This window comes from Streptomyces sp. NPDC059679 (assembly GCF_042734105.1).
GTDB lineage: Bacteria > Actinomycetota > Actinomycetes > Streptomycetales > Streptomycetaceae > Streptomyces.
Map to the genome: position 1 here is coordinate 13,399 of NZ_JBHWES010000047.1, position 55,506 is coordinate 68,904.

A 55,506-nucleotide genomic window follows, 5' to 3' on the forward strand; every position below is an offset into this window, starting at 1 on the left:
TAGCCGGTTTTTATTATTTTTCCGGCCCCATTTTGGGGTTTGAGTGGGGGGGGCGGCGGCCCGGGCGCGTGCGCTTTGTGCGGGCGCCCCTCAAGCCCCCGGGGGCCCCCGCCCCCCCGGCCGCCCCCCCCGCGACGGACGACCCCATGGAGATCCACCGCCTGTCGCCGGAGGGGGGTGGCGACGTACTCAAGGTGGTTGAGACAGCGCTCACCGAAGCAGAGGTGTCGGCGGTCTCGCTTGCTGGCCTGCCGATCGATGGTTCTGTGCAGGCCCTCCACGCCGCGCGTGAGTCCGGGCGGCGTGTGGCGGTCGTGAGCAACAACTCCGGGGAGTGCGTTCGCAGGTACCTCTTCCTTCATGGCCTCCTGGAAGTCGTGGACGAGGTGATCGGTCGGCCGCACCTCAGGCCGGATCTCATGAAGCCCTCGCCGCACCCGCTCCTGACTGCTGCTTCGTCTCTCGGTGTCGCACCTGATCGGACGGTTCTCGTAGGCGACTCTGTAACGGACATCGAAGCAGCCCGAGCTGCCAAGGCGCGGAGTATCGGCTTTGCCAACAAGGCAGGCAAGCACGCTTCCCTCACGGAAGCAGGCGCCGATGCCGTCGTCCTCGACATGCGCAGCATCGCTTCCGCACTGGCCTAGGCCCGGGGCCGTCTCTGGGCCGTCCGAGGGCGGCCAACGACGACCAACAACGACCACCAACGACCGTGCCGAATTGGCTCTGACGCAGCCTCAAGGCGGTTTCCTCATAGGCCCATTGAGGGAGCCAGACTTGAAACCAGTTCTAGTTATAGTGGGCAATGCTTGCGATGCTTGCGTTGCTCGCAGCAGCGGCCTGGAGAGGGGCGTCCATGACGGGGGCAGAAGCAGCGGGACCAACAGGAGCGGCAGGAGCGGCAGGAGCGGCAGGAGCGACAGCAGAGGTAACGGACCACGGTGGCGGGGTGTGGAGCATCCCGGTCCCCATCCCGGACAACCCCCTCGGCCACACCCTCGTCCACCTCCTGGACACGGACCGCGGCCCAGTCCTCGTCGACACCGGCTGGGACGACCCGACGGCCTGGGACACCCTCGCCGCCGGCCTCGCCGCCTGCGGCACCTCGGTGTCCGACGTCCACGGCGTGCTCATCACCCACCACCACCCCGACCACCACGGGCTGTCCGCCCAGGTGCGCGACGTATCCGGGGCATGGATCGCCATGCACGCCGCCGACGCCGAGGTCGTACGCCGCACCCGCGAGGCCGAGCCCACCCGCTGGCTCGACTACCTCGCCGTAAAGCTCACCGCCGCCGGAGCCCCCGAGGAACACCTCGCCCCGCTCCGCGCCGCCCGCGCGGCGGGCCGCGCCTCCTCCTCCCGCTCAGTCTCGGCGCGCTCCAACGCGCGGGCTTCCCTCGTCACTGCTCGCTCCTCCGACGCTGCGCGGCTCCTCAGTCCAGCCCGCACAGCGCGCCAAGACACGCTCATGGCCGCCCTCCCCGGCAGGCGCGCCGCCCAGCCCGACCGCCACCTCACCCCCGGGGAACTGCTCGACCTGCCCGGCCGCCGGCTGCGCGCCATCTGGACCCCGGGCCACACCCCCGGCCATGTCTGTCTGCACCTCGAAGAGGCCCATCCGGCGGCCGGCGAGGGCCTGCCCGGCCATGGCCGACTGTTCTCCGGCGACCATCTGCTTCCCGAGATCAGCCCGCATATCGGCCTGTACGAGGACCCTGACGACACCACCGTCACCGACCCCCTCGGCGACTACCTGGACTCCCTGAGCCGCATCGCCGCCCTCGACCCGGCCGAAGTGCTCCCCGCCCATCAGTACGCCTTCACCGACGCCCCGGGCCGGGTCCGGGCGCTGCTGCGCCACCACGAGGAGCGCCTGGCCGGGCTGCGCGCCCTGCTGCTCGGAGCGCCGCTGACACCCTGGCAGTTGGCCGAGTCCATGGAGTGGAACCGCCCCTGGGCCGAGATCCCGTACGGATCGCGCAACATCGCGGTCTCGGAGGCCGAGGCGCATCTGCGCCGTCTGGTGAAGCAGGGCCGGGCGGAGCCGGTGCCGGGCACGGACCCGGTGGCGTACCAGGCGGTTTGAGTCTCCCTCAGGGGTGGAGGCACCGGTGATCGACAGCTAGCCTTACCCCGCCCGGCCGGGCCGTACGGCGTCGTCGCCGTACGGGATCGAGTCGCGCCCACCCCCCGCCATGACGCTGTCATGCCCTGTTCATCCCAGCCCCATCCAGGAGTACGTGTGCCGACCTCCACCCCTGACTCCGGTCCGACCCCGCCCCCCGGCTGCCCCGCCCACACCGGGCAGGGCCGGGCACCGGGGCTGCCCGAGTCGCTGTACGGCGCCGAGTTCGCCGAAGACCCGTCCGCCGTCTATGCGCGGCTGCGCGCGTACGGGCCCGTCGCGCCCGTGGAGATCTCCCCCGGCGTCCACGCCTCGCTGGTCACCAGCTACTCCACCGCCCTGGAGGTCATGCGCAACACCGAGACCTTCCCCAGGGACCCGCGCCGCTGGGAAGCGCTCAACAACGGCACGGTCCCCATGGACAGCCCCGTCGTGCCGATGATGATGTACCGGCCCAACCCCATGTACACCGACGGCGAGGAGCACGACCGGTACCGCGGCGCGGTCTCCGACACCCTCAACCGGCTGAACCCGCACGCCCTGCGCACCTACGTCGAGGAGAGCGCCGATCTGCTCATCGACCTCTTCGGCCCCGAGGGCGAGGCCGAACTGCTCAGCGAGTACTGCGCCCGGCTGCCGCTGCTGGTCTTCAACCAGCTCTTCGGCTGCCCGCCCGAGCTGAGCGAGAAGCTGGTCAAGGGCATGGCCGCGCTGCTGGACGCCAGCGAGGACGCCGTGGAGGCCAACGCCGTCCTCATCGAGACCCTGCTCGCGCTGATCGCTTTGAAGCGGCGCGAACCCGGGGCGGACATCACCTCCTGGCTGCTGGCCCACCCCGCCCGGCTCAACGACGAGGAGTTGGTCAGTCAGCTCATCCTCCTCCTGGGCGCCGGGGTCGAGCCCGTGAAGAACCTGATCTGCAACGCGCTGCGGCTGCTGCTGTCCGACGAGCGGTTCGCGGGCGATCTGTCGGGCGGCACGATGCCGGTCGACGAGGCGCTCGACGAGGCGCTGTGGACCGACCCGCCGATCGCCAACTACGCCACTCACTTCCCGGTCCGCGACGTCACCATCGCCGGACACCGGGTGGGCAAGGGCACCCCCCTCCTCATCAGCATGGGCGCCGCCAACAACGACCCGCAGCTGGTTTCCGACCGCCGCGGCAACCGCGCCCACCTGGCGTTCGGCGCGGGCCCGCACGCCTGCCCCGCGAAGGACCCGGCGCGGATCATCGCCTCCACGGCCGTCGAGAAGCTTCTCGACCGTGTCCCGGACATCGAGTTGACCGTCGATGCCGCCCAACTCCAGTGGCGCCCGGGCCCATTTCACCGCGCTTTGGCCGCCCTGCCTGTGCGTTTCCCGCCGGTGGCCGCCAAGTACGATGCGACAGGCGCCGCGACCGACCAGACCACCGGAGACACCGCATGGAACAGCAGCCCGGATCCCTCGACCACGGCCCCCTTGTCCTCGACCCCCAGGGGCGCGACGTCCACGGGGAGGGAGCCCGGCTCCGGGAACGGGGCCCAGCGGCCCTGGTGGAACTCCCTGATCACGTGGTGGCGTGGGCGATAACCGACCCCACCCTCCTCAAGCAGCTGGTCACCGATCCGCGCGTCTCCAAGGACCCCCGGCAGCACTGGCCCAAGTTCATCGACGGTGAGATCCCCGCGACCTGGCCCCTGATCGCCTGGGTCGCGGTGGAGAACATGTTCACCGCGTACGGCGCCGACCACACCCGGCTGCGCAGGCTCGTCGCCAAGGCCTTCACCGGCCGCCGCACGGCCGCCCTGCGCCCCCGTATCGAGCACCTGGTGTCCCGTTTCCTCGACGACCTCGCGGCCGGCGGGCCCGACACCGCGGTCGACCTCAAGGCGGCGTACTGCCACCCGATCCCCATGGAGGTCATCTGCGAACTGCTCGGTGTCCCCGAGGGCGAGATGCGCGAGCGCGAACTGGAATTCGTCAGCACCATGTTCCGTACGAACGCGCCGCCCGAGGAGGCCATCGCCGCCTACCAGGGCCACGAGGCGCTGCTGCACGAACTGGTCGCGCTCAAGCGGCACTCGCCGGGCGACGACATCACCAGCGACCTCATCGCCGTCCGCGACGAGGACGGTTCGCACCTCAACGAACAGGAACTCGCCGACACCGTGGGCGTGTTGATCGCCGGGGGGTTCGAGACCACCGTCCAGCTGCTCGACAACGCCGTCCACGCCATGCTCACCCACCCCGACCAGCTCGCCCTGGTCCGCTCGGGCCAGGCCTCCTGGGACGATGTGATCGAGGAGACCCTGCGCGCCCAGCCGCCGGTGGTCAATGTGCCGCTGCGCTACGCCGTCGAGGACATCGAGCTCGAGGGCGTCACCATCAAGCAGGGCGACGCGATCATCCTCTCCCTCACCGCCGTCAACCGCCACCCCGAGGTCCACGGCGAGGACTCCGACCGCTTCGACATCACCCGTGCCGTCAAGGAGCACCTGGCCTTCGGCCACGGCGTCCACTACTGCCTGGGCGCCCCGCTGGCCCGCCTCGAAGCCCGTATCGCCCTCCCCGCGCTCTTCGACCGCTTCCCGGAGCTCCGGCTCGCGGTCCCCGCACAGGATCTCCGCCCCATGCCCACCCTCATCTCCAACGGCCACCAGGCCCTTCCGGTGCGCCTGGGCGGGGAAGCGGAGCTGACGGGCTGACAACACGTCCGTGGACGTGGCGGCCGTGGCTGTCACAGCCATGGCCGTCACGGTCGCGGGGAAGGCGCGCGGCTCAGACGCGGTTGCTACGATCACACCGACGCGAGAGACGCGTGATCACGTCACGAGGAGGTTGATGAATATGGCCGCCGTCGGCCCCCATCGGCATGTCCTCGTCCGGCCCGCGCCGTAGCGGAGCGCGGCCCGGGTCGTTCCAACAACCAGGAGTGACGCGTGTCTTCCACTTTCTCGACTTCTCACAACGATCTGACCACCGACCGCCTCGTCCTTCGGACGTGGACCGTCATCGAGGCCGCCGCGGTCATCGACAACACCAGGTCGGCGCACTGGGCGGACGACTTCCCCGCCGACGGCGACCGGGTGATCGCGAACCTCTTCGAGCAGCACCCGGACTGGCTCGGCGCATATGGCCACCGCCTGATCATCGAGCGTGACAGCGGCTTGACGGTGGGCTCGCTCGGCCTGTTCTGGCCGCCCAGCGACGGCAACCTCGAAATCGGATACGGCATCGTGGCCTCCCGCCGCGGGCGGGGCTACGCCACCGAGGCCACCCGGGCCCTGGCTGAGTTCGCCCTCACCGCGCCGGATGTCCACACCGTCTCCGCCGCCGTGGAGCTGCCGAACCCGTCGTCCCTCCGTGTGCTGGAGAAGTCGGGCTTCCACCACGTGGCCACCGAGGAGAACGTGGCCCGGTTCAGGATCACGCAGCCGGACCTCGACCGGCGGTGACCAGGCAGTGACCAGGTAGGGCGCGGTGGGGCCGGCGGCATGCCGTCGGCCCCACCGCGGCCGCGGTCAGCCGACCACATCGGCACAGTCGGCGAGCCGGCGGGCCAGGGCGCGTACGTGATCACGTAGCGCGTCCGGGTGCTCGATCACGAACGGGAGGTTCAGCCAGGCGAGCACGGAGGCGACCCAGTCCAGCCGCTCGGCGCGCAACAGGATCCGTACCCACGGGCCACCGTCCTGCGCCAAGCCGGCCGAGGGGGCGGAGTCGGCCGGGTCGGCCAAGTGGCCCGCGTCGGCCGGGAGTTCCCGCACGGTGGCGATCCCGGCCGGGAGCCGGGAGCGGACCTGCTCGGCGGTGCCCCGGACCCGCAGCGACACCTCGTGCAGATAGGGCACCTCAGCGAGCCCGGACAGCACCCGGGCGGTCGCGTCGAACCCCACGGGCACCTCGTACGACCCCGGTAGCTCCGTCGCCGCCTCGATCCGGTCCAGCCGGAACGTACGCACCTCGCCGCTGGCCGAGTCCGCCCCCGTCACATACCAGCGCCCGGAGTGGGCCACGATCCCGTACGGGTGCAGGGTGCGCTCGCTGCGCCGCCCGCTCCAGGCGGTGTACGTGAGGGCGACCGGCCGGCGGTGCCGCGCGGCCTCCGCGAGCTTCAGCAGCACGCCCGTCTCCGGGGTGGTCACGGGGCGGGCCGGGGCGGTGAAGTCGGCGGTGGCCAGCAGCGCGTCCAGGCGGCGGCCAAGTGCCTCGGGCAGCACCCGGCGCACCTTGGCGGCGGCGCTCTCCGTCGCCGCGACGGACGTGGTCACCAGCCCGGCCCGGCGGCCGGCGACCAGGCCGAGCAGCACGGCCAGCGCCTCCTCGTCGGTGAGCATCAGCGGCGGCATCCGGTAGCCGGGGGCGAGCCGGTAGCCGCCGTACCGGCCGCGCACCGACCGGACCGGGACGTCCAGGTCGATCAGGTGGTCGACATAGCGCCGGACGGTGCGCTCGTCCACGCCGAGCCGGTCGGCCAGGTCGGCGACGGTGCGGGTGCCGCCGGTCTGAAGGATCTCCAGCAGGGCGAGCACTCGGGCGGTCGGTCGGGTCATGCCCGGAAGTCTCCCGCTTATACCGGGCGGATCCTGTCCGGTATCCCTCCTAGCGTGTGGGCCATGGCAACCTACGTACTGCTCCCCGGGCTCTGGCTCGGGGCCTGGGCCTGGCGCCCGGTGACAGCCGAGCTGCGCCGCCGCGGGCACGACGTCCACCCGCTCAGCCTGACCGGCATGGCCGAGCGCGCGCACCTGGCCCGGCCCGACACCGACCTGGAGACGCACATCACCGATGTGCTCAACCTGATCCGCTACGAGGACCTGCACGATGTGGTGCTGGTCGGGCACAGCTACGCCGGTTCGGTGGTGATCCCGAGCGTGGCGGACCGGATGCCGGAACGGATCGGCCGGCTGGTGTTCATCGACAGCGGGCCGCTGCCGGACGGGATGTCCCAAGCGCAGTTCTCCCCACCGGAGGACCAGGCGCGCAACGCCGAACTGGTACGCACGGCGGGGCACGGCCGGCAGCTGCCACCGCCGCCATGGGAGGAGCTGGCCGCCAAGGCGCCCGAGCCGCCCGCGCTCCCCGACGGCACGTACGAGCGCCTGACGCGGCTGTCAACGCCACAGCCCTGGGCCACCGTCACCACCCCGGTCCGGCTGACCGGCGCCTGGGAGAAGCTGCCGCGGCTGCACATACTGTGCAGCTTCGGGATCGAACAGGTCCACGCGATGGCCGCCACCGTCCCCGCCTTCCGGCACATGGCGGACGACGGCTGGACCCACCGGGACCTGCCCGGCTGGCACTGGCCGATGTTCGACCAGCCCGGCGAGCTGGCGGCGATCCTGGACGAGGCTGCCGCGGCTGCCGCGGCGCACTGAAGCGCGGAAGCGGCCGTGTGCCGGGACGGTGGGCGGTAGCGTTCCTCCGACTGCGAACGATCTTTCATCCCGCCTCGGAGCAGCCATGAGTGACGCTTACTCCCCCGTCCCGGAACTCAACCGCCTCAAGGAGTTCGACGAGCGCATCGGAAACCATTACTACGCCACCGGCTTCGAACTCCTCGACTTCGACAAACTCGACGCCGCCGGGGGCTACTCGGACGAGCAGGAGTTCGTCGACAGCTTCCTCTGCTTCGCCTACGCCAACCACTCCGGTTCGCTCTATGCGCTCTGGCGCACAGACGATCGCGAGGACCTGGCCACCGTGCCCGTGGTGGTCTTCGGCGACGAGGGCGGAATCGGCATCGTCGCCAAAGACCTCCGGGACCTGTTCCGGCAACTCGGCTGCGACTGGCCGCAGTGGCCTTCCTGGGGCGGAGCCCAGTTCATGAAGCCCGACCCGGACGACGAGCCCAGCCCGCGCCACGAGGAGTACGTCGCCTGGCTGCACGACACCTTCGGTCTCACCCCGCCGGACAACCCCGGCGACCTCCTGGATCTCGCCAGGCGTGAGTTCGGCGCGCAGCTGGAGAGCTGGGTCGACCGCTTCTACCAGGAGGAGGACTGACCAGCGGCGGCGCGGCGACCGCCCGGTCAGCTCCCGGTCCTGCTACAGCACCCAGCTGTTTGGTCACAGCTCGGTGGGGTCCCTCCACCAGACGAACACCTCAGTGCTCGGCCGGCGTTCGGAGAACCGGCCCGACGGGGAGCCCTCGCGCAGCAGCCGACGCAGATCCGCCTCGAAGCCGTCGCGGCGCGGACCGAACAGATGCGGAGCGGAGAACGACATGGAGAACACCCCCGCGACCGCGTCGTCCCACGTCCGCACCAGCGCCTGCCCGCCGGGGACGACAAGGCGCTGAGGGCCGGCGAATCCCGCCCGGGCGAACACCGCCGCCTCACCGCCGGGCGTCCCCTGCGGCAGCAGCCCCTGGCCGGCCCGTCGGACCGGCCCCAGATAGCGCCTGACCAGATCGTCCATCGCGGCGTAGGGCACGGGCGGGTGGGGAAGGCCGTCGGTGGTCCGGGGCTCGTTCTTCACGTCCGAGATGTGTACGAGCGCCCCGCCGGGGCGGAGCATGCCCCTGATGGTTGCCGCCACCAGGTCGCGATCCATCCAGTGGAAGGACTGGCCGAAGGTCGCGACGTTGAAGGTGCCGAGATCCGCGGGCAGTTCCTCGGCTCGGGCCCGCACCCACCGCGTCTTGTCGGCGACTCCCGCCAGCGCGGCCTCGCGCCCGGCTTCGTCGATCATCCCGCTGTCCGGGTCCAGGCCGACGACCTCATGGAACAGCCGCGCCAGGCCCAGGGCGAGGATTCCTGGGCCGCATCCCACATCGATGAGGCGCCCTCGCCCGTCGAGTCGCAGGGCGTCGGCGAGCGCGTCCGCCAGCCCGGGTGCGTACGGGAGCCTCCCTCGCTGGTAGTAGGCGGCCGTGCCCGAGAACAGCGTGTCGTCCCACTTCCAGCCCGCGACCATGCCCTCACCCTTACGTTTCGCGGAGAACGAAGGACAGAGAACAGGAATACCTGTCTACTCGGCACCCGGTTTTCTGTGACTCAGCCCTCGAAGCCCTTGTCGCTCAGGATCTTGTCGATGCGGGCGCGGTGCGCCGCCTCCCAGGCGTCGAGGGATTCGTCGGCCTCCTTGGCCAACTTCGCCCGCGCGGCGCGCAACACCTCGTCCTGTCGGGCGTGGGGAGTGACCACGATGCCCTCCTCGTCGGCCACCACGATGTCACCGGCGTTGACGTCGACGCCGCCGCACCGCACCTGGACATTGAGCGGCTGAGCCGCCGCCTTGGTGCCCGGGATGGGGATGCCCCCCCTGGCGAAGACGGGGAAGCCCATCTCGCGCACCTCGCCGATGTCGCGTATCACTCCGTCGAGCACGAACGCCGCGATGCCGCGGCGCTGCGCGACGGCGCAGACGTTTCCTCCGGCGAGGGCGTAGTCCACGTCTCCCGACTCGACGACGATGACCGAGCCGGGCTGGGCACGGTGGATGGCCGCGTGGAGCATGAGGTTGTCGCCGGGAGGGCACCGCACGGTGAACGCGGGGCCGGCGACGCGCGGCGTCGGGGACCAGAGCGGGCGGATGCCGATGTCCATGACCTGGCCGCGGCCCAGGATGTCGGCGAGGGTGGTCGGGGGGATGTTCTCGAAGCCGGTGGCATCGGTCATGGTCTGCCTTCTTCCATCTTCCATCTGCTGCCATGGACGAGGGGGTCCGGCGGACCACCCTCGCCCATGATCGCCCATGGCGGTGGCTACCTGACGGTGGTCAACGGACCGGCTCGTTGTGCCGCTCGAAGCCCGGCAGGGACGGGGGGACGGCGAGCGCTCCGTCGCTCCAGCTGACCTGGTAGCGGGCGGTGCCGCCCGAGGGGCAGCAGTTCGGATCGCTGTCGTTGTAGATGGGGCGGGCGAGCGTCACCGACTTGCCGTCCTGCGCTTCGACCGCCATCGCCCCTGGTCCGCTCGCCTGGCCCACGAACCGGTTTCCGTGGAAGAAGAACACGGCCGCGCAGTTTCCGTCGTAGCTGCCCGTACACATGCCCCTGACGGCGCGGAGCGGGCCGGGGAGAGCGCCGAGCGCATCGGCCGTGAGGTCGGGGGTGTGGCTGGTGTTCTCGATGAGCCTCAGAGCGGCCGTAGCGTCCAACTGGTCCTGTTCAGCCGCCGGTTGCGCGGCACAGCCGACGAAGGTCATCAGCGCGGCCGGGGGCTTCATCCCGCGGAGCCTGCCGCAGTCACGGAGCCAGTCGGGGTCGTACGGGTCGTCCATGAGGGGCAGCAGATGGACGGCGGGGTAGAAGTGGCGGGCGTTGCGCTTGAAGACGCTGATCGTCACGGAGTCCGAGGCCGGTTCGTCGGACCAGACGACGGCCGCCCACCCGGGCCAGCACTTCGTTTCGCCCAGATACGCTTCCGTGTCGTACTTGGCGACGGCCTCGAGCTCCTTCTTCATCCACGCCCGGGAGGGGCAGGCCACCGCCTTGTCGGGGTCGGCCTTCTTCGCCTTGGCCTTGGCCTTGACTTCGCCCGGGGCGGACTCCCAGAGCGTACGCGGTTTGGTCACGGGAAACCCCACGTTGATGTCACGACCTCCGGGGGGTATACCGAGCAGGAGACCCGCATCACCAGGTTTGATACTGGCCCCGACCACTAGCTCCTGAAAGTGTCTGACCTTGGCTGAGTCGTTCTTGACATCGATCTTTCCTTCGACAGGCCAGGCGTAGTCGACATAGACGGAGCCGACCAAGAAGTCGATGACGGGGCTCACCTTGAGTTTTACGCGAGCGCCGATCTTCGCCTTCGCCATGAGATCGGCTACCCCGACCAGCTTGGCCGTGGCCTTCGGAGGCCAGCCGGTGGCGTCGGCCGTAGGCTTCCGGGTCAGGCTCAGCCGCGCATTTCCCTGAAGGTCCACGGGACTCTCGATTTCCAGCTTCGCTCCGATCGATCCCTTGACCTTCACATTGAGAAACGCAACCAGTTCGGGATCCAGGGTGAAAGGCCCGACCCTGAGAAGCTTCACGGGTATGGAGCGCAGGGTCAGCGCGGGAAACTCTTGGTCGTAGATGCACTGTGCGCCCGCCGGAGTACCGACCGTCAGCTTGTACTTCTGCTGCATCTGGAGGTCCACCTTGCTCCAGACGCCCTCCCGCTTGTTCCACCCGAACGTCGAGCCTGCCATGCCGAATTGCATCTGGCTGTGCTCGAATCTGATGAGCGGCATCCCGTTCCCGCATTTCAGATTCTGGGCGAACTTCCCTTTCCCCTGCCAGGTGTCCACCCTGATGGAGAGCTCGGACTGGCTATCGGGCTCGGGGCTGGAGGAGGCGGCCGCAGCAGGCATCTGATAGGCCGCCGGCTGCATCGCGTCCTTCGTCTCGCTCGAGGTGTCCTCGACCCGCAGCACCGCCTTGGGCATCGCCTGCTGAAGCGTGGCGTCCTTGGTCCTGACGACGATCCGGTCCTTCTCCCGGGTCACCCGGCGCACCTCGCGCACCAGCCCCTGCGGCGTCCGCCCGCTCTCCGGCGCGACGATGAAAGCGCCCTTCTTCAGCTTGCGCGCCGTCGCCGAGTCCGCGGCGAAGACCATCTCCGACTTGCCGGGGCGCTTGAGGAGTCCGGAGTCGGCGGAGTCCGGGGCATTCAGGACCGTCGTCTTCTCCGAGAGGGCCACGGCGTAATCGATCACCGCCCGCTCGGTCTCGCCACTGCTCACCGTCCAGGTCGTGGCCTCGTCCGCCGTGTAGTAGATATTTCCCTTCGCATGGCCGGCCTTCGCCGTGATGCGGTAGTCACCGGGCTTGACGGAGAACGTCTTGTCGGTCGTCAGCTCTTCACTGAAACCGTTCGCCCCGCTGATATGGAGGGTGAAACGTGCCTTGGCGGGAAGGCCCGTGACCTTGACTGCCAGTTTTCCCGGCCGGTTGGCCGCCATCTGCCACGCGGTGAGCAGGCCGGCGGAGACGGCCAGCGCGATCCCGGCCGACAGCAAGATACGCAACGACCGCCTGCGCGGCCACCATTTCGACATTCGATGCCCCCGATGTGTTCTGCTCGCGCGCCCGCTACTGGAAATCGCCGGTCTGGAAGTTACCGCGGAGCACGAAGTCGTCCCCCACCCCCTGCGGTAGCGGCCCCAACTCCTCCGGCTGCCCGGGCGACGTCAAGCCGGCCCGATACAGCTTTATGCCGCCGTCGTCCAGAGTGTCTTCCGATGCGATGTAGAGATATTGACGATCCGCGGACATGGCCACGGAAAGAATCGTGTTATCCGTCTCGGGGGCGATCCCCGCCTTCACCTCGGCCTCCAGCGGGCCGTCAAGCTTCTTTCCCAGCTCGCTCGCGTCAGCCCGGACGGAGAAGAAGGTGTCGGACGCCCCCTCGCAGAGGATGTCGTCGGCGTTGATCCAGGCCACGGGGTCACAGTCGCGCACTTCGTCGCCGTCGCGCACGACCATCTGGTCGGTGGGGTCGCCGAAGGCCGTGTCGTCGTCGAGCCGGTCCATGTGGGGTGCCAGGAGATCGACGTCGAACCCGTCATACGAGTCGATGCCGTCGATGATGGTGCCGGGAGAGACAGCGAACTTCCCGCTCGGATGAATGAGGCGCGGACAGGTGACGGCCGCCGAGTTCACCGGGCGGTAGAAGCCGTCCTTCCCGGATCGCTCGTCATGGCAGGCCTTGCTGATCGGGTGCCGGGAGAGGCTGCCGTTCTCATCCGCCGAGTAGTACACCTGCTCGTCCCGAAGGAACCACAGCGATCCGTCCGGGGCGAATCCAGGGAACTCGTCGGAGTGCTTCTCCGGGCTGTAGCCCCCTTTCCGCGCGGCCTCGGTGATGTCCGTGAACTCCCCCGTGGCCAGGTCAAGCCACCCCACATGCGACGACGTGAGGGCGCCCGCCTCGTCCGTGACCACCTCGACCGCGACGCGCCGGCCGTCCGGCGAGACCGGGCTGACCCCCAGGTCCGCCGCGCTCTTGCCGTACTGCCGCTTCCCGCAGAGGCTGCGTACGAACGCCCGGTCCGCGTCCCCCTCCTCGGCGATCTCGGCGAGCCGGGACAACAGCGGCTCCTCGGAGTACGTGGCGACCCGCTTGCTGAACGTGTCGTCGAAGGCCGCGACGTGCTCACCCTTGCCGTCCCCGTCATCCCAGCACATCACCGGCCCGGTGGCCGAAGCCACACGGGAGAGGTCCCTCATCGCCCCGGCGAGCCCGGAACCCGCCGCATCCCCGGAATCCCCCGCATCCCCCGAATCCGCCGCACCCGCCCCGGACTTGCGCCCGCCGCCGTCCGAGACGCCGGATCGCCCGCCGTCCTTCCCCGAGTCGCCGGACGCGCCGCACGCGGTCACGCCTCCCACCGCGAGAACGGTCGCCGCCGCCACCGCGGCCACATATGCCTTACGCACTCAGCTCTCCGCCTTCCCCCAAGCGTGACTGCCCTTAGAAGCGAGAATAGTATTAACCATGCGATGCACCTTCACGGCAAGTCGGCTGCCCAGTACGCCCGGCAGCCGATGAAGGATCATTGGGGCGCACCCGACCACGACAAGGAGGCGACGGTGTCCGGCACAGACGGAGACGGGGGCGGAGGCGAGCGCATGGCAGGGCTGACCCGGCGGGAGCGGCTACGCGCAGAGCTCGAGCGCGACGCCAAGGCCGCCGCACGCCGGATCACCGCCGCGGAGGGCGTCGAAGGTCTCACCGTGGCCGCCGTGGCCCGCAGCGTCGGCGTGACCTCGCCCGCCCTCTACCGCTACTTCGAGGGCAGGAACGGACTCATCCGCGCCGTCTACGACGATGTGATGGCGGAGTTCATGCAGGTGGTCGCGGCGGCGGTGGAACGGCAGGACCCCGACGACATCAGCGCCCGGCTGCACGCCGCCACCCGGGCGGTATTCGACTGGTCAGTGGGCAATCCGGCGGAGTTCAACCTGCTCATGGGCGCCGCCTACCCCATGGCGGCCGCCGCGTCCGCCGACGACATCCCGCACGCCATATTGCGTGAGCTGGGCGGGATGTACGGGCAGCTCTTCACCCGGCTGTGGCGCGAGCGGCAACTCGCCCACCCGTCCGACGACGAGATCGACCCGGTCCTGGCGCGGCAGTTGCGGACGTACCGCGAGGCCATGGGCATCGAAGTCCCCATCGGTGTCGCGCTCCTGATGATCACCTGCTGGCGCCAGATCTACGGCATGCTCTGTCTGGCCGTCTACAGCCACATGTCCTACGCCCTGGACGACCCGGTGCCGCTGTTCGAGGACATGATGGACCGTCTCCTCGGCATCCTCGGCCTCACCCGCAGTCCTCGCCTGGTGATCTGAGAAGCGGTGATCTGAGGAGCGCCGCCGCGCCCGTCCGTACGGCGGCCCAGTCGGTGGCGTACGCATACCGCCGCGCCCGCTCCAGCCACCCCGCCCGGTCCCGGTGCTCGCGGCGCAGCCGCTCCAGGTCGAGCTCGGCCCCCGGCGGCGGCCCCGCCGCCTCCAACTCGCCGATCCGCAGCTCCATCGCCTCCAGCAGCGCACGGTCGAGCTCGGCCACGGCGGCGACGAAGGCGCTGGTCGGCACGGTCACCAGGCCCGTGGCCGGGCCGGCGAACTCGATCTCCTTCTCGGGGTCGGGCTGGTGCGCCCAGCTGACGTTCACAACGTCCTCCCCCGCGACCGTCCGCCAGCAGCGGATGTACGGCTCGACGCGCAGATATCCCATGTTCAGGGTGCGATCGCCGTACCACCCGGCCGCGGCGTCGACCTCCGGGGTGTCCTCCCAGCACCAGTCGGAGGAGTCACAGGCCACGAAGTCGGCCAGGTCCTCGGGCACCGGCTCAAGCGCCGCCGGCAGCAGCGCGAGCAGGTCCTCCCACAGCCGGACCACGTAGTAGTCCACATACGGATGCGCCGGGCCGACGCCCCCGCCGCCCCCTCCGCCCCGCAGCCGCCGCACCGTGCGCTCCGAGTAGCGCAGCAGTTCATGCTCGCCGAGGTCGATGGCGTACCAGCCGTCGGTCAGCCCGAACCAGTGCAGTACGGGGTGCTCGGGCCGCCCCCACGGCCGTACCTCGGCCAAGGGGGTCAGGCCGAAACGGAACCGGATCATGGGAAGAGTATGGGCCCGCACCGGAGCCCGCCCCCAGGGCCCGACCGCCGTGGAACGCCCCGGTTCGGCGCCGGATAAGGTATCCGTGAAAACTTCATCCGCGTCCGATCGGGGGAAGCCGGTGAGAACCCGGCGCTGACCCGCAACCGTGAGTACGGGCTGTGTGCCGCAGAGCGTACGAGCCGGAGCACCTGATCTGGCGCACCGCAGGCTCCCGCCGTCGGCCCGTCCGGCGGCGGCACCGTCGAGGTATGCGGAGCTGAGCCCGGTGTCATCGCGTTCGTACGTCCCTCGGCGTGCGGGGTGGGCGGCCGTGCGTGGCCGCGTACCGATGTCCAGCCACCGCCGAGACCATCGACCGAGAGGCACCCGTCGCCATGAACGTACGCCGCAGCGCCACGGCTCTGGCCGCCCTGGCCGCCCTGTGCACGGCCGCCGCCCCCGCCGCGTTCGCCGACGCCTCGCCCTCCCCCAAACCGTCCGGCGGCTCGGCGGCGCTGCCCAAGGGGCTGTACGGCACCAAGGACCCCAAGTTCGACGGGGTGTGGCGGCAGTCACTCGCGCTGCTCGCCCAGGACGCGGTCGGGGTCACCCCGGCGAGGTCGGCCATCGACTGGCTGGCCGGGCAGCAGTGCGAGGACGGCGGCTTCGCCGCGTACCGGGCGGACGCCTCCGCGGCCTGCGACCCGAAGAAGGGCGAGTTCACCGACGCGACCGCGGCGGCGGTACAGGCTCTGGCCGCTGTCGGTGGGCGCAGCGCCTCGGTCGAGAAGGGCATCGGCTGGCTGAAGAAGCACCAGAACGACGACGGCGGCTGGGGCCTGAACCCGGGCAGCCCGAGCGACGCCAACTCCACCTCCGCCGCAGTCGGCGCCTTCGCCGCCACCGGCCAGGACCCGAAGCAGGTGAAGTCGGCCAAGGGCGGCAAGACGCCGTACGACGTGCTGCTGGGCCTCCAGCTGGGGTGTGATGCGAAGGAGGGGCAGCGCGGGGCGTTCGCGTATACGGCAGACAAGGGCAAGCTCGTCGCCAACGACCTGGCGACCGCGGCCGCCGCGCTGGCCACCGAGGGCAAGGGCTTCGTCTTCGAACCGGCCGGCAAGGACGCCGGCAAGGCCCCGAAGCCGCTGGACTGCGGCGCGGGCAAGGGCGGCGGCGAACCGGCCGGGGCCGACGGGGCGGCCGAGGCCGCGCAGGCCGCCGCCGCGTATCTGTCGGAGACCATGGCCGGGCACGGCAACCACCTGCTGTCCGCCATGCCCGGCGCCAAGGCCCAGCCCGACTTCGGCAGCACGGCGGACGCGATCGTCGCGCTGGCCGCCGGGGAGCACAGCGCGACCGCGGCCAAGCCCCTGCAGTGGCTGCAGAGCGAGAAGAGCGGCGCGCTGGCGTGGGCGAAGGGCGACCCGGGCGCCCTGGGCAAGCTGGTCCTGGCGGCACACGCGGCCGGTGCGGACCCGCGCAGCTTCGGCGGCGTGGACCTCGTCCAGCAGCTGAACGCCACGGGCCCGAAGCCGGAGTCGGTCTCGGCGTCCGGGTCGGAGTCGGGCAAGGACTCGGACTCCGACTCCGGTAAGGATGAGGACAAGAAGAGCGACGACGAGGGGGGCATCGGCGGCGTCTGGTGGACGGTCGGCGTCTTCATGGTGGCCGGTATCGGCATCGGCTTCCTGCTGAGCGGCCGGAAGAAGCAGCAGCTCTGATGGGCCGGCGCGCCGCCCTCGTCTGCGCCGTGCTCCTGTCCGCGCTGGTGTCCGTGGTCACGCTCGGCGCCTCGCCCGCGCAGGCCGCGGGCTACCGCTACTGGTCGTTCTGGCAGCGGGAGCGGGGCGCCGGCGGCTGGACGTACGCCACGCAGGGGCCCGCCACGGCCCGGCCGGGCGACGGCGACATGATCGGGTTCCGGTTCGCGGTGAGCGAGGACTCCGGGGACGCCACCCAGCCGCGCGACTCGGCCGGCTTCAAGACGGTCTGTGCGCACACCCCGGCGAAGGACGGCACCAAACGCGTCGCGGTGGTCCTGGACTTCGGCACGGCCGCCGACGCCCCCGACCACCGCACCCCGCCCGAGCCCCGTACGGAGTGCGCGCGGGTCGGCCAGGACGCGAGCGCCGGGGACGCGCTGGCGGCCGTCGCCAAACCGCTGCGCTACAACTCCTCCGCCCTGCTGTGCGCCATCGCCGGCTACCCCGCCAGGGGCTGCGGCGAACAGGTCGACGCCACCAGCGGCGGCAGTAGTAGTAGTAGTGGCGGGGACGGCGGGCAGGGCGGCGGAGGCGGCCCGTCGGCCGGTCTTGTCGGCGGTCTGGCCGCCGTGGTCGCGCTGGGGGCCGCCGCCGTATGGCAGGCGCGCCGCCACCACCGGCGATGAGCGGCACCGACCGGGCCGCCGTCACCGGACATCCGCGCACCGCCGGGCACCCGGGCACCGCCGGACGCCCAGGCGCCGCCGGACATCCGGGCACCGCGCGCGGCGCGCTGCACGCCGGGGCCTGGTGGCTGTGGGCCCTCGGGCTGGCCACGGCCGCCTCCCGGACCACCAATCCGCTGCTGCTGGGGCTGCTCGTCGCCGTCGCGGGCTATGTGGTCGCCGCGCGCCGTACGGACGCGCCGTGGGCGCGCTCGTACGGCGCGTTCCTCAAGCTGGGTCTTGTGGTGCTGGCGATCCGGCTGTGCTTCGCGGTCCTCCTCGGCTCGCCGATCCCCGGTACGCACGTACTGGTCACGCTCCCCGAAGTCCCGCTCCCCGACTGGGCGCAGGGCGTTCGGATCGGCGGCCGGGTCACCGCCGAGGGGCTGACCTTCGCGCTGTACGACGGGCTGAAGCTGGCCACCCTCCTGATCTGCGTCGGCGCGGCGAACGCGCTCGCCAACCCCGCCCGGCTGCTCAAGTCCCTGCCCGGCGCGCTGTACGAGGCGGGCGTCGCGGTCGTCGTCGCGATGTCCTTCGCCCCGAACCTGGTCTCCGACGTCCAGCGGCTGCGCGCCGCCCGCCGGCTGCGCGGCCGCCCCGACCGCGGGGTACGCGCCCTGCTGCAGGTCGGGCTGCCGGTCCTGGAGGGCGCGTTGGAGCGTTCGGTGGCGCTCGCTGCCGCGATGGACGCGCGCGGCTACGGCCGCACCGCCCACGTCCCGCCCGCCGTCGCCCGCGCCACCGCCGTCCTCACCCTCGGCGGGCTGCTCGGCGTCTGCGCCGGTACGTACGGGCTGCTGGCGGCGCAGGGCGCGGGCTTCGGCCTGCCGGTGCTGCTCGCCGGGCTCGCCGCCGCGCTCGCCGGGCTGTGGCTGGGCGGCCGCCGTTCGGTGCGCAGCCGCTACCGGCCGGACCGGTGGGGCGCGCGGGCGTGGCTGGTGTCGGGGTCGGGGGTGGCGGTCGCGGGCCTGATGATCTGGGCCGCCTCGTACGCCCCACAGGCCCTGAACCCGCCCGCCGTTCCGCTCACCGCGCCCGTACTGCCGCTGTGGCCCGCGGCCGGGGTGCTGGTCGGGCTGCTCCCGGCGGTCGTGGCCCCGGCGCCGGGACCGGGGCCGGGACCGGGGCCGGGACCGGGACCGGGGCCGGGGCCGGGGCCGGGACCGGGGCCGGCAGTGCCCACAGCCCGGAAGACCATTCAGCCCCAGAAGACCACTCGGCAGACCAGTGAGGACACCGGTAAGGAGGCCACACGGTGATCCGCTTCGAGCAGGTGTCCGTCACCTACGACAACGCGGCGCGACCCGCCCTCCAGGGCGTGGATCTGACCGTTCCGGAGGGGGAGCTGTGTCTGCTCGTCGGCCCCTCGGGAGTCGGCAAGTCGACTCTCCTGGGCGCCGTCTCCGGTCTGGTGCCGCACTTCACGGGCGGCACGCTGCGCGGGCGGGTCATCGTGGCGGGCCGGGACACCCGGACCCACAAGCCGCGCGAACTGGCCGATGTCGTGGGCACGGTGGGCCAGGACCCGCTGGCCCACTTCGTCACGGACACCGTCGAGGACGAACTCGCGTACGGCATGGAGTCGCTGGGCGTCCCCCCGGACACCATGCGCCGCCGGGTCGAGGAGACCCTGGACCTGCTCGGCCTCGCCGCGCTGCGCGACCGGCCCATCGCGACGCTCTCCGGCGGACAGCGGCAGCGGGTCGCCATCGGCTCGGTGCTCACCACGCACCCGCGCGTCCTGGTCCTCGACGAGCCGACGTCGGCGCTTGACCCCGCGGCGGCCGAGGAGGTCCTGGCGGTGCTGCAGCGGCTCGTACACGACCTCGGCACCACCGTGCTGATGGCCGAACACCGCCTGGAGCGGGTGGTCCAGTACGCGGATCAGCTGATCCTGCTGCCCTCCCCCGGCGAGGCCCCCGTCGTCGGGGACCCGGCCGAGGTGATGGCGGTCTCGCCCGTCCAGCCGCCCGTGGTCGAGCTCGGCCGCCTCGCGGGCTGGACCCCCCTCCCGCTGTCCATACGGGACGCCCGCCGCAAGGCGGCCCCGCTGCGGGAGCGGCTGACACCACTCACACCGCTCACGCCGCTCGCACCGGGCGAAGATCCGCACGAGGGAGGCGGTGGGCCCGTCGCCGAGGCGGGGCGGCTGGCCGTACGCCGCGGTCGAACCGAGGCGCTGCGCGGCGTGGACCTGACGGTGCGGCCGGGCGAGACGGTGGCGCTGATGGGCCGCAACGGGGCGGGAAAGTCGACCTTGCTGTCCACGCTGGTGGGGATGCACACGCCCGCCTCTGGTTCGGTACGCGTCGGGGGCGGCGAAGGTGGCGGGCGTGGCCGGGGTGGCGGTGGCCGGGGCGTCGACAGCCGCGGCGTCGTACCGCACCGCACCCGGCCCGCCGAACTGCTGCGCCACGTCGGCCTCGTACCGCAGGAGCCGCGCGACCTGCTCTACGCCGACACCGTCGCGGCGGAGTGCGCGGCGGCCGACCGCGACGCGGGCGCGGCCCCGGGCAGCTGCCGCGAGCTGGTCGGCCGCCTGCTGCCCGGCGTGGCGGACTCGGCGCACCCCCGCGATCTGTCCGAGGGCCAGCGGCTGGCGCTCGCGCTGTCGGTCGTCCTCACCGCGCGCCCGCCGCTGCTCCTGCTCGACGAGCCGACCCGCGGACTGGACTATGCGGCGAAGGCGCGCCTGGTCGAGATCCTGCGCGCCCTGGCCGCCGACGGCCACGCGACCGTCCTGGCCACGCACGACGTGGAGCTGGCCGCCGAACTCGCCCACCGGGTGGTGATCCTGGCCGACGGCGAGGTCGTGGCCGACGGCCCGACGGCGGAGGTGGTGGTGTCCTCCCCCGCGTTCGCCCCGCAGGTCGCCAAGGTGCTGGCCCCGCTGCCGTGGCTGACGGTCCGGCAGGTACGGCGGGCCTTGGCGGACCAGGAGCGGGCCACATGACGCCGGGTGGCGGCGTCGGTACGGAGCAGAACGAGCCGGGTAAAGCCCCCGGCACCCGCCAGGTCCGCGCGGTCCGCCTCGGCCCCCGCTCCGTCGCCGCCCTCGCCCTCGTCTCCGCGATCGGCGTCGCCGCGTTCGGCTGGCCGCTGCTGGCCGACTCCGCCTCCGGACTGGCCCACTCCGCCGACGCGCCATGGCTGTTCGCCGCTCTGCTGCCACTGCTGCTGGCCGTCGTCGTGGCGACGATCGCCGACACCGGTCTCGACTCCAAGGCCGTCGCGATGCTGGGGGTACTGGCCGCCGCCGGGGCCGCCCTGCGGCCGCTGGGCGCGGGGACGGCGGGCATCGAGCCGATGTTCTTCCTGATGGTGTTGTCGGGGCGGGTGCTGGGCCCCGGGTTCGGCTTCGTACTCGGCGCGGTGTCGATGTTCGCCTCCGCGCTGCTGACGGGCGGGGTCGGGCCGTGGATGCCGTTCCAGATGCTGTCCATGGGGTGGGTGGGCATGGGCGCGGGCCTGCTGCCGGGGGCGGATCGGTTGCGCGGGCGCGGGGAGCTGTTCCTGCTCGCCGGGTACGGAGCGGTCGCGTCCGTCCTGTACGGCACGGTGATGAACCTGCAGGGCTGGCCCTACATCGCGGGGATGGCTTCGGGCGTGTCGTTCGTACCGGGCGATCCGCTGTCGCACAACCTGGCCCGCTTCGTCGCGTACTGCCTGGCGACGTCCCTCGGCTGGGACCTCCCGCGCGCGGTGGTCACGGTGGTGCTCACCCTCACCCTCGGCCGTACGGTCCTCAGGGCCCTGCGCCGTGCGACCCGCCGGGCGGCCTTCGACGCGCCGGTCGCCTTCAAGGAGCCGTGAAGCCGCGAACGGGCGGTACCGACGAGCGTGCATCGGTACCGCCCGCGACTTCCGGGAGCGGCTAGCCCTGGTGGTACACGTTCACCGACCAGTCAGCGATCCACTTCCCGTCCCCGTACTGCAGATTGGCCGCGCACTTGTAGGTGTTGCCGTCGCAGTTGAGCGCTGTGACCGGCACCGGCGCGGCGACGGCCGCCGGGGCCAGGGCGGATGTGGTCATGAGCAGGGCTCCGAGCCCCAGAAACGTACCGGTGAGCATGCGGCGAGCTGACATGTTCGTCGCTCCCCTTCGACTCGGTCGGCGTTGACCGAGGCGTAAGGAAGCAGACGACCCTCGCGACCGGCTCGAGCCCGGGCGACTGCCGTTCTGACCGGCGGAGCTATCCGCCGAGCGCGGCGACGAGGTCCGGCAGCCGGTCGGTGGCCGCGGCCACGCCGAGTCCGTCCATGTAGTCGCGGGTGTGGACGATCAGACCGTCCCGGACCCGGATCACCAGGATCCCCGGGACGGTGACGGGGCGGCCGGTTGGCGCCAGCGCCCCGACCACGGTCTGCTCGACGACGACCGTGCCCGCCTCCGCGGTCTCGTGGATCGCCACATCGCGGATCGCCTCGGGCTCCACGGGGGTCGCGCCCCACATCGCCCGGTAGCCAGCCCGGATCTCCTCGCGCCCGTTGAAGCAGGTGGGCAGTCCGGGGAACAGGAACGGGAACTCATGGCGGGCGTCGACCGCGTACAGGTCGGCGAGGTCGTCCGCGGACTTGTTCAGCATCGCGCGGTGGAAGCGCTCGACGATGTCATGTAGCGCGGCGGCGGTGGTTTCGGGCATGACGATGCGCTCCGTTCACTCATGCGTTTCACTCAACATGCGTTGACTCAACGAGTGTAGAGCGAGCGCGCCCTCGGTCAACAGCTGTAGAGCGATCGGTAGAGTCGGGGATATGACCGCAGCAGCCGGACCCACCCGCGCCGAGCGCCGCCGCAACACCGAGCAGCGCATCCTCGCCGCCGCCCGCGAGCTGTTCGCCGAGCGCGGCTTCGAGCGCACCACGATCCGCGCGGTCGCCTCGGCGGCGCGGGTCGACCCCGCACTGGTCATGCAGTACTTCGGCTCGAAGCAGGAGCTGTTTTCCCAGGCCGTACGGATCTCGGTCGCGGGGGCGGAGGACCGGCCGCGGACCGGCGGCCCCGAGGCGCTGACGGACTCGCTGCTGGCCTCGCTCGGGATGAAGATCGGCGGGCTCCCGGAGGCCTCGCTGGCGATGCTGCGCTCCATGCTCACCCACCCGGAGGCGGCGGAGGCGGCCCGCACCGCCCTCGACCATCAGATCACCGATCTCGCGGCCGCCATCTCAGCCGGGCACGAGGGCGAGCATCAAGACGGGCACCACCAGGCCGAGGACGCCCGGCTGCGTGCCGCACTGGCCGTCGCCACCATGGTCGGGGTGACCATCGGCCATCAGCTGCTCGGCATCGACGATCTGCGCCGCGCCTCCCCGGAGGAGGTCGCCGCCGCCCTGCGGCCCGCCCTGCACGCCCTGGTCACAGGCGCCGAATGAGCGTCGGTCACAGGCGCTGAATGATCGTCCCGGTGGCCAGCGCGCCACCCGCGCACATCGTGATCAGCGCGAACTCCTTGTCCGCCCGCTCCAGTTCATGCAGCGCCGTGGTGATCAGCCGGGCGCCGGTGGCCCCCACCGGGTGCCCCAGCGCTATCGCGCCGCCGTTGACGTTCACCTTCTCCAAGTCCTGTTCGAAGACCTGCGCCCATGACAACACCACCGACGCGAACGCCTCGTTGATCTCGACGACGTCGATGTCCTTGAGCGTCATCCCCGCCTTGCCGAGCACCGCACGCGTCGCGTCGATCGGCCCGTCCAGGTGGTAGTGCGGATCGGCGCCGACCAGCGCCTGGGCGACGATCCGCGCGCGCGGCTTGAGCTTGAGCGCCCGCGCCATGCGCTTGGACGCCCACATCACCGCCGCCGCCCCGTCGGAGATCTGGGAGGAGTTGCCCGCGGTGTGCACGGCGGTCGGCATCACCGGCTTGAGCCCGCCGAGCGCTTCCATGCTGGTGTCGCGCAGCCCCTCGTCGCGGTCGACGAGCCGCCACATGCCCTGCCCGGCCGCCTGTTCGTCCTCGGTCGTCGGCACCTGCACCGCGAAGGTCTCGCGCTTGAAGCGCTCCTCCGCCCACGCCCGGGCGGCCCGCTCCTGCGAGAGGAGGCCGAGGGCGTCCACCTTCTCCCGGGTGAGCCCGCGGCGGCGCGCGATCCGCTCCGCTGCCTCGAACTGGTTGGGCAGATCGACGTTCCACTCGTCCGGAAACGGCTTACCGGGCCCGTGCTTGGAGCCGCTGCCGAGCGGCACCCGCGACATGGCCTCGACGCCGCAGCCGATGCCGACGTCGATGACGCCGGTCGCGACCATGTTGGCCACCATGTGGTTGGCCTGCTGCGAGGAGCCGCACTGGCAGTCGACGGTCGTGGCCGCGGTCTCGTACGGCAGGCCGCAGGCCAGCCAGGCGTTGCGGGCGGGGTTCATCGACTGCTCGCCGGCGTGGGTGACGGTGCCGCCGACGATCTGTTCGACGCAGTCGGGCTGGATACCGGTACGGGCGAGGAGTTCGCGGTATGTCTCACCGAGCAGATAGGCGGGGTGCAGATTGGCGAGTGCCCCTCCGCGCTTGCCGATGGGCGTGCGTACGGCTTCGACGATGACGGGTTCCGCGGCCATGACTCGTCCGTCCTCTCTGATTCCGCGGGGCTCCCGGCAGCGCCCGCGACAGAACTAGTACGCGTTCTAGTTCTTCAGTCAGTCTGCTGAGGCCCGGCCCGGCGACGCAAGGGGCTTGCATGGCCGTTATTGAGCCGCCCCTCACGCATGTGCGCCCGTTGTGCGCAACAAAGGCGGCCATGACACTTGCCACTTGTAGAACCCGTTACTACCTTCTCGAACACTTCTGATAGGCCGTCAGATCTGGAGTGGCCGATGTCCTGTCCAGCGCTTCCCGAAGGATTCGACTTCACCGACCCCGACCTCTACCAGCAGCGTCTGCCGTTCCCGGAGTTCGCTCAGCTGCGGCAGACCGCCAAGGTGTGGTGGATCCCCCAGCGACACGGAGTCGCGGGCTTCGACGACGACGGGTACTGGGCCGTCACCCGCCACGCCGACGTCAAGGAGGTGTCGACCAAGCCGGAGATCTTCTCCTCCCACCTCAACACCGCGATCATCCGCTTCAATGAGCACATCCACCGCGACCAGATCGACGTCCAGAAGCTGATCATGCTCAATATGGACCCGCCCGAGCACACCCGGGTCCGCCAGATCGTCCAGCGCGGCTTCACCCCCCGCGCGATCCGCGCGCTGGAGGACGCCCTGCGCGAGCGCGCCACGCGGATCGTGGCCGGGGCCAAGGAGGACGGCAGCGGGGACTTCGTCACCGACGTGGCCTGCGAACTGCCGCTGCAGGCCATCGCCGAGCTGATCGGCGTTCCCCAGCAGGACCGCTCCAAGATCTTCGACTGGTCCAACAAGATGGTGGCGTACGACGACCCGGAGCTCGCCATCACCGAGGAGATCGGCGCGGAGTCGGCCATGGAGCTGATCTCGTACGCCATGAACCTGGCCGCCGACCGCAAGGCCTGCCCGGCCAAGGACATCGTCAGCCAGCTGGTCGCCGCCGAGGACCAGGGCAACCTGGCCTCCGACGAGTTCGGCTTCTTCGTCCTGCTCCTGGCGGTCGCGGGCAACGAGACCACGCGCAACGCCATCAGCCACGGTATGCACGCCTTCCTCACCCACCCCGACCAGTGGGAGCTGTTCAAGCGCGAACGCCCGGCCACCGCCGCGGACGAGATCGTACGGTGGGCCACCCCGGTCATGTCCTTCCAGCGCACCACCACCCAGGACACCGAGTTGGGCGGACAGCGGATCGCGGCCGGCCAGCGGGTCGGCATCTTCTACTCCTCCGCCAACCACGACCCGGAGGTCTTCGACCGGCCCGAGGACTTCGACATCACCCGCGACCCCAACCCCCACCTGGGCTTCGGCGGCGGAGGCCCGCACTTCTGCCTCGGCAAGAGCCTCGCGGAGCTGGAGATCCGCCTGATCTTCAACGCGATCGCGGACGCCATGCCGGACATCCGGCTCGCGGGCGGTCCGAGGCGGCTGCGGTCGCCCTGGCTGAACGGAATCAAGGAGCTGCAAGTGAACTACGGCTGACCGCCGGTGCCCCGTGGCGCCCGCCCCGCCCCGGGAGTGCCACTGCGGCCCCGCACGGGGGCACACTGTCTGCCATGAACGACACGAGCGGCACGCCCGGCGCACAGCATGAGCACGAGTTTCGAAGACTCTTCGACTTCATCGCCTTCACGGCCCGGCTACGGGAGATCGAGCGCCCCAACAACGCCACGCCGACGCGCCGGGAGAGCGTGGCCGAGCACTCCTGGCATCTGGCGATGGTCAGCTGGATACTGCACGCCGAGTTCGAGCGGGAGGCCGGCCACTGCCTCGACCTGACCAAGATGCTCAAGCTCTCCCTGATGCACGACCTGGTCGAGCTCGATCCCCAGCTCGACCCCGATCCCGATCCTTCGGCCGACCCCGCCGAAGATCTCTTCGCCTCGCTGCCGGGCCCGCTGCGCCCCGAGTTCCTGGCCCTGTGGCACGAGTACGAGGAGGGCCGTACGCCCGAGGCCTGCCTGGTGCGCGGGGTGGACCGGCTCAACCCCGCGCTGATGCGGTACCTCACCGGCCAGGGCTGGCACGACATGCCCACCGACACCAACGCCGCCATGGACGCCGACGCCCTGGACCGGCTGCAACTCCCGCGGGTGGCCGTCAGCGAGACGCTGCGCGCGCTGTACGAGGAGGTCCGGGACGCGTCGGTGCGGCGCGGGCTGCTGACTCCCGCGCCGCTGACGCCTTGAGGTGCTGCCCCTCGGACACACTGTCTCTCGTGACGCACTGTCCTTGAGACGCGTTATCCCCTGAACGGCACCTTGACGCACGCCACCCGCGCGCCCGCCTCCCCGGCATGGCCCTTCTGCGTGGCGGTCGAATGCTCGTGGAAGACGAGGGAGCGTGCCTCCGAGTCCCGGAAGCGCCAGTTCACATGGGTCATGGCGTGGGCCTCGCCGCTCTTGTCGGTGGTGATCTGCAGCCACACCTCGTTATGGGGATTGGCGTACTTCGGGTTGGTCGACGGCTGCTTCGGGTCCTTCGCGTTCTGATAGTGCGGACCCGAGTCATTGGGCATGGTCCCGCAGGTCTTCGTATGGACATGCACCCCGAAGGTGTGGTTCGCCTTGAGGCCGCGCACCCACACGATGACCCGCGTGCCCTTGCCCTCGCCTTGCGTACCGTGCGGGCTCGGCGTACCCGTCGGGCTCGGTGAGGTTTGCGTGCCGGTCGGGCTGGGCGTGGTTGGGGTGCCCGTCGGGCTCGGGGTGGTCTGTGCGGCCTGGGGGGCGCCTTGCCATTGATGGTGGTGGCGGTATTCGCCCCCGCCGTGCCACTTACCCAGGAACTCCACGACGACGACCTTGGCGGAGACCGGCACCAGCTTGGTGTTGTACGTCACCGCCTTGTGGCTACTGGCCTCTGCGGCCGGTGCGAACTTCGCGTGGACCACCACGAAGGGACAGGGCGACACCGCAGGGGACACCGCGACCATCGATGCCGCGGCCGCCGCCGTGACCGCCATGGCAAGAGACATGGGGGATCACTCCTCCAAGCGTGGACCCCCCTTGATTGGCCCCCGGGCGCGGGCCCCGCGCCACAATCCCGCCCGACCGGACCCGTCCCCTGCTTTCCACGCTAGTGCCCTTCGTCACACCCTTCAACGCGAGCCCGGCCCGGCCACCTCTGCCGGCTCGGCGGCCTCGGGGAGAACGGGCTCCTTGGCCTGCCCCGGCACCGAGGCGACAAGCCCGGCCCCCGGCTCCGCGGGCTCCTGCCCCGGCTCCCGCTTGCGGAACCTGAGGAGCGGCCACAGCGGACCGGCGGCCTCCTCCTTGGGCCGTTTCCCGACGCCGAACAGCAGATACTGCAGCCCGAACCCGGCCGCCACGACGACCCCACCGCCGACCGCGTCCAGCACCCAGTGGTTCGCCGTACCGACGATCACCGCGGTGGTCATCAGCGGATACATCAGCCCGAGGATCTTCATCCACAGATACGGCGCCACCAGCGCGATCACCACCCCGCACCACAGCGACCACCCCACATGCAGCGAGGGCATGGCCGCGTACTGGTTGGACAGCTTGGTCAGCGCGCCGAAGTCCGGATTGTCCAGGTCCTGCGGACCGTGTGCGGTGTCGACGAAGCCGAGGCCCATCAGCCGGGGCGGAGCGGTCGGGTAGAGCCAGAAGCCGACCAGCGCGAGGAGCGTGGCGAAGGCGAGCGGGGTGCGGGCCCAGCGGTAGGTGACGGGGCGGCGCAGATACAGCCAGGCCAGCAGGGACAGCGGGACCAGGAAGTGGAAGGTGCTGTAGTACCAGTTCATGCTGTCCCTCAGCCATGGTGTGTCCGCCACCACGCCGTTGAACCAGTGCTCGATGTCGATATGCAGCCACTTCTCGGCGGTGAGGACCTGGTGTCCGTGGCTCTCCGCGAGGGTCCGCGAATCGGGGGCGTGCGCGCGGACGTAGGAGTACCCGAAGTAACCGATACGGATGAACATCAACTCGAGCATGAGGTTCGGGCGGGACAGCGGCCGCCGTACGAAGCGCAGCAGCGGCACCCAGGCGAAGCGTCCCTGGACCGGTTCCGCGACCGGGGTCGGGTCCGGGTTGTCCCATGCCGGGGAGGTGCGGGACAGGAAGGGCACCAGGCAGGCGGCGGCGAGAGCCGCCAGCAGCGGTGCGTTATATCCGATATGACCCAGAATATCGATATCGGGCAGCAGCGCCTCGCGGTTGAGGGTCATCGCCAGCACCACCAGCGCCGGCCACACCAGCCGGTCCGTGGCGCGCCTGCCGACCCGCCCGACGACGGCCAGCAGGATCCACAGCTGCTGGTACTGCCAGGACGTGGGCGAAATCGCCAGCGCCACACTGCCGGTGATCGCCGCCGCCAGCAGCAACTGCCCGTCCTCGGCGTAGTGCGCGGCGCGCCGCAGACCGACCACGGCCACCGCCGCCGCGAGCACCGCGAGCACCGCCAGCTCGGCCGGGCCCGAGAAACCGACCCTCAGCAGCAGCCCGTGCAGGGACTGGTTGGCCAGGCCGTCCGGGGGCGCGCCGAGCCCGGCGCCGCCGAAGTGGTGGATCCAGTACGTCCATGAGTCATGCGGCATCAGGGCCCAGGCGAGCACGGAGCAGGCGGCGAAGGTGATGCCCGCGAGGGCCGCCGCATGCCGCCGCCCGATGAGCCACAGGACCACCGCGAACAGCAGCAGCGCGGGCTGCAGCGCCGCGGCGACCCCGATCAGCACACCCGTCTGCCGCTCCGAGGTCCTGGGCAGCACGGTCAACAGCACCAGCAGCACCGGGATGATGCTGGTCTGGCCGAGCGTGAAGGTGTTCCGTACCGGCAGGGACAGCACCAGCAGGCTGATCGCCACCGGCGCGGCGAGCAGCGAGGTGCGCCGGGAGACGGGGCCGGGCAGGGAGCGCGCTGCGACCAGGCCGAGCAGCACGACCAGCAGCAGGGTGCCGAAGGTCCAGGCGTAGCCGAGGCTCTGCTCGGCGGCGCGCGTCAGCGGTTTGAGGACCAGCCCGGAGAACGGCGTACCGGTGAACGCGTCCCCGTCGTACAGCGATCCGCTCACATGGAGGACGCCCTGCTCACCGATCCAGGTCTCGAGGTCGGTCAGCCGCTCGTCGGGCGGCAGCCGCAGCACGGCCGCGGCCTGACGGACGGCCAGCACACCGGCGAGGAGCCACAGTGCTCCCAGCACCAGTGCGTTCCGTGACATCCGTGCCCCGACGGGACCGGGGCGGGGCCCCGTATCCGGAGTTCTCCCCAGTCCGCTTCGCTCCACGTTCGTCACGCCCTGCTGCTCCCCCACTCGCCTTTGTCATTCGGTCGGGATGTTTGAGACCTTACTGAGCCCTGTACCCAGACGCGGAACACCCCCTCGTCACCTGACCGTCGTCAAGGATTGTCCGAAAAGTACCGCTCGGTCGACCGGATGAGCCCGTGAGGTATGAATCCGTGAGGTCTGCCCCAATTTCATCAGGCGTTCGGCCCGCACCGCGAATGTGACCCGCGGTACGGACCGGACGCCGCTTCTCTCGGCCGCTCCCCTCGGACAGCGGACCGCTCCTAAGGTCTGCTGCCGATCACCACTGGCAGTGGACGTGGGTGGAGTGCCCGGAGTCGCCGGGGCCGAGCACGAGGACGGCGCCGTAGGACCGGCAGGCCCTCATGAACTTCTTGGCGTTGTTGTAGCCCGCCCCGCTGGTGCTGACCCGCTTGCCGTTGACGGTGCCGACGTCGAAGGCCCGGCCCGCGTAGTGCTTCGAGCCGCGCGAGTGACTGCCGCCCGCGACCTCGGTGACCTTGAAGGTGAACCGCTTCGCGGTGTTCAGCTTGAGCATCGCGTTGAGCATGTTCTTGTTGAGCGTGACCGATCCGCCGGGGGCGGTGCCGTAATGGCTGCGCTTGGCCTTACGCCCGGCGGCGGTGTCCTTGATGTTCTGCTTGGCGTTCGCCTTGTCCCGGACGCCGCTGTCGTGCGTGGTGGCCAGGGAGATGCCCCGGTGGTTGAGTATCGACTTCGCGATCGCGGGGCGCGAGGCGGCCTCCGCGGCCGTCGCCGAGGCCATGACGGCCAGCGAGGAGGCCACGACCGCGGAGATCATGAGAGGCGTGCGCTTCATCGGTGATTCCCTCCGGATACGGTGATGCGGCCGACCAACCGACCGCCACGGAACACGGTCCCGGTGCGGCCATGCGGAAATCTTGGACACGTCTTGAATCGCCGACCAGGCGCGGACATACGAGATGAAAGAGGAGCGACGTCCATGGCCAAGACGCGCGGAACAAGGGTGGACATCCCCACCCCGGACGGCACCGCCGACGCCTATCTGACCCACCCCGACGACGACACCCCCCATCCCGCCGTACTGCTCTACATGGACATCTTCGGGCCACGTCCGCACCTGTGGAAGATGGCCGACCGCCTGGCCGAGGCGGGCTACACCGTGCTGATTCCCAACGTCTTCTACCGCCACGGCCGCGCACCGCTGGTGGAACTCCCCGACTTCATCGGCCATGACACACGCCCCGAGGTCTTCCAGGAGCTGATGTCCTTCCTCCCGTCGCTCACCCCCGAGGCGGCGATGCGTGACGCCGACGCGTATCTGCGGTGGCTGGCCGACTGTCCGCAGGCCACGGACGGACCGGTCGGCGTCACCGGCTACTGCATGGGCGCCCGCCTCGCCCTGCGTACGGCCGGCACGTTCCCCGAGCGGGTCGCGGCGATGGCCGGCTTCCACGGCGGGGACCTGGCCACTGAGGCCCCCGACAGCCCGCATCTGACCGCCGACCGCATCACCGCCGAGGTGTACTTCGCCCACGCCGACCAGGACTCGTCGATGCCGCCCGAGCAGATGGACCGCCTCGACGCGGCACTCACGGCCGCGGGCGTACGCCACCGCAGCGAGGTCTATCCGGGCGCGCAGCACGGCTTCACCCAGGCCGACACCGCCGCGTACAACGCGGACGGGACCAAGCGCCACTGGGAAGCGCTGCTGGACCTCTTCGGCCGCACGCTCTGACCACGCCCTCCGGTGTGTCCCGCATCACGCCGCCGGTTCGAGCGGGCGCGATGAGTTCGGCGCGGCCCGGAGGTCTCTATCGCCGTAAGCCACGCAACAACCAGGAGGAGCAAGTCCCGTGCGCATCGTGATCAGTGAGTTCATCAGCCTCGACGGCGTCGTACAGGCCCCGGGCGGCCCCGAGGAGGACACCGAGGGCGGCTTCGCGCACGGCGGCTGGACCCACCCGTTCTTCGACCCGGAGGTGATGGGCGGCGCCGTCGCGGACGTGCTGTCCAAGGCCGACGCCCTGCTGTTCGGGCGCCGCACCTGGCAGACGATGGCCGCGGCGTGGCCCGAGCGGGCCGGCGACCCGTTCGCCGACCAGATGAACTCCATCCGGAAGTACGTGGTGTCCCAGACCCTCGGCGACGACCAGCTGACCTGGAACAACACCACACGCATCGCCGGCGGCGAGGCCGTCGCCCGCATCCGCGAGCTGCACGGTGCCGAAGGCGGCGACCTGTTGGTCATGGGCAGCCCCACGCTTGTCCGCACTCTCCTGCACGAGGGGCTGTTCGACGAGCTGCTGTTGATGCACATGCCGGTGATGCTCGGCGGCGGAAAGACCATCTTCCCCGTCGACGGAGTGCTGCGCACGCTGGAGCTGGCGTCCACGGCCACCAGCGGCACGGGCGTACAGGTGTGCACGTACCGGCCGGCCGCCGGCTAGCCGGGTCGGCGGAACAGGGCCGTCCAGAGGAAGGGTTCTCCGAAGAGCGGGGAGCCGGGCGATTCGTCGTGCATACGGCGCAGCTCGACTTCCTCCAGATCGGAGAAGATCCAGCGCAGGGACTTGGGGGTGTAGGCGAGGCCGCCATGGAGGGCGGCCTCGCCGTACAGGGCCGCGTCGGGGAGTTCGGAGCCCATGCCCGACTCCCCCGCCGCGAAGCAGGCGAGGGCGAAATGGCCCCCGGGAGCCAGGGCGCGGTCGAGGAGCCCGAGGTAGCTGACGCGGCGGTGCGGCGGCAGGTGGTGGAAGCAGCCCGAGTCGTAGATCAGGTCGTACGGCCCGCCCAGTTGCTCATCGGTGAGGGCGAACGCGTCGCCGCAGTGGAACCGAATATTGCCGGCCTTGGCCTTGGCCTCGGCCTCGCGCGCGCGGCCCTCGGCCCAGGCGATGGCCGTCGCCGAGAGGTCGACGGCGTCCACCACGAAGCCCTGGGCGGCGAGATGGAGGGCGTTACGGCCGGGGCCGCAGCCCAGGTCGAGGGCTCGGCCGGGGGCGGCGATCAGCCCACGGTCGAGATACGACGCCAGGTTTTCGTCCGGCTTCGCCGCGAAGAACGGCACCGTCCTGGACCGATCCGTATAGAACCCGTCCCACCAGGAGGCCCCGCCGTCCGTCCAGCGGTCGGCCTCCGGAGCGAACAGGCCGTCCATGAGTCTCAACACATCGTCAACTGTGCGTATGTTCCGATCCACTCCGGTCCCCTCTCCCGATGCCCCGAAACCTAGCGGCGAACGCGACAAAAGACCAGGTCAGACAGGGTGGCGGGGCGGCGGTGGCGGGCGTGTGCGGGGCCGGGAGGAAGCGCCTGTAGCCGGGAGCCCACGGGTGCGGCCGACGGCCGCCAACGCCCCCGCGGAGGCCCGTCAGCAGCCCTTCTTCGGCGTCCCCGAGGCACCTTTCTCAGCCACTCTGGAAACCCCATGGAGACATCACGAGTCCGGGTTCACGAGTCCGGGTTCACGAGTCCGGGTTCACGAGTCCGGGTTCACCCAACGGCCCTCCAGACCGTCGAGACGGAGGGTGACCCGACCGTTGGTCAGGGCAGCCATGGCATCGGCCAGTTCCGCCCACTGGGCCCGCGACAGATGCGAGCCGTCCATGACGTAGCGCCGCGTTCCCCCCACCGGGTAGACGAACAGAGCGACGACCGGGTCCCGAGAATCGTTCTCGAACGCAAGCCGTGCCACCTCCGGCCAGCCCATCCCCAACTGCGTCAGCCAACGCGGCGCGCCCGACGGCCCGCGCGCCGTCTCGACCGTCAACCCGTCGTGGTCGACATTCACTCGGGCGTGGCCCGAGGTAAGGGTGATGGCCTTCGGCTTCCCGCGCGGCCGCCGGGCGGTACGAGGCTTCGACGCGGACGGAGCGGATGGAGCAGACGGGGCGGATGGCCTAGCCGGAGCGGACAGATACGTCCGCATCCGAACGGCGGCGTTCCAGCCGAGCCAGAGTGGAATCAGCACGACGAGCGGCGCCGCGGCGGCCAGCCAGGGGATGGGCGGCCGCCCGAGCGGGGTCAGGACGTTGCTGCGGTAGCCGATGGCGACGTACGCGTCCGATCCGACCACGCGCACGTCCAGTTCAACCCCCGTGGGGTCGTTGTCGTCGCCCGGCTTGTAGAAGCCTCCGGCCATGCCGTAGTACTTCGCGTAGCGAGCCCAGCCGCTGTCCGAGAAGTACATGGTGCCGTGGACGTAGTCGCCGAAGATCCTCCCCTCGGAGGTCGTGTCGTCCTCGGGCCACACCGTGGAGCAGGAATGGTCGGAGTCTCCGGACTCGCACTTGCCGGGCAGACTCATCGTCCGGTGCTCGCCGTACTTCATCGCGTATCCACCGGTGTTGCTCATCACCCACCCGACGACACCGGTCAGCGCCACCGGCGCCGCCACCACCGCCGCCACGACGGCCACCCGCCGGTGAAGCTTGATCGACCTCCAGGGGAGCAGCGGCCCACGGCTCAGCAGCGCCACACAGAGCAGCAGCATCAGCGGCCCGGACGCGGCGAACATCGTCACAATCCCTGGCAGCACCAGAGCGTCCGGCCCCAGCACGCCCCCCAGCACGCCCGCCAGCCCGACGAGCAGCAGCACCCCCGCCGCCCACCACGCGGCACGCCCGGGCCGCTCCTCCCGCACCCGCTTCGCCCCGCCGTCGGCCCCAACTCCCATGACGCCCCCGTTCGTTCGTGCCTCGCGCTTCGACGCGGCGCCCCTACGGTGCACGATGCGCGGCGACCAGATCAACGCCGGTGCTGTCACAGGTCGGTCCCGTGTGGGCCGGTGTCGGCCAACGAACCTCAGGTGGAGGCCGGGGCGGCGGCGACGCAGAACTCATTGCCCTCGGGGTCGGCCATCACGATGTGATGCCCGTCGACCTCCTCCGCCACCGTCCCCCCGGCCCTCACCAGCCGCTGCGCCTCGGCCGTCATCCGCGCCCACCGCTCCTCGGCACTGCCGTGGCCCGGCACCCGGATGTCCATGTGAAGCCGGTTCTTCGCCGTCTTGGGCTCCGGCACCTTGAGGATCGACAGCCGGGGACCGACACCGTCCGGATCACAGAGCCATGCCCCGTCGTCCGCGGAGTCGTCCTCCGGCAGATCGAACTGCGCCAGCCACTCCTCGCGCGTCTTGAAGGGAGGAGGCGGCGGCTCGTCGATATAGCCCAGCGCGGTCTTCCAGAACTCGGCGAGGAGCTGGGCGTCCATACAGTCGAAGGTCAGATCGATTCTGGCTCCCATGATCGGACCGTACTGCGCACCTCTGACAACCACCGCTCCGCCGGACCCGGTCCCGCGCGGGTCGGTGGGGTGCCGGGGTACGAGGCCCCGCCCGGCGCCACAGGGAGATGCACGAGCAGGGCCACTTTGTACTGACTTACGGGGCGATACCTGTACCGCCACAGGCGTTGCACGGCACCAAGAACGGCCTGCCGTCCTGGCCGACGAAGACGACTGCGGGCATCCTGCGGCGCCTCGTGCAGCCGCACGCGCCGCCCTGCCGCTTGGTCGGCGCCCGGAGCTGGTCTACGAGGTTCACGAGAGCAGCCCTCTCCGGGTTCACCCACTGCACCATCTTGGACACCCCCTGTGACGATGATATGCGGCACCTGCTCTATCGGTCAGCGCTTTGTCAGTTCGGACCGCTCGGTCCGTCGCCGCCACCGTCTCCGGTGCAGCTCCCGTACGGGCCAGGGGGCGAGTGCTCGCAGTCGGCAGCGACCGGGATCGATTCGTCCGTCGGCGCGAGCCACAAGGCGTCGTCGACGGTGAAGCCCATCTCCCGGATCAGCTCCTGCGTCCGCGTAAGCTCACCCGGGTTGTGCCGCGACGGGTCCGGCGGCTCCGGGACGTGGTCCACGAACCGCCCGAAGTCCTCGCACAGCTCCTTGTAGATGCGGGTGTGGAGGATGAGGGCGTGCCATCCCTCGTCAACGACCCGAGACGGCCTCAGCCGGGCCCCGGGGTTCTTCGCGCAGGTGGCCGTGAACTTGACGGCCTCGTCAACGACCCTCCGCCATGTCCTCCGCCATGCCGGGGTTGTTGCTGAGGACCGTCCGGATCACTCCGGCCCGGTCCTTGCCGACTAGTAAGCCTGTAGCGTCATTCATGCGCCTACCTCTCTGTGTCGGTGGTGCGCGGCACCCGTCCCGGTCGCCGGCCTGCAAGCACGCGGCCGGGACGGGGTTTCTGGTCTGGTGGGGCGCCGGCAGTTGACGATGACCGAACCAGCGCCCCACCGTCCGTCCGCTGGACGGAAGCCGTTCCGGCGTCCATCGAGCGGAGCAGCCGTGAGCCTGGCAGGGGGCCTATGTGGGGTCCACGTCCACGTCGTGGGGGACGCCCGTGATCTGAGCCAGCCGCCGTTCGTGGCTCTCAGCAGCCATGATCACGTCGGCGAGGCTGCACCGATGCCGCTCGCCGAATGCGTCAGGTCGTCGTTCGCGAGATGTGGTCGCGCTCTACGAGAATCACACCGGGCGACAGTTCCTGTCCGCGCCTGCGCAGACGTTTGCTGGCAGCGTCGCGCCCAGTGCCGTACGGCGGAGGCGGAGCGGTGAGCCGTCCGCGGCTGGCGCCCTCTCCGGAGTCGTCCTCGCCACTGGCTGTTACGCAGACTCCACCCGCCATGCTGACGAGTTGGCGAAGACGCGCGCTTTCTTCGTCGTTATGGCTGATGCGACCCCAGTCGGCTACGAGACAGGCGATCTTACGACCCTGCCCCTGCGCCTCCATCTCGGCCACCATCCCGCGCCAGAGGGGGCGCCGGTCGCTCAGCGCGGCGTCTCCGCGGTCGATCCACTGGCCGACTACTTCCCACTCCATCCGGTCCGCGTAGGCCCGGCAGGTCGCTATTCGATGGTTCAGGCTGTCTACCTGAGATGTCGCCTCTCGGTCGTAGATAAATGCAAGCGTTGGTGCGGCGGCGTCTCCCATGCCCAATTCTCCCCGGGTCGATCGTTATTCCCGCTTGTAACTAGGCAACTACTGGGAGACCATGATCAGTTAACTCGGAAGTTGCACGACGGAGCGTCAGATGCCTTGGGACGCACGGACGAACGCACTTGCGCGTGGGATGGTGGGATCATGTACAGCGCACCGTCAGCAGGTGAGAACATCGCTGTTCTGCGGAAGGTACGCGGGATCAGCCAGACGAAACTTGCCCGCCTCATGGATATCTCGCTCTCGTACCTGAGCAAGATCGAGACGGGACTTCGCCCGGCCACTCCGCCCCTCGTGGCAGCCGCAGCGTCCGCCTTGCATGTGACGACGGCGAGAATCTACGGCGACCCGTTCGCCGATCCGTCGAAGCAGCACGAGCTGATGAACGACCTTCGCGCTGTTGTCCGTCGGCACACGTTGCCCAGAGAGGATGTTCCGCCCCCTGCCGAACTGGCGACTTCCCTCAAAGAGGCCGCACAACTACGGGCAGATACTGACTATCTGTCGCTGCTCCTGCTCCTCCCCAAGCTGCTCGGCCAGGCGACCGCGACCGCTATGGCATCCGGGGGCGACGCCATAGCGTGGGGCCAAGTTGCCGACGTGTACAGCTGCGCCTACGCCGTCGCCCATCGATTCCGTCAGCCGGACCTGGCAGACATGATCGTTGCGCGGCAGACGTGGGCAGCGCAGCAGACGTGGAACCCCAGCGCGGAAGCGGCTGCTGCGTGGAACGAGGCGGGGACGTATCAGTCAGCCGGCGAGTACGGCGACGGCTTGGCCATCGTGGAACGGGCGATCGTGCGCTATGAGTCGGCCAGGCAACGGTCTGGAGCACGCCGTCCACCTCGGCTCGCTCCACCTGCGCGGTGTCGTTCTGGCCTCCCGGCACAAAGACAAGAACGCCACCGCGGACCACGTCCGCCGGGCGACGGCTCTGGCCGCACAGATCCCCACGGACATCCTCCAGCACAACCTGACTTTTGGCCCTGGCAACACGGCCCTGTACGAACTGGCCGCACATGTGGAGCTGGACGCCCCGAACAAGGCGGCTGAGGTAGCGGGGCCCCTGTTGAAGCAGCCTCCGGCGGGTCTCAAGCCGTCGCGTGTCGGCCGGTTGGCCATCGACACTGCCCGCGCTCGTCTGGCCACGAAGGATCTGGTGGGCGCGGAGGACGCGTTGAAGTACGCCTTCCGCGTCGCTCCTCAGATGGCAGAGATCCATCCCATGGCGCGGGAGGTCTTGCGCGTGCTCTGGACCGTGCACCAGCGCAGCCGTCCAGATCTCCTGGTCATGGCGAAGCGGGCAGGATTGGCCAACTGAATCAGTGCGCCGGCCTGACGAGTACGGCGGAGGCGGAGGGTGACACCCGTCTCCGTACGACGGGACCGCCCCAGCCGCGAGGAGCTGGGGCGGGTCCTCCTTGAAACGCGTGCGATGTCGCCGGACTGGGCCCCGACCTTCGCGGCGGTCGACCGGGCCGCCTTTCTGCCTGACCTGATGTGGCCGTTCGACAGGTGGAGGCGGCATACCGGTGGTGGAAAGACCGGGGCAGGCCGGAGCACACCCGGTTTGGTCTTACGGTCACGCCAAAAGGACAGCGGGGGTGGCTGGACGACCCGGCCGACTCCTGGTCTGTGTGACCCCGGCCGGGTCCCGCCCGGGGTCGGTGGGGCGCTGAGGCAGGATGGATCCATGAGCATCGTGAAGATCAATGTGCTGGCGGTCCCCGAGGAGCAGCGCGAGGTGCTGGAGAAGCGCTTCGCGTCGCGGGCGGGAGCGGTCGAGAACTCCGACGGCTTCGAGTGGTTCGAACTGTTGCGGCCGGTGGAGGGCACCGACCAGTACCTCGTCTATACGCGCTGGCGCAGCGAGGAGGACTTCCAGGCGTGGATGGAGGGCCCGATGAAGGCGGCCCACCAGCGCGGCGGCGAGGGCGCGCCGCAGCAGAAGCCCGCCGCTTCCGGGTCGACGCTGTGGTCCTTCGAGGTCGTACAGCAGGCCGGACCCAAGCAGGGCTGACCGCCCCCATAGGCGTCCGGTGAGGAGGTGGGTCATTGCGCGGGGAGCTGACGGCGAAGGGAAAGGCGACCCGGGGCCGGATCGTCGAGGGGGCCGCGGCGGTGCTGCGGGAGATGGGCGTCGCCTCGGCGACGCTGGACGACATCATGGCGCGGACCAGCACCAGCAAGGGCCAGCTGTTCCACTACTTCCCGGCCGGGAAGGATGAACTGCTCGTCGCGGTGGCCCAGTTCGAGGCGGATCAGGTCCTGGAGGACCAGCAGCCCTATCTCGGGTGTCTCGACTCCTGGGATGCCTGGGAGCAGTGGCGGGACGTGGTGATCACGCGCTACGAGACCCAGGGGGACCAGTGTCCGCTGGGGTCGCTGTTCCTTCAGATCGGGCGTTCGACTCCCGGGACGCGGGCGATCGTGATCGAGCTGATGCGCCGCTGGCAGGAGAGCCTGGCGACGGGCATCCGGGCGCTGCAGGCGAACGGCAGGCTTCCCGCCGATGTCGATGTCGACGCGCGGGCCGCGGCGCTGCTGGCCGCGATCCAAGGGGGCGTGTCGATCCTGCTGTCGACGGGGCAGTCCAACCATTTGCGTGCCGCTCTCGATCAGGGGATCGCGGATCTGCGCCACGCGGGCCGCGCCGCGGCGTGACCCGCCGGCGTGATCTGCCGTCCTGCTCGTCGGGTACGAGGCGTGGGTGGGCGGTAACGGAAGGGTGGGCGGTTTCGCCGAAACCGCCCACCCCCACCCCCTCAAGCGGCGATGACTGCAACGGTGGTCCGGCCGCCGTCGACGTCGAGCACGATGCCGTGGACGAATGAGGACTCGTCGGCGGCCAGGTACACCGCGGCGCTCGCGATGGCGTCGGGGGTGCCCATCCGGCCCGCTGGGGTGCCCTTCATCATGACCTCGGCGGCGTGGGCCTCTCCGGTGTCCGGCGCCAGCACCACGCCCGGGGAGATCGCGTTCACGCGTATGCCCTGCGGCCCGAACTCGGCAGCCCAGGCCCGGGTCAGGGTCTCCATGGCTCCCTTGGTGGAGCTGTACAGGGCGCCGACGGGAACGCCCAGCCGGGCGATCCAGGAGCCCAGGTTGATGATCGCTCCACCGCCGGACTCCGCCATGGCGGGCGCGACGGCCGCGGTCAGGAAGAACGGGGCCTTCACATTGACCGCGTAGACCCGGTCGAAGGTCTTCTCGTCGGTGGCCGCGGTCGCATCACCGGGGTAGATGCCGGCATTGTTGACCAGGACGTCGATACGGCCGCCGAGGACCCGCGTCGCCTCCTGGGCCAGCGCCTGCGAGGCGGCGGCGCTTCCGTCCAGGTCGGCCCGTACGAAGTCGGCGCGGCCGCCGCGGGCGCGGATTCCGTCGACGACCTCCTGGCCGCGCTCGGCGCTGCGGCCCGAGACGACGACGTATGCCCCCTCGGCGGCGAATGCCTCCGCGATCGCCCGCCCGATGTTGCTGGTCGCGCCGGTCACCAGCGCGGTCTTGCCCGCAAGCCGCATCGACATGGTCCACTCCGTTGCTTGATCTCGCTTGAATCTCCACCGTGAAACCGCGCGGCCGAACCGCATGCCGCCTCCGGCCGGACGGGGCCCTGGACCGCCAGGGCGCAGTGCCCACTGTGCGAGGACAAAATTGGACCGGCAAGTCCAGAGTTCGGTGTGCGCCGACCCATCGCCCCTGCCCGACGCCCGGCGAAGACCTCAGGCCATGAAGTCCCCTCGGCCGGGACGCCCGGCGTGGCCGCATGACACCCGCGAAGTGCCGTTTCAGCGATCACTCGGGGGACAGCGGGATGACGTCGCTTGAGCTGAAGCCCGCGACACACCTGTTGCAGCGTTGGGCGCCCGAACATCCCGGGACCGGGTATCCCGCGTACTGGTCGGTGCCGGTTACGGGGAGCGCGCCGTCGCCGAGCGAGCGGCCGTGGGACTCATCGCCGACGCCGCCGGAGATTGCCGAGTACGGCCGGTTCCCGGGTACGTTCCCGGGCGAGGGGACATCGGGGCATCGTCATCCGGTGGCCGTCGAGGTGCTGAACCATGCGATCGAGCGCCCGGGAGTGCCATGGACGAGCGCGCGTCCGGACGGAGAAGTGGCCGAAGAGGTCCACCGGCTGCTGACCGACGCGTTCTCTTCGGGGTCGGACGGGCTGGATTCGACGACCCTCAGCCCCGCTTCCCAGGCGATCAGCTGGTGGCCTTCCTCGGCCGGGACGTGTTCGACACCGTCACCGCACAGGTCACCGACCGCCCAGGCGGTGTGGCTCCGCCGGCGTACGGGATCGGCCTTCCGGTCGACGTCTCGGATGAGGACTACGGCTTCCAGGCATGTCTACTGCTTGTCGGGGCCGAGTCCGTCGGCATCGTCACAATCGGCGCGTCGGCCTGACGCGGGGGCTACGCTCGCTCGGATGATCACTACTTGGGAGCCCACGGCGGCGGGCGTGTTGCGGCTGCCGTCGGGTCGACTCGTACGGGGCAGGGGGCTGCGCCACCCCCTGCCGACCGGGCCGGAGCCCGGCTTCGCGCTGTATCTGCTGGGCAAGGAGCCGCCCGCCGTCTCCTGGGAGGCGCGCTGGGTCCGCTGGCCGGACTTCCGGCTGCCGTCCGACCGTGCCGCGGCCGGGGAGGCGCTGCGCGAAGCGTGGGAGCGCGCCGCGGGCGAACGCGTCGAGGTCGCCTGCGGCGGCGGGGTCGGGCGCACCGGCACGGCGTTGGCCTGCCTCGCCGTGCTGGACGGGGTGCCGGGCCACGAGGCGGTCGGCTACGTCAGGGAGCACTACGCGCCGCGCGCCGTGGAGACGCCTTGGCAGCGCCGGTTCGTGGCCCGCTTCACCACGTGATCCAACCCGCTCGGACACTCAGACGTTCAGACGCTCAGCAGCCGCTCCAGGACGTTGCGGTAGCCGCGCATGGCCAGCCGCAGGTCCTCCGTCCGTACGGTGCCCGACTCGTTCTCCCGCCAGGCGTCTTTGAGCGTACGGCGGCGGTCGGCGAGGAGGTCGGTGAGGCGGGTGGACAGCTCGTCGAGGAGCAGATCGGCCTCTTCCACCGCGTCGCGCGGGGCGTCCACGAAGCCGCCGACGGCGTCCCGCAGGCGGCGGGCCAGCTCGTCCTGTTCGCTCGGCGGGAGGACCGGGAAGGTGGGGCCGTTGGGGATGGCTCCTTCAGCTCTCGCGGCGCTTGCGGCCTTGGCGCTTGCGGCCTTGGCGCTTGCGGCGCGTGGAGCCGGGATCGCGTCGTAATTCTCGGTCATCATCAGACGTCACCCCGCCCCAGGTGCCCGCCGCGCATCGCCCACGGCATATGCGTGCGCGTGTGCGTATGCGGCCGCGTTCCGTCGCCGCCGTGGTGCGGGGGCTTGACCAGGTCCTCGAAGAGGACCCGGGCGTGCACCACGGCCTCGCGCAGCTCCTCGGTGTCCGCCCGGCCCTCGCGGGCCCGCAGGGCCGCGGCGTGGAGCTGGCGGTAGCCCTGCACGCTGTGCGCATGGTGCACCGACAGGGCCGCGACCTGCTCGTCGTAGCGGTCGGAGGGGAAGCCGCGGTCGTGGGCGAGACGGGCCAGCAGCTGGTCGGCGTCGGCCGTGGCGCGGGCCGGCTGCTCGATGAACTCCTCCTGCACCCCGGCCCATTCGGCCACGTACCGCTCGCGCAGCTCGCCGGAGAGCGGCTGGGTCTTGAGGCGGCCGTGCCGCCGCAGCCGCTCGTCGAGCTCACGCTCCGCCGCTCTCGTATCGCCCGTGTGGCGGGCGACGGTCAGGTCGTACTCGGGCCCGAAGCGGCGTCGCAGAGCGCGGTTCCGGCCTCCGTCGCGCACTCGGACGAACCCCGCGGCGAGCGCGGCCGCGAGTGCGGCGACGAGGACGACGGCAGCGACAACCACGGTGATGCTCACGCCAGTTGACATGGTCTGCTTCTGCCTTCCACCTGTGCCCCCTTCCGTCCGGGGGCTGTTCCCCGCCGGGTTGCCCCCTTCGCCGCCCTCAAACTCAGGTGCGCGGGGCGGCGGCGGCTGTCACGATGCCCGCCATGAGCAGCAGCACACCCCATCCCCGCGCGCCCTGGACGGTCGCCCCGCACCCGGTCGACGACGCCGTCTCGGCCGGTCTGCTGCGCGACTATCTCGTCGATGTCGCCGACCGCTGGTACGAGCTGTATGAGGGGCGCTCCACGACCCCCGAGGAGATCGACAAGCATCTCGCCGAGATGCCGAGCGACGACCTCGCCCCGCCGCACGGCGTGTTCCTGGTGGCCCACCACGACGGCGAGCTCGCAGGCTGCGCGGGCGTACGGCTGCCGGCCGGCGGCAGTACGGCGGAGCCCGGGCCCGGCCGTACGGCGGAGCTCAAGCGGATGTTCGTACGGCCGGCCAAGCGCGGCCTGGGCGCGGGCGGCGTGCTCCTCGCGGCGGCCGAGGCGGCCGCGCGTGAACTGGGCGCCGGGCGGATCGTGCTGGAGACGCGGCTGGATCTGCGCGAGGCGCGGGCCCTGTACGCACGGCACGGGTACGTGGACGTGCCGCCGTTCTGCGAGGGTCCGTACTCGGAGGTCTGGCTGGGCAAGGAGCTCGGCGACCGCGTCGTCGGCTGACCGCTGAAGCAGCGGCCTCCGGCGGGTGTGTCCCCCATACCGGCGGCCCCCGCAGGGCGTGCCCGCCGGGTGCACCCGCCGCACTCGGCCGCCGTGATCCCGGCTATCACGGCGAGGAAGGTCATACGGGTGCGCGGGTGGCCCGGATGAAGCGGGCGCCCCATTCCCGGACGTGCGTGGCGAACTCCGGCGGCCCCAGGACCTCGAACTCGGCGCCCACGTTGCCCAGCGCCTGGGTCGGCCAGTCGAGGGAGGTCGAGGTCATGGTGAGTCGGCAGCTGTCCTGATCGAGCGGTTCGATCGAGCCCCAGCGGCCGACCACCTGCCGCACCCGCGAGGAGGGCGCGTGCACGAGGACCTCGACCGTGTACGGAGCCGGGGCCCCGCTCGCTGCCTGGACGAAGGCCACGGCGTCCTCGGCCGGGAGCAGGCGCGGCCGGAAGCGCGTGCCGGTCGCCGTCGGCTCGGTCAGCCGGTCGAGGCGGAAACTACGCCAGTCGTGCCGATCCAGGTCGTAGGCCACCAGGTACCAGCGTCCGCCGAGTGCGACGACGCGGTGCGGCTCGACCTCGCGCTCAGTGGGTGCGGAGCCCCTGGCCGTGTAGCCGAACCGCAGCCGCTCCTCGTCCCGGCAAGCCTGGGCGACCGCGGTGAGCACCCCCGCCGCGACGACCGGACCGGACACGGCAGCGGAGAGGGTCATCGCCCGCAGGGCGTCCACCCTGGCCCGCAGCCGGGGCGGCAGGACCCGCACCACCTTGGTGAGTGCGCGCAGCGACGCCTCTTCCATCCCCGCGATCCCGCTCTGCGCCGCGTCGCCGACGCCCACCGCGAGGGCCACCGCCTCCTCGTCGTCCAGCAGCAGCGGCGGCAGAACGGCGCCGGGCGCGAGCTGGTAGCCGCCGTCGGTGCCCCGGGCCGCGCCGACCGGGTAGCCGAGCTCGCGCAGCCGCTCGACATCGCGGCGCAGCGTCCGCTCGGAGACCCCGAGCCGGTCGGCCAGTTCCAGGCCGGACCAGTGCCGGTGGGTCTGCAGCAGCGAGAGCAGTCTGAGGGTCCGTGAGCTGGTGTTCGCCATGGCGACATCCTGCCTCGACTTCCGGCCGGAAACTGACCGGAAGCCTCCCTAGAGTCGATCTCGACAGCCGCACCCGAGGCAAGGACGAAAATGATCGCCCGCGAGATCCAGCTGACTGCCCAGATCACCGGCACCCCCACGCTCGACCATTTCACCGTCGCCAAGACCGTGGTGGACGGCGAGGTCCTGGTACGCACCGACCAGATCGGGCTCGCCGCGACCTACCTGGAGCTGATGCGGGCCGACTGCACCATCCCGGTCCCGGCCTGGCAGCCGGGGCAGCGGGTAGGGGTGGCCGCCATCGGCACCGTGGTCCGATCCGACAGCCCCGAATTCGAGGTCGGTGACCTGGTCCAGTCGATGACCGGCTGGAGCGAGTACTCGGCCGGCCCGGCCGACTCGTACGTCAAGCTAAATCGTGAGCTCTTCGCCGACCCGGGCTACTACCTCGGCCAGGGACCGACCGCCTACTACGGGATGGCCGAGGTAGCGGCCGTCGGTGAAGGCGACGTGGTCTTCGTCTCCGGCGCGGCGGGCGGGGTTGGCTCGCTGGCCGGGCAGATCGCCAAGTGCCTTGGTGCGGCTCGGGTGATCGGCAGCGCCGGCAGCCTGGCGAAGGTCGACTACTTGGTGAACGAACTCGGCTACGACGCCGCCTTCGACTACCACGACGGCTCTGCAGCCGACCGGCTGCGGGAGCTCGCGCCCGAGGGCATCTCGGTCTTCTTCGACGTCGTGGGCGGCGAGCAGTACCAGGGCGCGCTGCAGGCGGCCCGGCCCGGGGCGCGCTTCGCCCTGTGCGGCTCGCTGTCCAGCCAGCTCGGTGACGCAGCGCAGCGCTTTCCGCAGCCGGACCGCGCGGCGGCCGAGGCCAGGGGCGTCGAGCTGCTGCCCTTCTCCTGCTACCACACGCCTGATCAGATAGCGGCCTGGCGTGAGCACTTCAGCAGCTGGCTGGGCGAGGGCCGCTTCGTCTATCCGCAGACGGTGGTCGAGGGTGGGATCGAGGACGTGCCGCAGGCGTTCCTCTCCCTGCTGCAGGGTTCCTACCAGGGCAATGTCTCGGTGCGGCTGTCGTGACCGCCCTCTCCCTCCGGACCCTGAACCGGGCGCTGATGGGCCGCCAGTTCCTGCTGGGGCGCACCGATCGCAGTGCGCTGGAGGTGATCGGGCGGCTGGTCGCACTGCAGGCACAGGAGCCGAACTGGGCCTATGTCGGGCTGTGGAGCAGGATCCACGCCTTCACGCAGTACGAGCTCACCACACTGCTGGAGGACCGGCAGGTGGTCCGCTCCGGTCTGCTCCGCAGTACCCAGCACCTCGCCGCGGCCGACGATTTCCGCCTGCTGCGGCCGCTGCTGCAGCCCGTGCTCGACCGTACGGCCGGCTCGCCCCACTTCGCCCGGAACAGCACAGGTCTGGACGCGGCGTCCTTGGTGGCCGAGGGACTCGGCCTGCTCGCGGGAGGGACGCTGTCGCGCAAGGAGTTGGCCCGGCGGCTGGCCGAACGCCATCCGGGACGCGACGGCCGGATTCTGGCCGGGCAGGTGGAATTGCGCACCCCCCTCGTCCACGGCGCGGCCACCGGCGCATGGGGCTCCTGGGGCAACCGGTCGGCGGTCTCCGTCACGCCCGCCGAGGTCTGGCTGGGACAGCCGATGGCGACGGCAGCGACGACGACTGCCGCCAAGGATTCGGCCAAGGAGCTGATCCGCCGCTATCTGGCCGCCTTCGGCCCGGCCGGAGTGAAGGACGTCCAGGCCTGGTGCGGACTGACCCGCCTGGGCGAGGTCGTCGCGGAGATGCGCGCCGAACTGCGCCGCTACTCCGGCCCCGACGGCAGGGACCTGATCGATCTGGCCGACGCGGAGCTGCCCGACCCCGAGACGCCCGCTCCAGTGCGGCTGCTGCCCGCCTTCGACAACGTCCTGCTCGGTCACGCCGACCGGACTCGGGTCATCAGCGACGAGGACCGGAAGTGGGTGATGCCCGGCCAGGCAAGGGTACGGCCCACCTTCCTGGTGGACGGCTGGGTGCACGGAACATGGTCCCTCGACGCCGGGACGTTGCGGCTCACCCCGTTCCGACCGCTCTGCGCAACCGATCGGGCAGCCCTGGAACAGGAAGCCGACCGGCTGCTGCGATTCGTGGGAGGCCGGGTGGTGTCCTACAGCGCCCCTGAACCGCCCCCGTAGAGTCCAGTGTCAGGCCTACGCCGTCCGCGGCGGTCCCGGGCGCCGGGCGCCGCCGTCGTCCGGCTGTTCCGCGTCCGAGCCGCACAGTTCCCGGTTCAGCACCCGCACCAGCTCCATCAGGTCGGTCGGCCGGTCCGGGGACCACCAGTCGCCCAGGAGCTCCGCCAGCGACTCCCCCCGGGCGCGGTAGAGCCGTTCCGCCACCCTTCGCCCTTCCTCGGTCGGCACGAGCGACACCCCGTCGCGCGCGCCCAGCCCCCGCTCCTCGATCTGCCGGGCCGCCTCGGTGATGACCCACGGCGGCGCGGTCGAGCGCTCGGCCAGCAGGTAGGGCTCGACCCCGCCGTAGTGGGTCATCCGCAGCAGCATCCAGCTCGCGGCCGGTCTGAGGTCGAGGCCGGCGCGTTTGGCGATGTCCTCGTAGACCTGTCTGCGGCCCTTGCGGCTGCCCAGCAGCGAGAGGGCGCGGGCGACCTCGTCGTGCGAGGAGCGCTCGACGGGGTTGCTGGCGACCACCTCGCTGGCCTCGGGCGCGGTGACGCTGGCCCGCAGCGGTTCCTCGTGGAGGAACCAGGCCAGGACGAAGGCGATCAGCACGAACGGCGCCGCGTACAGGAACACATCGGTGATGGAGACGGAGTACGCGTCCAGCACCCTCGCCCGCAGCGCCGCCGGCAGCAGCCGGACCCCTCGGGGGTCGGCGCTCAGCGCGCTGGGGTCGACGCCGGGGGGCAGCCGCTGTCCGGCCAGCACATGGGCGAGGTGGGGGGCGAGGCTGTTGGCGAAGATCGTGCCGAAGACGGAGACGCCGAAGGAGCCGCCGATGGAGCGGAAGAAGGTGTTGCCGGAGGTGGCGACGCCGAGGTCCTGGTAACGGACGGAGTTCTGCACGATGGTCACCAGGACCTGCATGACCAGGCCGAGCCCGAAGCCGAAGACGAAGAAGTACACGCTGGTCTCGGCCACGCCGGTGGACGGCCGCAGCTGGTGCAGAAGCAGCAGGCCGACGGCGGTGACGCCGGTGCCGAGGATCGGGAAGACCTTGTAGTGGCCGGTACGGCTGACGACCTGGCCGGAGCCGGTGGAGGCGAGCAGCATGCCGAAGACCATCGGCAGCATATGGACGCCGGACAGGGTCGGGCTGACGCCCTGTACGACCTGCAAGAACGTCGGCAGATAGGTCATGCTGCCGAACATCGCGAAGCCGACCACGAAGCCGATGACCGAGCAGACCGCGAAGGAGCGGCTGCGGAAGAGATACAGCGGCAGCACGGGCTCGGCGGCGCGCCCCTCCACCCGTACGAAGGCCACCAGCAGCACCAGCCCCAGGAACGCGAGCCCGACGATCTGCCAGGAGCCCCAGGGGTAGGTCACGCCGCCGAGGGAAGTCATCAGCACCAGCGCGGCGGCGACGGAGGCGATGAGGAGGGTGCCGAGGTAGTCGATGGTGTGGCGGGCGCCGCGGACCGGGATGTGCAGGACGGTGGCGATGACGGCGAGGGCGATGATGCCGAGGGGGATGTTGATGTAGAAGACCCAGCGCCAGCTGAGGTGGTCGACGAAGAGCCCGCCGAGCAGCGGCCCGAGGACGCTCGTGGCGCCGAAGACCGCGCCGAAGAGCCCTTGGTAGCGGCCGCGTTCGCGGGGCGGGACGATGTCGCCGACGATCGCCATCGACAGCACGATCAGCCCGCCGCCGCCCAGCCCCTGGAGCCCGCGGAAGACGATCAGCTCCGGCATGTTCCGGGCGAGCCCGCACAGCGCCGAGCCGATGAGGAAGATGACGATGGCGGCCTGGAAGAGCTTCTTGCGCCCGTATTGGTCGCCGAGTTTGCCCCACAGCGGGGTGGCGGCGGTCGAGGCGAGCAGATACGCGGTGACGACCCACGACAGATGCGACAGTCCGCCGAGATCGCTGACGATCGTGGGCAGGGCGGTGGCGACGATCGTCTGGTCGAGGGCGGCGAGCAGCAGTCCGAGCAGCAGGGCGCCGATCGCCACGAGGACCGTACGCCTCGTACGGCCCTCCCCCGGGCCGAGCGCCACGGGGCCCGGGGCCGGGGTCGAGGGACTCGCGTCCTGCGCCATGGGTGACTCCGTACGTTGTCAGCGCGCGGCAGCCCGCGCGCGGGCCTCCGCGCTCCGTCCTCGACCAGCCGCCGACTCGCCTTGACTCGTCGCCTTCGTCCCGGTCCGCGTTCTTCACCCCCATCCTCGCCTTTATGTCTCGTTACGGCCTGCCGAGAAGGCCCACACTCATTGGGAAGCGCTGCGCGGAACATGACAGGCTCTGCATAATCGCTGCGACTCCAGGAAGGGAAAGACCCGTGACGGCAGACCTCTGCCCGCACTGCTTCGCGCCGGCGCGCGACAACGGCCGCCCCGGTTGCGCGTGTGCAGCGCGCGCCGCCGCGGCTGCCGCGGCGGCGGGCGACAGCGAGGACCACATACGCGACGACCGCGACGGCATACGCGAGAACACGCGCGAGAGCATGCGTGAGGACACGCGCGACGGCTTCGACGACGAGATACGCGACGACCCCATGGGCCCACGCCCGTACGTCACGTTCGCCGGCGAAGAGCGCCGCAAGGGCCCCGAGCTCCGCGACATACGGCTGTTCGAGCGCATGACGACCCGCAGATCCGCCCGCGAGGACCACGACGCCCACGATGCGGACGCGGAACTCGAACAGGCCGGGAGAGACCAGGCCGGGAGAGCGGACGGCGCGGACGGAGCAGCGGCCGGAGCGGGCAGAGCGCGCAGAGACGCGGGCAGAGACCACAGAACCGCCGCGGCCGCGGGGGCCGCCGCGGTGACCCAGGCGTTCGAGCCCGTCACGCAGCCCATCGACCGGATCAGCCCGGTCAACCGGACCGACCGGACCGACCGGACCGACCGGATCGGGGCGGCCGAGGCCGCGCGGACCGAGGCAGACGCGTCCACTCCCGCCGGGGGCGGGTCCGGGGGCGGGCCGGGCGCCGGGCGCCACCGGAAGAGCCGCAGAGGCCCGGTGGTGGCGGTGCTCTCGGGGGCCGCCGCGGTGGCGGTGGCGAGCACGCTGGCCTTCGGCACCGGTTTACTGGGCGGGGACAAGAAGCACGACCAGGAAGCCGACCGGACGCTGTCGGACCCGAGCACCAGCGCACCGGACGACGACCCGTCGACCAAGGACGACAAGTCGCCCGACAAGAAGCCCTCGCCCTCGGCGTCGTCCACCACCCCCGCCACGACGCCTTCCGCCGCCAAGAAGGAGAGCGCGAGCCCGCGGCCCAGCCACTCGCCGTCGGCCTCGAAGTCGAAGGAACCCTCCAAGTCGACCACCTCACCCACCCCCTCGGCGACCGACGCGACCGGCAGCGTCTCCCCCGACCCGACCGAGACCCCGCCCCCCACCGGCCCGCCCGTGCTGCAGGAGGGCGACAGCGGCTCCGAGGTGGTCGAGCTCCAGAAGCGGCTGGGCCAGCTGCTGCTCTACCTGGGGTCGTCGGACGGCGAGTACGACGACGGCGTACGGAACGCGGTGACCAGCTTCCAGAACACCTACGGGGTGGAGGGCGACCCGAAGGGGGTCTACGGGCCCAACACGCGCCGTGCTCTGGAGTCGCGAACCGACGAACCGTAAAACGCGAAGGCCCCGCCGGTGCCACTGGCGCACCGGCGAAGGTCTTTGTATCGTAGAGAAACAAAGTGGCTCCGCCCGCACTCCCTGACCGGCGGGCGGAGCCACTTGTCTCTTCTCCCGCGCCTTGGAGTACGTCGATGCCGGCCACCGCCCCGTTCACCGCTCGTGCCCTTCTCCTCGACATGGACGGCACCCTCGTGAACTCCGACGCCGTGGTGGAGCGCTGCTGGCGCCGCTGGGCCGCCGAGCACGGGCTCGATGCGACCAGCATGCTCAAGGTCGTACACGGGCGGCAGGGGCACGCCACCATGGCGGTGCTGCTCCCCGAGCGGCCCATGGAGGAGAACCTGGCGGACAACCGGCGGATGCTGGAGTGGGAGACCTCGGACGTCGACGGCGTCGTGCCCATCCCCGGCGCCCCCGCCTTCCTGGCCTCGCTCGCGGACCTGCCGCACGCCCTGGTCACCTCCGCCGACGAGGGGCTGGCCCGCGCCCGGATGGGCGCGACGGGGCTGCCGATGCCGAGCGTGCGGGTCACGGCGGAGTGCGTCGGGGCGAGCAAGCCGGACCCGGAGGGCTTCCTCAAGGGCGCGGCCGAGCTGGGCTTCGAGCCCGAGGACTGCGTCGTCTTCGAGGACTCCGAGGCGGGCATCGCGGCGGGCCGGGCGGCAGGTATGCGGGTCGTCGGGGTCGGTCCCCGAGCCGCGGGCCACGCCCCTGACGCACACGTACGGGACCTGGAGCAGATCCGCGTCGAGGCGCTGCCGGACGGCACCCTGCGTCTGCACTTCACGGACTGACAACACAGCCCGGTCGCCACAGCGTGAGACCCCCGGCCGGGCCGGGGGTCTCACGCTGTGGCGTACGGGCCGGGGTACGGCGGAGCGTCAGCCCGCCACCGCCTCGTACAGGCTGAACCCCGCCAGCGCCAGCATCACCAGCGCCGCCACCTTCGTGATCAGCCGCAGCGGTACGTACCGCATCAGCGTGCGGCCGCCCAGGATGCCGAGCCCCGCGACCGCCCACAGAGCCAGCACGGCGCCGAGGCCGACCGACAGCGGGTCGTCGTAGCGGGCGGCCAGGTTGGCCGTCATGATCTGGGTCAGGTCGCCGAACTCCGCGACCAGGATGAGCATGAACCCGGCCCCCGAGACCTTCCAGAAGCTCTGGTCGGCGGGGGTGCGGATCTCTTCCTCCCCGTCGTCCTTCTTCAGCAGCAGCATCGCCGCGCCCCCGAGGAAGAGCACTCCGACGATCGTCTGGACGAGGCGGTGCGGGAGCAGCCCGAGCACGCTGCCCGCCGCGATCGCGAGTACGACGTGGACCGCGAAGGCGGCGGCGACCCCGACGAAGACGTACGAGGCGCGGTAGCGGGTGCCGAGCATCAGCCCGGCGAGGGCGGTCTTGTCGGGCAGCTCGGCCAGGAAGACGACGCCGAAGACGACGGCGGCGATGGTGAGACTGATCACAGGGGTTACCTCAAGGGGCTCGGGCCGCACCGAGAGGGGCCCTTGGGGAGGGGTCGCTTCGGCACGGCAGCGTCGGACACTGCGGCCGAAGGTCTCGCTGGCGTACGCACCTCCCCATCGGGACGGGTGCCATACGCTCCGGGCGCCGGCCCGCACCACGAGGGGCGGGCAGTATGTCGACGGTCCGGCGAAGAGCTACTCCCCTTCTGCTGTTCGCAAGGATACGCGACGCGCCCGGCGCGGTGGCCGGGGGCCGGGAGCAGGGGCCGGGGAGGTCGGGAGCGGGGGCCGGCCCGAGGGAATCTCTGCGCCCCAACCCCTCGACATGACGTGTCCATGTCGCCAATCTGTTACCTGTCGCACTCCGGAGAGAAACGTTCCGGCGACAGCATTACCCCCGCGTTACCCGGCTCTCACCGGGCCGAACCGTCCCCCACTCCAAGGGAGTTCGCATGTCCCGAATACGCAACGCCTTCGCCCGGCGCGGCTTCTACGCGCGTCGACGGCTGAGCGTACTGGCCGCGGCCACCGGTCTGATGGCCCTGGCGGGCCTCTTCAACGGCCCGGCCGCCCAGGCGGCACTGCCCACCCCCGTAAGCGCCGCCACCGCCCGCACCTACCTCGCCTCGCTGACCGTGGCGACGGAGGACCGCACGGGCTACGACCGTGATCTCTTCCCCCACTGGATCACCCAGAGCGGCGCCTGCAACACCCGTGAGGTCGTCCTCAAGCGCGACGGCACCAACGTGCAGCAGGACTCCAGCTGCGCCGCGGTCAGCGGCACCTGGCGCTCCGTCTACGACAACGCCACCTGGACCGCCGCCTCCGACCTGGACATCGACCACCTCGTCCCGCTCGCCGAGGCATGGGACTCCGGCGCGAGCAGGTGGACCACCGCCCGCCGCCAGTCGTTCGCCAACGACCTGACCCGTCCGCAGCTGATCGCCGTCACGGACAACGTGAACCAGGCGAAGGGCGACCAGGACCCGGCCGAGTGGCTGCCGCCGGTCACCTCGTACCGCTGCACCTACGCCCGCGCCTGGGTGCAGGTGAAGTACTACTACGGCCTGTCCGTCGACTCCGCCGAGAAGAGCGCCCTCAGCTCCATCCTCAACGGCTGCTGAGGCCCCGTCCCGGACAACCAGCACCCGTTGTCCCGCACGACCCGAACGGGTGCTGAAGGCTCCGCACCGGAACCACCGCGCCCTCCTTCGTCGTTCCGTACCGTAAGGCCTTGCACGCCACCAAGCGACGGAGGAGGGCCGGATGGCCGGGTTGCGCCTGGGACCGCTGCTGCGCCATGTCGACTGGGAAACCGGCACCGGCGCGACGGTCTGGATCGAGGCCGACCGGCCTTGCGAGGCCGAGGTGCGCTGCGCCGGCGGCGCGGGTGGCGCGGCCCGCACCTGGTCGATCGCCGGCCACCACTACGCGCTGGTCCCGGTCACCGGGCTGCGTCCGGGCGGCGAGACGGCCTACCGCGTGCTGCTGGACGGCGAGCAGGTGTGGCCGCTGCCCGACTCCCGCTTCCCGGATTCCACGATCCGCACCCCCGCCCGGCCCTCCGCCTCCGATGCCGATACCGATGCCGGCTCCGCCCCCGACCCTGACGCCGCCCCCGATGCCTCCCCAGAGACCGCCGCAGTGCGCGTCGCGTTCGGCTCCTGCCGGTGGGCCGCGCCGCCCGCCGACGCCTCGGCCGATCCGATGGGCCCCGACGCCCTGGACACCCTGGCGCACACCCTCGCCCACACCCCCGGGGCCGAGCGCCCCGACGTGCTCGTCCTGCTGGGCGACCAGGTCTACGCGGACGAGACCTCCGAGGAGACCCGCCGCCGGCTCGCCGCGCGGCGCGACGTGACCCAGCCCCCGTGGCAGCAGGTCGCCGACTACGAGGAGTACACCCAGCTGTACTACGAGTCCTGGCTGGACCCCGAGGTGCGCTGGCTGCTGTCCACCGTCCCCAGCTGCATGATCTTCGACGACCATGACGTCATCGACGACTGGAACACCAGCGAGGCATGGCAGCGGGAGATGCGCGCCACCCCGTGGTGGCAGGAGCGGATCCTCAGCGGCCTGATGTCGTACTGGGTCCATCAGCACCTGGGCAATCTCTCCCCCGCCGAACTGGCCGCCGACGAGTTGTACGCGGCGGTGCGGGCCGCGCCCGAGGGCGACGGCACGGATCTGCTGCGGGAGTTCGCCGCCCGCGCCGACGCCGACCCCACGTACGCCCGCTGGAGCTACCGCCGCGACTTCGGGCGGGTGCGGCTGCTGATGGTCGACACCCGGGCCGCGCGGGTGCTGGAGGAGGGCGCGCGGGCGATGGTCGCCGAGCCCGAGCTGGCGTGGCTGCGCGAGCAGGCGCTGGAGGGCACGGACAGCTATGCCACGAGCGGCCGCGCCGGGCCGTACGACCACCTTCTGATCGGCACCTCGCTGCCCTGGCTGCTGCCGCACTTCGTCCATGACGTGGAGGCGTGGAACGCCGCGGTGTGCCGCGGCAAGCGCGGCCCGCGCTGGGCACGGATCGCGGAAGACCTCCGCCAGCGGGGCGACTTGGAGCACTGGGCCGCCTTCCCCGCGTCCTTCGACGCGCTGACCGAGCTGATCGCGAAGGTCGGTGGCGGGCCCGCGGCGCCGGCGACGATCAGTGTGCTGTCCGGCGATGTGCACCATGCGTATGTCGCCGAGCCCGACTGGTCGCGCTGGCCGCAGCCGCCGGACAGCCAGGTGCGGCAGCTGACGTGTTCGCCCGTGCACAACCGCACGTACGCCTCGATCCGGCTCGGTTTCCGGTTCGGCTGGAGCCGGGCGGGCCGCCGGCTCGGCCGCGCCTTCGCCCGGCACGGACGAGTCACCCCGAGCCGGCTCGACTGGCGCAAGACGGGCGGCCCGTGGTTCGGCAACCAGCTGATGACGCTGACGCTGCGCGGGCGTTCCGCGCGGCTGCGGCTCGACCAGGCACGGCCCGATCCGTCGGGTGGCGGGGCGCGGCTGGTCACGGCCCTGGAAGCGGACTGGCCCGAGGGCTGACCCGCGCCCCCCGCAGTCGATTCGCGCCTCCCGCAGTCGAATTGTGGCCGTGCGTCAAAACACCAACCCGGCGTGATCCCTCCCACAACGGAGGCCGGAGTTCCCCGCCTCGGCGCGATTCCCGGGAGCCGAGCGGCATGATGGGCGAACCCTGAGTCACATCTGCCCCGGGAGACACAATCTTGGCCGGAGACCCCCACGCCATAGCCGTCGTCGGTGCCGGTCCCCGCGGCACCAGCGTGCTCGAGCGGCTATGCGCCTCGGCCCCAGAACTCGCGCCCCACGCGCGGCTCACCGTCCACATGGTGGATCCGTCCCCGCCCGGCGCCGGCCGGGTGTGGCGTACGGCCCAGCCGGGCGAGTTGCTGATGAACACCGTGGCCTCACAGGTCACCCTCTTCACCGACGCCAGCGTCGAATGCGAGGGACCGGTCCGCACCGGACCGAGCCTGCACGAGTGGGTCGCCGCCCGCGGGCTCGACCCGGCCCTCGGCCCGGACGACTACCCCAGCCGCGCGCTCTACGGCCGCTATCTGGAGTGGGTGTTCGGGGAGGTGGTGCGAGGCGCGCCGGACACGGTGACCGTCCAGGTGCACGCCGCGCGCGCCGTACGCCTCGAGGAACGCCCGGACGGCGAGCAGGTGCTGACCCTGGAGGACGGCAGCCGGCTCGACGGGCTGCGGGCGGTCGTGCTCGCCCAGGGCCATCTGCCGACGGTGGCGGACGCGGCGGAGGAACGGTTCGCCGCCCATGCCGAGCGCCACGGGCTGCGCTACTACCCGCCCGCCAACCCGGCCGACGTCGACCTGTCGCCCATCGCGCCCGGCGAGGCCGTACTACTGCGTGGCCTGGGCCTCAACTTCTTCGACCACATGGCGCTGCTGACGGTCGGCCGCGGCGGCAGCTTCGCACCGGGCGACGGCGACAGCGAGGGCGCCGGCGAGGGCGGCAAGCTGGTGTATCGCCCCTCGGGCCGTGAGCCACGGCTGTACGCGGGCTCCCGGCGCGGCATTCCGTACCACGCGCGGGGCGACAACGCGAAGGGTGCCCACGGGCGCCACCATCCGCTGCTGCTGACGCCCGAGGTGATCAGCCACTTCCGCAAGCGCGCGGAATCCGGCGATCCGCCGGACTTCCTGACCGAGGTCTGGCCGCT

At 71.1% G+C, this 55,506-nt stretch carries 54 protein-coding genes, 1 pseudogene and 1 riboswitch (1 of these 56 only partly in view); of the genes and pseudogenes, 32 read left to right on the plus strand and 23 right to left on the minus strand.

Going from position 1 to position 55,506, the window contains the following annotated elements:
• Positions 1–146: 146 nt before the first annotated feature.
• From ACFV2X_RS36590 to ACFV2X_RS36610, 5 genes are all read left to right on the plus strand, one after another.
• Positions 147–647 carry an HAD family hydrolase gene (locus tag ACFV2X_RS36590; RefSeq protein ID WP_385625172.1) on the plus strand — a complete coding sequence of 167 codons (501 nt, stop codon included), beginning with the start codon at positions 147–149 and terminating at the stop codon, positions 645–647.
• Positions 648–949: 302 nt separating this feature from the next.
• A complete protein-coding gene (locus ACFV2X_RS36595) occupies positions 950–2,089 on the plus strand; it encodes an MBL fold metallo-hydrolase (protein ID WP_385625174.1) in 1,140 nt (379 codons plus the stop codon).
• 156 nt (positions 2,090–2,245) lie between these two features.
• On the plus strand, positions 2,246–3,700 hold the full coding sequence (locus ACFV2X_RS36600; protein ID WP_385625177.1) for a cytochrome P450: 1,455 nt from the start codon (positions 2,246–2,248) through the stop codon (positions 3,698–3,700).
• Positions 3,682–4,815 (plus strand): cytochrome P450, encoded by a 1,134-nt coding sequence (locus tag ACFV2X_RS36605; protein WP_385625347.1) that lies wholly within the window; start codon positions 3,682–3,684, stop codon positions 4,813–4,815. The genes ACFV2X_RS36600 and ACFV2X_RS36605 overlap by 19 nt, the downstream gene beginning before the upstream one ends.
• A 234-nt stretch (positions 4,816–5,049) precedes the next feature.
• Complete coding sequence (locus ACFV2X_RS36610) at positions 5,050–5,565, plus strand: GNAT family N-acetyltransferase (protein WP_385625180.1); 516 nt, start codon at positions 5,050–5,052, stop codon at positions 5,563–5,565.
• A 66-nt stretch (positions 5,566–5,631) separates the two neighbouring features.
• Here ACFV2X_RS36610 and ACFV2X_RS36615 read toward each other — a convergent pair whose 3' ends face one another.
• On the minus strand, positions 5,632–6,663 hold the full coding sequence (locus ACFV2X_RS36615; protein WP_385625183.1) for a helix-turn-helix transcriptional regulator: 1,032 nt from the start codon (positions 6,661–6,663) through the stop codon (positions 5,632–5,634).
• A 63-nt stretch (positions 6,664–6,726) separates the two neighbouring features.
• On the opposite strand from ACFV2X_RS36615, the gene ACFV2X_RS36620 reads away from it, so the two are divergent.
• Complete coding sequence (locus ACFV2X_RS36620; protein WP_385625186.1) at positions 6,727–7,488, plus strand: alpha/beta fold hydrolase; 762 nt, start codon at positions 6,727–6,729, stop codon at positions 7,486–7,488.
• Positions 7,489–7,573: 85 nt separating this feature from the next.
• Positions 7,574–8,116, plus strand: a complete 543-nt coding sequence (locus ACFV2X_RS36625; protein ID WP_385625188.1) for a hypothetical protein — start codon at positions 7,574–7,576, stop codon at positions 8,114–8,116.
• A 63-nt stretch (positions 8,117–8,179) separates the two neighbouring features.
• Here ACFV2X_RS36625 and ACFV2X_RS36630 read toward each other — a convergent pair whose 3' ends face one another.
• The 4 genes from ACFV2X_RS36630 to ACFV2X_RS36645 form a co-directional block, all read right to left on the minus strand.
• On the minus strand, positions 8,180–9,028 hold the full coding sequence (locus ACFV2X_RS36630) for a class I SAM-dependent methyltransferase (RefSeq protein ID WP_385625190.1): 849 nt from the start codon (positions 9,026–9,028) through the stop codon (positions 8,180–8,182).
• An 80-nt stretch (positions 9,029–9,108) separates the two neighbouring features.
• A complete protein-coding gene (locus ACFV2X_RS36635; RefSeq protein WP_385625192.1) occupies positions 9,109–9,732 on the minus strand; it encodes an RraA family protein in 624 nt (207 codons plus the stop codon).
• A 100-nt stretch (positions 9,733–9,832) separates the two neighbouring features.
• On the minus strand, positions 9,833–12,067 hold the full coding sequence (locus ACFV2X_RS36640; RefSeq protein WP_385625194.1) for an LppP/LprE family lipoprotein: 2,235 nt from the start codon (positions 12,065–12,067) through the stop codon (positions 9,833–9,835).
• A gap of 64 nt (positions 12,068–12,131) precedes the next feature.
• Positions 12,132–13,478: a hypothetical protein gene (locus tag ACFV2X_RS36645; RefSeq protein ID WP_385625196.1), complete on the minus strand. Its 1,347-nt coding sequence runs from the start codon at positions 13,476–13,478 to the stop codon at positions 12,132–12,134.
• Positions 13,479–13,541: 63 nt separating this feature from the next.
• On the opposite strand from ACFV2X_RS36645, the gene ACFV2X_RS36650 reads away from it, so the two are divergent.
• The gene (locus tag ACFV2X_RS36650) at positions 13,542–14,393 is read left to right on the plus strand and encodes a TetR/AcrR family transcriptional regulator (RefSeq protein ID WP_385625197.1); all 852 of its coding nucleotides are present in this window, start codon (positions 13,542–13,544) and stop codon (positions 14,391–14,393) included.
• On the opposite strand, the gene ACFV2X_RS36655 is transcribed toward ACFV2X_RS36650, so the two are convergent.
• A complete protein-coding gene (locus tag ACFV2X_RS36655; protein WP_385625199.1) occupies positions 14,365–15,168 on the minus strand; it encodes a DUF5984 family protein in 804 nt (267 codons plus the stop codon). The two genes, ACFV2X_RS36650 and ACFV2X_RS36655, sit on opposite strands and share 29 nt — an antisense overlap.
• A gap of 112 nt (positions 15,169–15,280) precedes the next feature.
• A riboswitch (cobalamin riboswitch) is annotated at positions 15,281–15,360 on the plus strand.
• 185 nt (positions 15,361–15,545) lie between these two features.
• Between ACFV2X_RS36655 and ACFV2X_RS36660 the strand changes: the two genes are divergently transcribed.
• The 5 genes from ACFV2X_RS36660 to ACFV2X_RS36680 are packed head-to-tail and all read left to right on the plus strand — an operon-like array spanning position 15,546 to position 21,394.
• Complete coding sequence (locus ACFV2X_RS36660; RefSeq protein WP_385625349.1) at positions 15,546–16,871, plus strand: prenyltransferase/squalene oxidase repeat-containing protein; 1,326 nt, start codon at positions 15,546–15,548, stop codon at positions 16,869–16,871.
• A complete protein-coding gene (locus ACFV2X_RS36665) occupies positions 16,871–17,539 on the plus strand; it encodes an SCO2322 family protein (RefSeq protein WP_385625200.1) in 669 nt (222 codons plus the stop codon). The genes ACFV2X_RS36660 and ACFV2X_RS36665 overlap by 1 nt, the downstream gene beginning before the upstream one ends.
• A complete protein-coding gene (locus tag ACFV2X_RS36670) occupies positions 17,536–18,840 on the plus strand; it encodes a CbiQ family ECF transporter T component (RefSeq protein ID WP_385625203.1) in 1,305 nt (434 codons plus the stop codon). The genes ACFV2X_RS36665 and ACFV2X_RS36670 overlap by 4 nt, the downstream gene beginning before the upstream one ends.
• Positions 18,837–20,534, plus strand: coding sequence for an ABC transporter ATP-binding protein (locus ACFV2X_RS36675; protein ID WP_385625206.1), 1,698 nt, complete (start codon positions 18,837–18,839; stop codon positions 20,532–20,534). The genes ACFV2X_RS36670 and ACFV2X_RS36675 overlap by 4 nt, the downstream gene beginning before the upstream one ends.
• A complete protein-coding gene (locus ACFV2X_RS36680; RefSeq protein WP_385625209.1) occupies positions 20,531–21,394 on the plus strand; it encodes an ECF transporter S component in 864 nt (287 codons plus the stop codon). Before ACFV2X_RS36675 ends, ACFV2X_RS36680 begins: the two co-directional genes overlap by 4 nt.
• 61 nt (positions 21,395–21,455) lie before the next feature.
• On the opposite strand, the gene ACFV2X_RS36685 is transcribed toward ACFV2X_RS36680, so the two are convergent.
• Both ACFV2X_RS36685 and ACFV2X_RS36690 read right to left on the minus strand, forming a co-directional pair.
• Entirely contained in the window at positions 21,456–21,668 is a 213-nt protein-coding gene (locus ACFV2X_RS36685; RefSeq protein ID WP_385625211.1) for a hypothetical protein, read from the minus strand.
• Positions 21,669–21,774: 106 nt separating this feature from the next.
• Positions 21,775–22,224 (minus strand): nuclear transport factor 2 family protein, encoded by a 450-nt coding sequence (locus ACFV2X_RS36690; protein ID WP_385625213.1) that lies wholly within the window; start codon positions 22,222–22,224, stop codon positions 21,775–21,777.
• Positions 22,225–22,336: 112 nt separating this feature from the next.
• Here ACFV2X_RS36690 and ACFV2X_RS36695 point away from each other — a divergent pair, with 112 nt between their 5' ends.
• Positions 22,337–22,954 (plus strand): TetR/AcrR family transcriptional regulator, encoded by a 618-nt coding sequence (locus ACFV2X_RS36695; RefSeq protein ID WP_385625215.1) that lies wholly within the window; start codon positions 22,337–22,339, stop codon positions 22,952–22,954.
• Between the two features lie 7 nt (positions 22,955–22,961).
• On the opposite strand, the gene ACFV2X_RS36700 is transcribed toward ACFV2X_RS36695, so the two are convergent.
• Entirely contained in the window at positions 22,962–24,131 is a 1,170-nt protein-coding gene (locus tag ACFV2X_RS36700) for a steroid 3-ketoacyl-CoA thiolase (protein WP_385625217.1), read from the minus strand.
• A 255-nt stretch (positions 24,132–24,386) separates the two neighbouring features.
• Here ACFV2X_RS36700 and ACFV2X_RS36705 point away from each other — a divergent pair, with 255 nt between their 5' ends.
• Positions 24,387–25,619: a cytochrome P450 gene (locus ACFV2X_RS36705; RefSeq protein ID WP_385625219.1), complete on the plus strand. Its 1,233-nt coding sequence runs from the start codon at positions 24,387–24,389 to the stop codon at positions 25,617–25,619.
• A 74-nt stretch (positions 25,620–25,693) separates the two neighbouring features.
• A complete protein-coding gene (locus ACFV2X_RS36710; protein ID WP_385625220.1) occupies positions 25,694–26,326 on the plus strand; it encodes an HD family hydrolase in 633 nt (210 codons plus the stop codon).
• Between the two features lie 53 nt (positions 26,327–26,379).
• Here ACFV2X_RS36710 and ACFV2X_RS36715 read toward each other — a convergent pair whose 3' ends face one another.
• The 3 genes from ACFV2X_RS36715 to ACFV2X_RS36725 all read right to left on the minus strand — a co-directional run bounded on the left by ACFV2X_RS36715 (position 26,380) and on the right by ACFV2X_RS36725 (position 30,223).
• Positions 26,380–27,114: a superoxide dismutase family protein gene (locus ACFV2X_RS36715; protein ID WP_385625223.1), complete on the minus strand. Its 735-nt coding sequence runs from the start codon at positions 27,112–27,114 to the stop codon at positions 26,380–26,382.
• Positions 27,115–27,237: 123 nt separating this feature from the next.
• Complete coding sequence (locus ACFV2X_RS36720; protein WP_385625225.1) at positions 27,238–29,316, minus strand: bifunctional glycosyltransferase 87/phosphatase PAP2 family protein; 2,079 nt, start codon at positions 29,314–29,316, stop codon at positions 27,238–27,240.
• A 367-nt stretch (positions 29,317–29,683) separates the two neighbouring features.
• Positions 29,684–30,223 (minus strand): hypothetical protein, encoded by a 540-nt coding sequence (locus ACFV2X_RS36725; protein WP_385625227.1) that lies wholly within the window; start codon positions 30,221–30,223, stop codon positions 29,684–29,686.
• 144 nt (positions 30,224–30,367) lie between these two features.
• On the opposite strand from ACFV2X_RS36725, the gene ACFV2X_RS36730 reads away from it, so the two are divergent.
• Complete coding sequence (locus tag ACFV2X_RS36730) at positions 30,368–31,123, plus strand: dienelactone hydrolase family protein (RefSeq protein WP_385625230.1); 756 nt, start codon at positions 30,368–30,370, stop codon at positions 31,121–31,123.
• A 118-nt stretch (positions 31,124–31,241) separates the two neighbouring features.
• Positions 31,242–31,835 carry a dihydrofolate reductase family protein gene (locus tag ACFV2X_RS36735; protein WP_385625233.1) on the plus strand — a complete coding sequence of 198 codons (594 nt, stop codon included), beginning with the start codon at positions 31,242–31,244 and terminating at the stop codon, positions 31,833–31,835.
• Here the strand turns inward: ACFV2X_RS36735 and ACFV2X_RS36740 are convergent.
• The 5 genes from ACFV2X_RS36740 to ACFV2X_RS36760 all read right to left on the minus strand — a co-directional run bounded on the left by ACFV2X_RS36740 (position 31,832) and on the right by ACFV2X_RS36760 (position 36,327).
• Positions 31,832–32,587, minus strand: a complete 756-nt coding sequence (locus ACFV2X_RS36740; protein ID WP_385625235.1) for a class I SAM-dependent methyltransferase — start codon at positions 32,585–32,587, stop codon at positions 31,832–31,834. The genes ACFV2X_RS36735 and ACFV2X_RS36740 overlap by 4 nt on opposite strands.
• A gap of 279 nt (positions 32,588–32,866) precedes the next feature.
• Positions 32,867–34,063: a hypothetical protein gene (locus ACFV2X_RS36745; RefSeq protein ID WP_385625237.1), complete on the minus strand. Its 1,197-nt coding sequence runs from the start codon at positions 34,061–34,063 to the stop codon at positions 32,867–32,869.
• Positions 34,064–34,191: 128 nt separating this feature from the next.
• The gene (locus tag ACFV2X_RS36750) at positions 34,192–34,632 is read right to left on the minus strand and encodes a VOC family protein (protein WP_385625239.1); all 441 of its coding nucleotides are present in this window, start codon (positions 34,630–34,632) and stop codon (positions 34,192–34,194) included.
• Positions 34,633–35,023: 391 nt separating this feature from the next.
• Positions 35,024–35,251 (minus strand): hypothetical protein, encoded by a 228-nt coding sequence (locus tag ACFV2X_RS36755; RefSeq protein WP_385625241.1) that lies wholly within the window; start codon positions 35,249–35,251, stop codon positions 35,024–35,026.
• Between the two features lie 569 nt (positions 35,252–35,820).
• Positions 35,821–36,327: a recombinase family protein gene (locus ACFV2X_RS36760; protein ID WP_385625244.1), complete on the minus strand. Its 507-nt coding sequence runs from the start codon at positions 36,325–36,327 to the stop codon at positions 35,821–35,823.
• Positions 36,328–36,477: 150 nt separating this feature from the next.
• Between ACFV2X_RS36760 and ACFV2X_RS36765 the strand changes: the two are divergent.
• The 4 genes and pseudogenes from ACFV2X_RS36765 to ACFV2X_RS36780 all read left to right on the plus strand — a co-directional run.
• A pseudogene (locus ACFV2X_RS36765) lies at positions 36,478–36,654 on the plus strand (helix-turn-helix domain-containing protein); the annotation flags it as partial.
• Between the two features lie 484 nt (positions 36,655–37,138).
• The gene (locus ACFV2X_RS36770; protein WP_385625356.1) at positions 37,139–37,654 is read left to right on the plus strand and encodes a hypothetical protein; all 516 of its coding nucleotides are present in this window, start codon (positions 37,139–37,141) and stop codon (positions 37,652–37,654) included.
• 372 nt (positions 37,655–38,026) lie between these two features.
• A complete protein-coding gene (locus ACFV2X_RS36775; RefSeq protein WP_385625246.1) occupies positions 38,027–38,353 on the plus strand; it encodes an antibiotic biosynthesis monooxygenase family protein in 327 nt (108 codons plus the stop codon).
• A gap of 35 nt (positions 38,354–38,388) precedes the next feature.
• Positions 38,389–38,997 (plus strand): TetR/AcrR family transcriptional regulator, encoded by a 609-nt coding sequence (locus ACFV2X_RS36780; protein WP_385625248.1) that lies wholly within the window; start codon positions 38,389–38,391, stop codon positions 38,995–38,997.
• Between the two features lie 101 nt (positions 38,998–39,098).
• On the opposite strand, the gene ACFV2X_RS36785 is transcribed toward ACFV2X_RS36780, so the two are convergent.
• The gene (locus ACFV2X_RS36785; protein ID WP_385625251.1) at positions 39,099–39,863 is read right to left on the minus strand and encodes an SDR family NAD(P)-dependent oxidoreductase; all 765 of its coding nucleotides are present in this window, start codon (positions 39,861–39,863) and stop codon (positions 39,099–39,101) included.
• Between the two features lie 688 nt (positions 39,864–40,551).
• Between ACFV2X_RS36785 and ACFV2X_RS36790 the strand changes: the two genes are divergently transcribed.
• Both ACFV2X_RS36790 and ACFV2X_RS36795 read left to right on the plus strand, forming a co-directional pair.
• A complete protein-coding gene (locus tag ACFV2X_RS36790; RefSeq protein ID WP_385625253.1) occupies positions 40,552–40,746 on the plus strand; it encodes a hypothetical protein in 195 nt (64 codons plus the stop codon).
• 22 nt (positions 40,747–40,768) lie between these two features.
• Entirely contained in the window at positions 40,769–41,200 is a 432-nt protein-coding gene (locus tag ACFV2X_RS36795) for a protein-tyrosine phosphatase family protein (RefSeq protein WP_385625254.1), read from the plus strand.
• Between the two features lie 26 nt (positions 41,201–41,226).
• Here the strand turns inward: ACFV2X_RS36795 and ACFV2X_RS36800 are convergent, their stop codons facing one another.
• Positions 41,227–41,616, minus strand: coding sequence for a hypothetical protein (locus ACFV2X_RS36800; RefSeq protein ID WP_385625256.1), 390 nt, complete (start codon positions 41,614–41,616; stop codon positions 41,227–41,229).
• Positions 41,616–42,266 carry a hypothetical protein gene (locus tag ACFV2X_RS36805; RefSeq protein WP_385625258.1) on the minus strand — a complete coding sequence of 217 codons (651 nt, stop codon included), beginning with the start codon at positions 42,264–42,266 and terminating at the stop codon, positions 41,616–41,618. The genes ACFV2X_RS36800 and ACFV2X_RS36805 overlap by 1 nt, the downstream gene beginning before the upstream one ends.
• Before the next feature lie 122 nt (positions 42,267–42,388).
• Here ACFV2X_RS36805 and ACFV2X_RS36810 point away from each other — a divergent pair, with 122 nt between their 5' ends.
• A complete protein-coding gene (locus ACFV2X_RS36810) occupies positions 42,389–42,949 on the plus strand; it encodes a GNAT family N-acetyltransferase (RefSeq protein ID WP_385625261.1) in 561 nt (186 codons plus the stop codon).
• A 121-nt stretch (positions 42,950–43,070) separates the two neighbouring features.
• On the opposite strand, the gene ACFV2X_RS36815 is transcribed toward ACFV2X_RS36810, so the two are convergent.
• Entirely contained in the window at positions 43,071–44,027 is a 957-nt protein-coding gene (locus ACFV2X_RS36815) for a helix-turn-helix transcriptional regulator (protein WP_385625264.1), read from the minus strand.
• 90 nt (positions 44,028–44,117) lie between these two features.
• Between ACFV2X_RS36815 and ACFV2X_RS36820 the strand changes: the two genes are divergently transcribed.
• Both ACFV2X_RS36820 and ACFV2X_RS36825 read left to right on the plus strand, forming a co-directional pair.
• A complete protein-coding gene (locus ACFV2X_RS36820) occupies positions 44,118–45,107 on the plus strand; it encodes a zinc-binding dehydrogenase (protein ID WP_385625266.1) in 990 nt (329 codons plus the stop codon).
• The gene (locus ACFV2X_RS36825; protein WP_385625268.1) at positions 45,104–46,222 is read left to right on the plus strand and encodes a winged helix DNA-binding domain-containing protein; all 1,119 of its coding nucleotides are present in this window, start codon (positions 45,104–45,106) and stop codon (positions 46,220–46,222) included. Before ACFV2X_RS36820 ends, ACFV2X_RS36825 begins: the two co-directional genes overlap by 4 nt.
• Before the next feature lie 15 nt (positions 46,223–46,237).
• Here the strand turns inward: ACFV2X_RS36825 and ACFV2X_RS36830 are convergent, their stop codons facing one another.
• Positions 46,238–48,310: a DHA2 family efflux MFS transporter permease subunit gene (locus ACFV2X_RS36830; RefSeq protein WP_385625270.1), complete on the minus strand. Its 2,073-nt coding sequence runs from the start codon at positions 48,308–48,310 to the stop codon at positions 46,238–46,240.
• A 239-nt stretch (positions 48,311–48,549) separates the two neighbouring features.
• Here ACFV2X_RS36830 and ACFV2X_RS36835 point away from each other — a divergent pair, with 239 nt between their 5' ends.
• Both ACFV2X_RS36835 and ACFV2X_RS36840 read left to right on the plus strand, forming a co-directional pair.
• On the plus strand, positions 48,550–49,845 hold the full coding sequence (locus ACFV2X_RS36835; RefSeq protein ID WP_385625272.1) for a peptidoglycan-binding protein: 1,296 nt from the start codon (positions 48,550–48,552) through the stop codon (positions 49,843–49,845).
• 137 nt (positions 49,846–49,982) lie between these two features.
• The gene (locus ACFV2X_RS36840; RefSeq protein WP_385625274.1) at positions 49,983–50,645 is read left to right on the plus strand and encodes an HAD-IA family hydrolase; all 663 of its coding nucleotides are present in this window, start codon (positions 49,983–49,985) and stop codon (positions 50,643–50,645) included.
• Positions 50,646–50,732: 87 nt separating this feature from the next.
• Here ACFV2X_RS36840 and ACFV2X_RS36845 read toward each other — a convergent pair whose 3' ends face one another.
• Positions 50,733–51,314 (minus strand): TMEM165/GDT1 family protein, encoded by a 582-nt coding sequence (locus ACFV2X_RS36845; protein WP_385625276.1) that lies wholly within the window; start codon positions 51,312–51,314, stop codon positions 50,733–50,735.
• Between the two features lie 452 nt (positions 51,315–51,766).
• On the opposite strand from ACFV2X_RS36845, the gene ACFV2X_RS36850 reads away from it, so the two are divergent.
• The 3 genes from ACFV2X_RS36850 to ACFV2X_RS36860 all read left to right on the plus strand — a co-directional run.
• Positions 51,767–52,438 carry an HNH endonuclease family protein gene (locus ACFV2X_RS36850; protein ID WP_385625278.1) on the plus strand — a complete coding sequence of 224 codons (672 nt, stop codon included), beginning with the start codon at positions 51,767–51,769 and terminating at the stop codon, positions 52,436–52,438.
• 142 nt (positions 52,439–52,580) lie between these two features.
• Entirely contained in the window at positions 52,581–54,350 is a 1,770-nt protein-coding gene (locus ACFV2X_RS36855; protein ID WP_385625280.1) for an alkaline phosphatase D family protein, read from the plus strand.
• A gap of 182 nt (positions 54,351–54,532) precedes the next feature.
• A protein-coding gene (locus ACFV2X_RS36860) for an FAD/NAD(P)-binding protein (RefSeq protein ID WP_385625282.1) crosses the window boundary here: on the plus strand, positions 54,533–55,506 show its start. 1,066 nt of this gene lie beyond the right edge of the window; the window shows 974 of its 2,040 coding nt (coding positions 1–974); it begins with the start codon at positions 54,533–54,535; its stop codon lies off the right edge, out of view.

Bases quoted from the DNA above. Each gene is read 5' to 3' on its own strand.
- ACFV2X_RS36680 (WP_385625209.1), top strand. From the start codon at position 20,531: ATGACGCCGGGTGGCGGCGTCGGTACGGAGCAGAACGAGCCGGGTAAA.
- ACFV2X_RS36840 (WP_385625274.1), top strand. From the start codon at position 49,983: ATGCCGGCCACCGCCCCGTTCACCGCTCGTGCCCTTCTCCTCGACATG.
- ACFV2X_RS36695 (WP_385625215.1), top strand. From the start codon at position 22,337: ATGACCGCAGCAGCCGGACCCACCCGCGCCGAGCGCCGCCGCAACACC.
- ACFV2X_RS36775 (WP_385625246.1), top strand. From the start codon at position 38,027: ATGAGCATCGTGAAGATCAATGTGCTGGCGGTCCCCGAGGAGCAGCGC.
- ACFV2X_RS36705 (WP_385625219.1), top strand. From the start codon at position 24,387: ATGTCCTGTCCAGCGCTTCCCGAAGGATTCGACTTCACCGACCCCGAC.
- ACFV2X_RS36685 (WP_385625211.1), bottom strand. From the start codon at position 21,668: ATGTCAGCTCGCCGCATGCTCACCGGTACGTTTCTGGGGCTCGGAGCC.
- ACFV2X_RS36810 (WP_385625261.1), top strand. From the start codon at position 42,389: ATGAGCAGCAGCACACCCCATCCCCGCGCGCCCTGGACGGTCGCCCCG.
- ACFV2X_RS36710 (WP_385625220.1), top strand. From the start codon at position 25,694: ATGAACGACACGAGCGGCACGCCCGGCGCACAGCATGAGCACGAGTTT.
- ACFV2X_RS36850 (WP_385625278.1), top strand. From the start codon at position 51,767: ATGTCCCGAATACGCAACGCCTTCGCCCGGCGCGGCTTCTACGCGCGT.
- ACFV2X_RS36615 (WP_385625183.1), bottom strand. From the start codon at position 6,663: ATGACCCGACCGACCGCCCGAGTGCTCGCCCTGCTGGAGATCCTTCAG.
- ACFV2X_RS36650 (WP_385625197.1), top strand. From the start codon at position 13,542: ATGCACCTTCACGGCAAGTCGGCTGCCCAGTACGCCCGGCAGCCGATG.
- ACFV2X_RS36800 (WP_385625256.1), bottom strand. From the start codon at position 41,616: ATGATGACCGAGAATTACGACGCGATCCCGGCTCCACGCGCCGCAAGC.
- ACFV2X_RS36715 (WP_385625223.1), bottom strand. From the start codon at position 27,114: ATGTCTCTTGCCATGGCGGTCACGGCGGCGGCCGCGGCATCGATGGTC.
- ACFV2X_RS36830 (WP_385625270.1), bottom strand. From the start codon at position 48,310: ATGGCGCAGGACGCGAGTCCCTCGACCCCGGCCCCGGGCCCCGTGGCG.
- ACFV2X_RS36670 (WP_385625203.1), top strand. From the start codon at position 17,536: ATGAGCGGCACCGACCGGGCCGCCGTCACCGGACATCCGCGCACCGCC.
- ACFV2X_RS36660 (WP_385625349.1), top strand. From the start codon at position 15,546: ATGAACGTACGCCGCAGCGCCACGGCTCTGGCCGCCCTGGCCGCCCTG.
- ACFV2X_RS36760 (WP_385625244.1), bottom strand. From the start codon at position 36,327: ATGGGAGACGCCGCCGCACCAACGCTTGCATTTATCTACGACCGAGAG.
- ACFV2X_RS36655 (WP_385625199.1), bottom strand. From the start codon at position 15,168: ATGATCCGGTTCCGTTTCGGCCTGACCCCCTTGGCCGAGGTACGGCCG.
- ACFV2X_RS36745 (WP_385625237.1), bottom strand. From the start codon at position 34,063: ATGGGAGTTGGGGCCGACGGCGGGGCGAAGCGGGTGCGGGAGGAGCGG.
- ACFV2X_RS36620 (WP_385625186.1), top strand. From the start codon at position 6,727: ATGGCAACCTACGTACTGCTCCCCGGGCTCTGGCTCGGGGCCTGGGCC.
- ACFV2X_RS36785 (WP_385625251.1), bottom strand. From the start codon at position 39,863: ATGTCGATGCGGCTTGCGGGCAAGACCGCGCTGGTGACCGGCGCGACC.
- ACFV2X_RS36635 (WP_385625192.1), bottom strand. From the start codon at position 9,732: ATGACCGATGCCACCGGCTTCGAGAACATCCCCCCGACCACCCTCGCC.
- ACFV2X_RS36770 (WP_385625356.1), top strand. From the start codon at position 37,139: ATGAGTCGGCCAGGCAACGGTCTGGAGCACGCCGTCCACCTCGGCTCG.
- ACFV2X_RS36690 (WP_385625213.1), bottom strand. From the start codon at position 22,224: ATGCCCGAAACCACCGCCGCCGCGCTACATGACATCGTCGAGCGCTTC.
- ACFV2X_RS36700 (WP_385625217.1), bottom strand. From the start codon at position 24,131: ATGGCCGCGGAACCCGTCATCGTCGAAGCCGTACGCACGCCCATCGGC.
- ACFV2X_RS36665 (WP_385625200.1), top strand. From the start codon at position 16,871: ATGGGCCGGCGCGCCGCCCTCGTCTGCGCCGTGCTCCTGTCCGCGCTG.
- ACFV2X_RS36730 (WP_385625230.1), top strand. From the start codon at position 30,368: ATGGCCAAGACGCGCGGAACAAGGGTGGACATCCCCACCCCGGACGGC.
- ACFV2X_RS36725 (WP_385625227.1), bottom strand. From the start codon at position 30,223: ATGAAGCGCACGCCTCTCATGATCTCCGCGGTCGTGGCCTCCTCGCTG.
- ACFV2X_RS36820 (WP_385625266.1), top strand. From the start codon at position 44,118: ATGATCGCCCGCGAGATCCAGCTGACTGCCCAGATCACCGGCACCCCC.
- ACFV2X_RS36815 (WP_385625264.1), bottom strand. From the start codon at position 44,027: ATGGCGAACACCAGCTCACGGACCCTCAGACTGCTCTCGCTGCTGCAG.
- ACFV2X_RS36720 (WP_385625225.1), bottom strand. From the start codon at position 29,316: ATGTCACGGAACGCACTGGTGCTGGGAGCACTGTGGCTCCTCGCCGGT.
- ACFV2X_RS36625 (WP_385625188.1), top strand. From the start codon at position 7,574: ATGAGTGACGCTTACTCCCCCGTCCCGGAACTCAACCGCCTCAAGGAG.
- ACFV2X_RS36630 (WP_385625190.1), bottom strand. From the start codon at position 9,028: ATGGTCGCGGGCTGGAAGTGGGACGACACGCTGTTCTCGGGCACGGCC.
- ACFV2X_RS36855 (WP_385625280.1), top strand. From the start codon at position 52,581: ATGGCCGGGTTGCGCCTGGGACCGCTGCTGCGCCATGTCGACTGGGAA.
- ACFV2X_RS36750 (WP_385625239.1), bottom strand. From the start codon at position 34,632: ATGGGAGCCAGAATCGATCTGACCTTCGACTGTATGGACGCCCAGCTC.
- ACFV2X_RS36590 (WP_385625172.1), top strand. From the start codon at position 147: ATGGAGATCCACCGCCTGTCGCCGGAGGGGGGTGGCGACGTACTCAAG.
- ACFV2X_RS36805 (WP_385625258.1), bottom strand. From the start codon at position 42,266: ATGTCAACTGGCGTGAGCATCACCGTGGTTGTCGCTGCCGTCGTCCTC.
- ACFV2X_RS36795 (WP_385625254.1), top strand. From the start codon at position 40,769: ATGATCACTACTTGGGAGCCCACGGCGGCGGGCGTGTTGCGGCTGCCG.